This is a genomic window from Vibrio sp. RE88, from assembly GCF_013113835.1.
Classification (GTDB): Bacteria; Pseudomonadota; Gammaproteobacteria; order Enterobacterales; family Vibrionaceae; genus Vibrio.
Genome location: NZ_VTYQ01000003.1, coordinates 227,630 through 285,300 on the forward strand (window position 1 = coordinate 227,630; position 57,671 = coordinate 285,300).

The 57,671-nt window shown below is 46.3% G+C and carries 48 protein-coding genes and 1 other annotated feature (2 of these 49 running past the window's edge); of the genes, 28 read left to right on the forward strand and 20 right to left on the reverse strand.

Annotated features, from left to right (window positions below):
* Together F0265_RS07185 and F0265_RS07190 are read right to left on the reverse strand one after the other, a co-directional pair.
* Positions 1 to 741 carry the 5' portion of an aromatic amino acid transport family protein gene (locus tag F0265_RS07185; RefSeq protein ID WP_171748374.1) on the reverse strand. It extends 414 nt beyond the left edge of the window, so only the first 741 of its 1,155 coding nucleotides appear in the window; it begins with the start codon at positions 739 to 741; its stop codon lies beyond the left edge, outside the window.
* Between the two features lie 407 nt (positions 742 to 1,148).
* Positions 1,149 to 1,787, reverse strand: coding sequence for a hypothetical protein (locus F0265_RS07190; protein WP_171748375.1), 639 nt, complete (start codon positions 1,785 to 1,787; stop codon positions 1,149 to 1,151).
* A gap of 415 nt (positions 1,788 to 2,202) precedes the next feature.
* On the opposite strand from F0265_RS07190, the gene F0265_RS07195 reads away from it, so the two are divergent.
* The 3 genes from F0265_RS07195 (at position 2,203) to F0265_RS07205 (ending at position 5,699) form a co-directional block, all read left to right on the forward strand.
* Positions 2,203 to 3,816, forward strand: a complete 1,614-nt coding sequence (locus tag F0265_RS07195; RefSeq protein WP_171748376.1) for a methyl-accepting chemotaxis protein — start codon at positions 2,203 to 2,205, stop codon at positions 3,814 to 3,816.
* A 183-nt stretch (positions 3,817 to 3,999) separates the two neighbouring features.
* On the forward strand, positions 4,000 to 5,400 hold the full coding sequence (gene asnS / locus F0265_RS07200) for an asparagine--tRNA ligase (protein WP_029236143.1): 1,401 nt from the start codon (positions 4,000 to 4,002) through the stop codon (positions 5,398 to 5,400).
* Positions 5,401 to 5,516: 116 nt separating this feature from the next.
* Positions 5,517 to 5,699, forward strand: coding sequence for a hypothetical protein (locus F0265_RS07205; RefSeq protein ID WP_171748377.1), 183 nt, complete (start codon positions 5,517 to 5,519; stop codon positions 5,697 to 5,699).
* Between the two features lie 43 nt (positions 5,700 to 5,742).
* Here the strand turns inward: F0265_RS07205 and F0265_RS07210 are convergent, their stop codons facing one another.
* Both F0265_RS07210 and F0265_RS07215 read right to left on the reverse strand, forming a co-directional pair.
* Positions 5,743 to 5,952, reverse strand: a complete 210-nt coding sequence (locus F0265_RS07210) for a hypothetical protein (protein WP_006958908.1) — start codon at positions 5,950 to 5,952, stop codon at positions 5,743 to 5,745.
* 96 nt (positions 5,953 to 6,048) lie between these two features.
* Positions 6,049 to 7,440 carry a PLP-dependent aminotransferase family protein gene (locus F0265_RS07215; RefSeq protein WP_171748378.1) on the reverse strand — a complete coding sequence of 464 codons (1,392 nt, stop codon included), beginning with the start codon at positions 7,438 to 7,440 and terminating at the stop codon, positions 6,049 to 6,051.
* A gap of 195 nt (positions 7,441 to 7,635) precedes the next feature.
* On the opposite strand from F0265_RS07215, the gene F0265_RS07220 reads away from it, so the two are divergent.
* The 3 genes from F0265_RS07220 (at position 7,636) to F0265_RS07230 (ending at position 11,035) form a co-directional block, all read left to right on the forward strand.
* Positions 7,636 to 7,881 carry a hypothetical protein gene (locus tag F0265_RS07220; RefSeq protein WP_171748379.1) on the forward strand — a complete coding sequence of 82 codons (246 nt, stop codon included), beginning with the start codon at positions 7,636 to 7,638 and terminating at the stop codon, positions 7,879 to 7,881.
* Between the two features lie 248 nt (positions 7,882 to 8,129).
* Entirely contained in the window at positions 8,130 to 9,635 is a 1,506-nt protein-coding gene (locus tag F0265_RS07225; protein ID WP_171748380.1) for an HD domain-containing phosphohydrolase, read from the forward strand.
* 209 nt (positions 9,636 to 9,844) lie between these two features.
* The gene (locus F0265_RS07230) at positions 9,845 to 11,035 is read left to right on the forward strand and encodes an amino acid aminotransferase (RefSeq protein ID WP_171748381.1); all 1,191 of its coding nucleotides are present in this window, start codon (positions 9,845 to 9,847) and stop codon (positions 11,033 to 11,035) included.
* A 60-nt stretch (positions 11,036 to 11,095) separates the two neighbouring features.
* On the opposite strand, the gene F0265_RS07235 is transcribed toward F0265_RS07230, so the two are convergent.
* The 3 genes from F0265_RS07235 to F0265_RS07245 all read right to left on the reverse strand — a co-directional run bounded on the left by F0265_RS07235 (position 11,096) and on the right by F0265_RS07245 (position 14,838).
* Complete coding sequence (locus tag F0265_RS07235) at positions 11,096 to 11,725, reverse strand: porin family protein (RefSeq protein WP_171748382.1); 630 nt, start codon at positions 11,723 to 11,725, stop codon at positions 11,096 to 11,098.
* 165 nt (positions 11,726 to 11,890) lie between these two features.
* Positions 11,891 to 12,268, reverse strand: coding sequence for a transporter (locus F0265_RS07240; protein ID WP_065740328.1), 378 nt, complete (start codon positions 12,266 to 12,268; stop codon positions 11,891 to 11,893).
* A 224-nt stretch (positions 12,269 to 12,492) separates the two neighbouring features.
* Positions 12,493 to 14,838: a helicase-related protein gene (locus F0265_RS07245; RefSeq protein ID WP_171748758.1), complete on the reverse strand. Its 2,346-nt coding sequence runs from the start codon at positions 14,836 to 14,838 to the stop codon at positions 12,493 to 12,495.
* A gap of 144 nt (positions 14,839 to 14,982) precedes the next feature.
* Here F0265_RS07245 and F0265_RS07250 point away from each other — a divergent pair, with 144 nt between their 5' ends.
* From F0265_RS07250 to F0265_RS07260, 3 genes are read left to right on the forward strand one after another with little or no spacing between them, the layout of a single operon-like run.
* Positions 14,983 to 16,671: an NAD-dependent malic enzyme gene (locus F0265_RS07250; protein WP_171748383.1), complete on the forward strand. Its 1,689-nt coding sequence runs from the start codon at positions 14,983 to 14,985 to the stop codon at positions 16,669 to 16,671.
* 44 nt (positions 16,672 to 16,715) lie between these two features.
* Positions 16,716 to 17,045 carry a DUF3392 domain-containing protein gene (locus F0265_RS07255; protein ID WP_171748384.1) on the forward strand — a complete coding sequence of 110 codons (330 nt, stop codon included), beginning with the start codon at positions 16,716 to 16,718 and terminating at the stop codon, positions 17,043 to 17,045.
* Complete coding sequence (locus tag F0265_RS07260) at positions 17,045 to 17,791, forward strand: ElyC/SanA/YdcF family protein (RefSeq protein ID WP_171748385.1); 747 nt, start codon at positions 17,045 to 17,047, stop codon at positions 17,789 to 17,791. The genes F0265_RS07255 and F0265_RS07260 overlap by 1 nt, the downstream gene beginning before the upstream one ends.
* Here the strand turns inward: F0265_RS07260 and F0265_RS07265 are convergent.
* Positions 17,781 to 19,082 (reverse strand): GGDEF domain-containing protein, encoded by a 1,302-nt coding sequence (locus tag F0265_RS07265; protein ID WP_171748386.1) that lies wholly within the window; start codon positions 19,080 to 19,082, stop codon positions 17,781 to 17,783. The genes F0265_RS07260 and F0265_RS07265 overlap by 11 nt on opposite strands.
* Before the next feature lie 278 nt (positions 19,083 to 19,360).
* Between F0265_RS07265 and F0265_RS07270 the strand changes: the two genes are divergently transcribed.
* Positions 19,361 to 20,185 carry a DUF2797 domain-containing protein gene (locus F0265_RS07270; protein WP_095560941.1) on the forward strand — a complete coding sequence of 275 codons (825 nt, stop codon included), beginning with the start codon at positions 19,361 to 19,363 and terminating at the stop codon, positions 20,183 to 20,185.
* A 72-nt stretch (positions 20,186 to 20,257) separates the two neighbouring features.
* Here F0265_RS07270 and F0265_RS07275 read toward each other — a convergent pair whose 3' ends face one another.
* Positions 20,258 to 23,005 carry a M16 family metallopeptidase gene (locus F0265_RS07275; protein WP_171748387.1) on the reverse strand — a complete coding sequence of 916 codons (2,748 nt, stop codon included), beginning with the start codon at positions 23,003 to 23,005 and terminating at the stop codon, positions 20,258 to 20,260.
* Positions 23,006 to 23,290: 285 nt separating this feature from the next.
* Here F0265_RS07275 and F0265_RS07280 point away from each other — a divergent pair, with 285 nt between their 5' ends.
* On the forward strand, positions 23,291 to 24,034 hold the full coding sequence (locus F0265_RS07280) for an SGNH/GDSL hydrolase family protein (RefSeq protein WP_171748388.1): 744 nt from the start codon (positions 23,291 to 23,293) through the stop codon (positions 24,032 to 24,034).
* A gap of 66 nt (positions 24,035 to 24,100) precedes the next feature.
* Complete coding sequence (locus F0265_RS07285) at positions 24,101 to 25,126, forward strand: hypothetical protein (protein ID WP_171748389.1); 1,026 nt, start codon at positions 24,101 to 24,103, stop codon at positions 25,124 to 25,126.
* A gap of 22 nt (positions 25,127 to 25,148) precedes the next feature.
* Here F0265_RS07285 and F0265_RS07290 read toward each other — a convergent pair whose 3' ends face one another.
* From F0265_RS07290 to F0265_RS07300, 3 genes are all read right to left on the reverse strand, one after another.
* Entirely contained in the window at positions 25,149 to 25,982 is an 834-nt protein-coding gene (locus tag F0265_RS07290; protein WP_171748390.1) for a TauD/TfdA family dioxygenase, read from the reverse strand.
* A gap of 134 nt (positions 25,983 to 26,116) precedes the next feature.
* Positions 26,117 to 27,352 (reverse strand): cysteine desulfurase-like protein, encoded by a 1,236-nt coding sequence (locus tag F0265_RS07295; protein ID WP_171748391.1) that lies wholly within the window; start codon positions 27,350 to 27,352, stop codon positions 26,117 to 26,119.
* Positions 27,336 to 27,995, reverse strand: a complete 660-nt coding sequence (locus tag F0265_RS07300) for a 2OG-Fe dioxygenase family protein (RefSeq protein WP_171748759.1) — start codon at positions 27,993 to 27,995, stop codon at positions 27,336 to 27,338. The genes F0265_RS07295 and F0265_RS07300 overlap by 17 nt, the downstream gene beginning before the upstream one ends.
* A gap of 397 nt (positions 27,996 to 28,392) precedes the next feature.
* On the opposite strand from F0265_RS07300, the gene trxB reads away from it, so the two are divergent.
* From trxB to F0265_RS07330, 6 genes are all read left to right on the forward strand, one after another.
* Positions 28,393 to 29,355 (forward strand): thioredoxin-disulfide reductase, encoded by a 963-nt coding sequence (trxB, locus tag F0265_RS07305; RefSeq protein ID WP_065740335.1) that lies wholly within the window; start codon positions 28,393 to 28,395, stop codon positions 29,353 to 29,355.
* 112 nt (positions 29,356 to 29,467) lie between these two features.
* On the forward strand, positions 29,468 to 31,255 hold the full coding sequence (gene cydD / locus F0265_RS07310; protein ID WP_171748392.1) for a cysteine/glutathione ABC transporter permease/ATP-binding protein CydD: 1,788 nt from the start codon (positions 29,468 to 29,470) through the stop codon (positions 31,253 to 31,255).
* Positions 31,248 to 32,969: a cysteine/glutathione ABC transporter ATP-binding protein/permease CydC gene (gene cydC, locus F0265_RS07315; protein WP_171748393.1), complete on the forward strand. Its 1,722-nt coding sequence runs from the start codon at positions 31,248 to 31,250 to the stop codon at positions 32,967 to 32,969. Before cydD ends, cydC begins: the two co-directional genes overlap by 8 nt.
* Before the next feature lie 162 nt (positions 32,970 to 33,131).
* Positions 33,132 to 34,325 (forward strand): MFS transporter, encoded by a 1,194-nt coding sequence (locus tag F0265_RS07320; RefSeq protein ID WP_171748394.1) that lies wholly within the window; start codon positions 33,132 to 33,134, stop codon positions 34,323 to 34,325.
* Positions 34,300 to 35,262: an HTH-type transcriptional regulator YidZ gene (gene yidZ, locus F0265_RS07325; RefSeq protein WP_171748395.1), complete on the forward strand. Its 963-nt coding sequence runs from the start codon at positions 34,300 to 34,302 to the stop codon at positions 35,260 to 35,262. The genes F0265_RS07320 and yidZ overlap by 26 nt, the downstream gene beginning before the upstream one ends.
* Before the next feature lie 19 nt (positions 35,263 to 35,281).
* The gene (locus tag F0265_RS07330; RefSeq protein WP_171748396.1) at positions 35,282 to 36,082 is read left to right on the forward strand and encodes a PhzF family phenazine biosynthesis protein; all 801 of its coding nucleotides are present in this window, start codon (positions 35,282 to 35,284) and stop codon (positions 36,080 to 36,082) included.
* Positions 36,083 to 36,137: 55 nt separating this feature from the next.
* Here F0265_RS07330 and rluB read toward each other — a convergent pair whose 3' ends face one another.
* The 5 genes from rluB to F0265_RS07355 all read right to left on the reverse strand — a co-directional run bounded on the left by rluB (position 36,138) and on the right by F0265_RS07355 (position 41,958).
* Entirely contained in the window at positions 36,138 to 37,076 is a 939-nt protein-coding gene (gene rluB, locus F0265_RS07335) for a 23S rRNA pseudouridine(2605) synthase RluB (RefSeq protein WP_021456616.1), read from the reverse strand.
* 187 nt (positions 37,077 to 37,263) lie between these two features.
* The gene (locus F0265_RS07340) at positions 37,264 to 39,630 is read right to left on the reverse strand and encodes an EAL domain-containing protein (RefSeq protein WP_171748397.1); all 2,367 of its coding nucleotides are present in this window, start codon (positions 39,628 to 39,630) and stop codon (positions 37,264 to 37,266) included.
* Positions 39,627 to 40,268 carry a hypothetical protein gene (locus F0265_RS07345; protein ID WP_171748398.1) on the reverse strand — a complete coding sequence of 214 codons (642 nt, stop codon included), beginning with the start codon at positions 40,266 to 40,268 and terminating at the stop codon, positions 39,627 to 39,629. Before F0265_RS07345 ends, F0265_RS07340 begins: the two co-directional genes overlap by 4 nt.
* 127 nt (positions 40,269 to 40,395) lie before the next feature.
* The gene (locus F0265_RS07350; RefSeq protein WP_006958936.1) at positions 40,396 to 41,016 is read right to left on the reverse strand and encodes an L-threonylcarbamoyladenylate synthase; all 621 of its coding nucleotides are present in this window, start codon (positions 41,014 to 41,016) and stop codon (positions 40,396 to 40,398) included.
* A gap of 90 nt (positions 41,017 to 41,106) precedes the next feature.
* A complete protein-coding gene (locus tag F0265_RS07355; RefSeq protein ID WP_171748399.1) occupies positions 41,107 to 41,958 on the reverse strand; it encodes a PHP domain-containing protein in 852 nt (283 codons plus the stop codon).
* Positions 41,959 to 42,040: 82 nt separating this feature from the next.
* Here F0265_RS07355 and F0265_RS07360 point away from each other — a divergent pair, with 82 nt between their 5' ends.
* From F0265_RS07360 to F0265_RS07395, 8 genes are all read left to right on the forward strand, one after another.
* Positions 42,041 to 42,166: a trp operon leader peptide gene (locus F0265_RS07360; RefSeq protein WP_019275902.1), complete on the forward strand. Its 126-nt coding sequence runs from the start codon at positions 42,041 to 42,043 to the stop codon at positions 42,164 to 42,166.
* Positions 42,113 to 42,215: a sequence feature (Trp leader region), on the forward strand. Its footprint overlaps the gene before it by 54 nt.
* Positions 42,216 to 42,346: 131 nt before the next feature.
* A complete protein-coding gene (locus tag F0265_RS07365; RefSeq protein WP_171748400.1) occupies positions 42,347 to 43,912 on the forward strand; it encodes an anthranilate synthase component 1 in 1,566 nt (521 codons plus the stop codon).
* A 2-nt stretch (positions 43,913 to 43,914) separates the two neighbouring features.
* Complete coding sequence (locus tag F0265_RS07370; protein ID WP_043007582.1) at positions 43,915 to 44,520, forward strand: aminodeoxychorismate/anthranilate synthase component II; 606 nt, start codon at positions 43,915 to 43,917, stop codon at positions 44,518 to 44,520.
* 13 nt (positions 44,521 to 44,533) lie between these two features.
* The gene (gene trpD, locus F0265_RS07375; RefSeq protein WP_171748401.1) at positions 44,534 to 45,532 is read left to right on the forward strand and encodes an anthranilate phosphoribosyltransferase; all 999 of its coding nucleotides are present in this window, start codon (positions 44,534 to 44,536) and stop codon (positions 45,530 to 45,532) included.
* A 24-nt stretch (positions 45,533 to 45,556) separates the two neighbouring features.
* A complete protein-coding gene (gene trpCF / locus F0265_RS07380; RefSeq protein WP_171748402.1) occupies positions 45,557 to 46,984 on the forward strand; it encodes a bifunctional indole-3-glycerol-phosphate synthase TrpC/phosphoribosylanthranilate isomerase TrpF in 1,428 nt (475 codons plus the stop codon).
* Between the two features lie 90 nt (positions 46,985 to 47,074).
* Entirely contained in the window at positions 47,075 to 48,265 is a 1,191-nt protein-coding gene (gene trpB / locus F0265_RS07385; RefSeq protein ID WP_171748403.1) for a tryptophan synthase subunit beta, read from the forward strand.
* On the forward strand, positions 48,265 to 49,071 hold the full coding sequence (gene trpA, locus F0265_RS07390) for a tryptophan synthase subunit alpha (protein ID WP_171748404.1): 807 nt from the start codon (positions 48,265 to 48,267) through the stop codon (positions 49,069 to 49,071). The genes trpB and trpA overlap by 1 nt, the downstream gene beginning before the upstream one ends.
* 339 nt (positions 49,072 to 49,410) lie before the next feature.
* The gene (locus F0265_RS07395) at positions 49,411 to 50,670 is read left to right on the forward strand and encodes a dicarboxylate/amino acid:cation symporter (protein ID WP_171748405.1); all 1,260 of its coding nucleotides are present in this window, start codon (positions 49,411 to 49,413) and stop codon (positions 50,668 to 50,670) included.
* Positions 50,671 to 50,735: 65 nt separating this feature from the next.
* Here the strand turns inward: F0265_RS07395 and F0265_RS07400 are convergent, their stop codons facing one another.
* Together F0265_RS07400 and hrpA are read right to left on the reverse strand one after the other, a co-directional pair.
* A complete protein-coding gene (locus F0265_RS07400; protein WP_171748406.1) occupies positions 50,736 to 51,233 on the reverse strand; it encodes an outer membrane beta-barrel protein in 498 nt (165 codons plus the stop codon).
* Between the two features lie 102 nt (positions 51,234 to 51,335).
* On the reverse strand, positions 51,336 to 55,265 hold the full coding sequence (gene hrpA / locus F0265_RS07405) for an ATP-dependent RNA helicase HrpA (protein ID WP_171748760.1): 3,930 nt from the start codon (positions 55,263 to 55,265) through the stop codon (positions 51,336 to 51,338).
* Between the two features lie 361 nt (positions 55,266 to 55,626).
* Between hrpA and F0265_RS07410 the strand changes: the two genes are divergently transcribed.
* Positions 55,627 to 55,803, forward strand: a complete 177-nt coding sequence (locus tag F0265_RS07410) for a hypothetical protein (protein ID WP_006958948.1) — start codon at positions 55,627 to 55,629, stop codon at positions 55,801 to 55,803.
* 47 nt (positions 55,804 to 55,850) lie between these two features.
* Positions 55,851 to 56,330 carry a porin gene (locus tag F0265_RS07415; RefSeq protein WP_171748407.1) on the forward strand — a complete coding sequence of 160 codons (480 nt, stop codon included), beginning with the start codon at positions 55,851 to 55,853 and terminating at the stop codon, positions 56,328 to 56,330.
* Between the two features lie 52 nt (positions 56,331 to 56,382).
* On the opposite strand, the gene F0265_RS07420 is transcribed toward F0265_RS07415, so the two are convergent.
* On the reverse strand, positions 56,383 to 57,671 hold the 3' portion of the coding sequence (locus tag F0265_RS07420) for a MipA/OmpV family protein (protein ID WP_171748761.1). Its footprint extends 4 nt past the window's final position; the window shows 1,289 of its 1,293 coding nt (coding positions 5-1,293); the start codon falls outside the window, past its right edge; it ends in the stop codon at positions 56,383 to 56,385.

Consider the following 57,671-nt stretch of genomic DNA (forward strand, 5'->3'; position numbering starts at 1 on the left):
GCCCAACTGTTCAGGTTGCAGATTACCCACGACCGCAAACAACCAACACAAATAACAGAGCAATGGAATGATCGAACCAAGAATAACCATGTTTCTCAGCTGCTGATCACTGGCCTCATGGTTATAGGAAACCAACGAGGGAATCACGACCATAAACCCAAAACTGGTAAACAACACAGCACTGGTTTTAATCAACTCAACTTGGTCTTGATTCATTACTTGCGACAGGTTCGACAATCGAAAATCTGGCAATAGTAAGAACAAACTTAAGGATAAACTCGCGATCATGATGAAGAATAAGCTGCGATTTAACTTATCAATAACGCCTGTGCCACAAGCCACCACCGCGCCTGCAATTAGCGTAAAGAGAATCTGGCTTTGACTTGCCGTTAAATCAAGACCGATGGAAGCTGTGAACTGACTGACCAGATCGGCAGCGCCTAGGATATACGCCATCAATAAGCAGATTAGCAGTGCGTATAGCAGCAGGTTGGTAACCAATTGCCCAACCTTGCCGAGCGTCTGGCGTGCGATGGAGTTAAGCCCTAAGCCTCCACCCGCTTTCAACGTTGCTTCGAGCAATAGCAATGCAGCATATGTTGTGCCGAAGCAAATAAAAATCATTAGTAAGGTTCCGTACCACAAGCCAAATTGTGCCAGAACCATAGGAATTGCAAGCATGCCAGCACCCAGTGCTGTGCCGGAGATGATCAGGGAGCTACCCAGTAGTTTTGTATTCATAATTTCGTATCTAGTTTGATTATTAAAAAGATTGAGATGTGCGCGTACCTAGCGCGATGGCTAACAATCAGAAGCGATACGAATAGCGATGTTTAAAGAAGAAAACGCTGAGAAAAGAGTGGCGTAGAAAAGAAACGTGATTGAACACTTTGGAAAACATTGAAGCTGTCGTTAAAACATGGGGTGAACCTTCAGTTGGCTCGATGATCGGTGTCGTAATTTTGAAAATCATTTTAGGCGTCCGATAGAACTAGACAGTCCTTTAAAACAAAAATAGCAAATCCTCTGCTACCTGCTCTTCAACACGAAGAGGCGATCCATCTTAATCATTGATGATTGGATTGCAATGTCCGAATCTAAGAAAATGTTCAGTTTCATAGCAATGAGCACGTCCAGCCGTGCACTTATTACTCCGGCTGAGGCGCCTCTTCAAGAATAATTTTTCCTTTCAACTCAGTTCCGGCATCTTTGATCAGATTGATGGGCGACATAATCACCCCTTTTACTGCGCCCGACGTTGCTTGCTCGGCAATTTTCTGGCTTTGATCGACAATCTCATCGGCCTTCGCCAACATTGGCGGGATCTCAACACGCAACGCTTGAGATTCCTTAACGACGAGAGGGACGGTTTCTTTTCTGTAGCCTTCACTTTCAACCAATACTTGGGGTATCACAGTTGTCCGATACTGTTTTACCTCTCCAACCACCAATGGAATCACTGACTGGCGATATAAGCCTACTTCTTCAACAATGGATGGGATTTTTGCGTCAATGGAGGCCGCGGTTTTATTAGTTTCATTCACCGCCGCTGTCACGCCTTCAATGCTTTTTATTGCCCCAGGTACCAACCGCTCTAGTGTATCGGCAACTGTCAGCCATTCGCTGATTTGCAGGTTTTCGGAAAGCGTACTGATGTCCTCAATGACTTGAGGATAAGTTTCAATCACTTCTCCCACCTTGGTCGCCATACTATGAATCGTATATCCCAAATAGAAGATAGAGAGCGCCAATATCAATTGAATCGCCGAACCAATCTTTGCTGCCATAGAGTCACCCTTATCTCAATTACGCTTCATCCGCTCAACAAGCTCCGTATCGGGAGACTATTGAGCTATAAAGATAATAAGCCTCTTTCTGGGACAAAAAAAGCCACCGTAATAGTGGCTCGCGGTTATCTTGCCCGTAGTTGTTACATTTAACGATTGAGAATGCCATTTTTGCACTGCTCAGCGGATTTAACATCACTACTATCTAATAGTGAAATAAGTATTCATGTCACACTCGAAGCACGTCGATATTACGTCACTACGTCAAAGTTTTGATTACATAAGCCCCACATCACATTTACATAATCCACACATTGTGTAGGGTCACAATAACTATGCTCATCCATTGAGTGAATGTGCATATACGTCATTATATTTGACGTCTATTCCAATTCTAACAATTAAGCATTTGCAAATGAGCTCAACCATTACTACCAAATTGCTGGCAACCCTCGTCACGGTCTTCTCTCTGGTACTCGCCTCCTCCACCGCGTATCAGTATTGGCAACAAAAAGAGCTGATGAATTCCGTCCTCAGTGAACAACTACATGATAAAGCCAGTAACTATTTCGACAGCCTCAATATGATGATGCTGACAGGAACCATGGCGCAAAAAGAGACGCTTCGTCAAAAAGCCTTAGCTCAGGATGGTATTGAGCAAGTCAAAGTATTGCGTGCTGATGCAGTCAGTAAGCTGTACGGCCCCGGTCAGCCAAATCAGACCCCTGAAGACGACATTGATCAACGTGCGCTCAATGGTGAACTGGTCATCGAGCCCATTTCCGCTGAGTGGGGTAAAGGTTTAGTTGTCGCCTTACCTATGAAGGCAAGTGAAAACTATCGCGGAACCAACTGTGTCTCTTGTCACATGGCACCGGAAGGCGAAGTGCTCGGCGCGATTCGATTAGAATACAACTTATCTCACGTCAACAGCATGATCAGTCAGCGCACGATTATCGCGGTGACCATAATGGCAACATTTGGCTTCATCGGCTTTTTACTGACTCTGTTCCTGATCCGTAAATTCATTGTTCGCCCGATTCAAAAGACATCGCGTTACATGCAGAGCGTAAGCGAAAGTAAAGATCTCTCGAAACGTATTCAGCATAAGAACAAGGATGAGATAGGTCAGCTCTCTATCGCGATCAATTCGTTTATGGACACAGTGAGTCACAGCTTAGAAAAAGTGCAGGAAACCTCTCATCACCTCACCAGTTCAGCTGCGGGGCTCACTGATGTTGCTCAGGTTACCGATCAAGCCGCTCATAACCAGCAAAACGAAACCTCAGATGTCCAGATCAACATCGAGCAAATGCAGTCCCAGCAGGTACAAGTTGAGCAAGCCACCGATGATGCCTCTAGCTTGATCAAGCACACCACCAGCATCGCTGAGCAAAGTGCTGGTCAGGCGCACAACGCCAGCACTGAAATCAAGAGTCTGGTAACCGATATTGAGCAAGTGAAAGTCAATATTGTTGAACTCAACGATCAAACGGCAGAAGTGTCGACTATTTTAGAAGTGATTAAAGGGATTGCGGAGCAAACCAATCTACTGGCACTAAACGCCGCTATTGAAGCCGCGCGCGCGGGTGAACAAGGTCGCGGCTTTGCAGTGGTTGCGGATGAAGTACGTCAGCTCGCAAGTCGAACCTCACAGGCAACCGGAAGCATCGAAAACATCATTTCTCAATTCCAAAAAGACAGTGAGACTTCACTCGCTTCTGTTGATACCGTGTGTGAAACCGCTCATGAACGCTCCAATGAGATTGAAGCGCTGTCTGTAGCAATGTCTGAAGTGGTGACTGAAATGCAACAAGCGCTCTCTCATGCGCAAAGCATTCAGCAGCAAACCAGCAATACCACTCACATTAGCCAGCAGGTGCAACATAAAGTCGAAATCATCACCCAGCATGCCGATGACACCTCTCAATCCGCCGCAAAAACACGCGACATCAGCATGAATCTAGAGCAACTTTCAGAACATTTGGAGTCTTTAATCAACCAGTTTACGCTTTCGCGGAAGAATTAAGTCGATTTGGACATTTTTTGCGCCACTATTAGCGAATAAAGGTTGAAGCCTAAGAATTGAAAGGTAATATGTTCCATTGAATAGATGAAATTCAGTCCAACCCAATGTTTGCTCACTTTTTATTCGGTGAGTCCACAAAAAAACATTGGGTTGATTTTTTACTCAATGGAGAATATTTACAACATGACTTACGCGCCTGTATCAGACGTATTAAGCGGTAAGCTAGCAGTTGACAGTGAAGTAACTGTCCGCGGCTGGATCCGCTCGCGTCGTGATTCCAAAGCTGGAATCTCTTTCCTTGCCATCTACGACGGCTCTTGTTTCGACCCGATTCAGGCCGTGGTCCCTAATAATCTAAATAATTACAACGAAGAAGTTCTAAAACTGACAACAGGTTGTTCTGTTGAAGTAACAGGTACTATCGTTGAATCTCCAGCGAAAGGTCAGGACTTTGAACTTGCAGCGACAGATGTAAAAGTCGTTGGCTGGGTTGAAGATGCTGATACTTACCCGATGGCGAAAACTCGTCACTCGATTGAATACCTACGTGAAGTTGCACATCTTCGTCCACGTACGAACGTTATTGGTGCAGTCGCACGTGTACGTAACTGTTTGTCTCAAGCAATTCACCGTTTCTACCACGAGCAAGGTTACTTCTGGGTATCTGCGCCGCTTATTACCGCTTCTGATGCAGAAGGTGCGGGTGAAATGTTCCGCGTATCGACGCTAGACATGGAAAACCTACCGCGCACAGAAGAAGGCAAAGTGGACTACAACGAAGACTTCTTCGGTAAAGAGACGTTTCTAACGGTATCTGGCCAGCTTAACGGCGAAGCTTACGCTTGTGCACTAAGCAAAGTGTACACGTTCGGCCCTACGTTCCGCGCAGAAAACTCAAACACCAGCCGCCACCTAGCGGAATTCTGGATGGTTGAACCTGAAGTTGCTTTCGCTGATCTTGAAGATATCGCGAAACTGTCTGAAGACATGCTGAAGTACGTATTTAAAGCAGTACTTGAAGAGCGTCGTGATGACCTTGAGTTCTTTGCACAACGCATCGACAAAGAAGCCATTACTCGCCTAGAGAAATTTGTTGAGTCTGATTTCGCTCAGGTTGATTACACTGATGCAATCCAGATTCTTCTAGACTCTGGCCGTGACTTCGAATTCCCTGTTGAATGGGGTATCGATATGTCTTCTGAGCACGAGCGTTACCTAGCGGAAGAACACTTCAAAGCACCGGTAATCGTTAAGAACTACCCGAAAGACATCAAAGCCTTCTACATGCGCCTCAACGAAGATGGCAAAACAGTAGCAGCAATGGATGTACTTGCACCGGGCATTGGTGAAATCATCGGTGGTTCTCAGCGTGAAGAGCGTCTGGACGTTCTTGATGCCCGCATGCGCGATATCGGCATCGACCCAGAGCACATGGATTGGTACCGCGACCTTCGTCGCTACGGCACGGTTCCTCACTCAGGTTTCGGCCTAGGCTTTGAGCGTCTGGTTTCTTACGTAACAGGTATGGGTAACGTACGTGATGTTATTCCATTCCCACGTACACCACGCTCAGCTAACTTCTAAGCTAAAAGCCGATCGGTAAAATTGCTAAGCCTCCTTCGGGAGGCTTTTTTGATCCCTGAAAAACGCTCAAATATGGCTCATAATTACTAAGTGGCTTTGTAGTGAGGAGTCAAACAATGAGAGTGTTTAGATTGGACGATTTGTCGTACTACGGAAGGCATGAGCATGTAATGGAATGGGATCATCCAAGCAGTTCACATCCCTATTACTGGCATCCAGATTGGTTGCAGAATGCGGAAGATTTGATGGGGCTCTATCCCGATAATAGTCACCCAACCTCCGCAAATCCTGATGAGTAGTGCACAGTAATAAACCTCCCTTACATAGGGAGGTTTATTTTCACTACTGGGAATCTTCCGCTTTTGAGGCGTATTTGATGCCGAACAGGCAAAGCCCAAACATGACAAACGGAATGGCTGCTGCGGTGTATTCAGTCCACACCATATCAGCAAAAGACTTAGCAAGAATCAGGTGACCAAAAATCAATAAGAATGCGCTGAAAATCGCGATGGCAATCAAACGAAATTCCTGCTTATAGCGTTGTTTTTCCATACTTTCCTCGCTAACTGTTTACATTTCTGGAGTATTTCATCACAGACCTCATCAGTTAGCGCAGTACAGTTGAAGCGAAAAAACGCCAAACAGTGGTTAATCAGTGATCGCGTTAGCAATTTCTATCACGGTCTGTTCCAGCTCACTAGTCATCGGATACGAGGCATTCAAACGGACGCAGTTTTGGAACTGTTCGCGGGAACTAAAAAGGCGTCCATAAGCAATGGTAATGCCGCGCTTTTGCAATGTATGATACAGCAGGTATGTGTCGACATTCATACTCAACTCTAGCCAGATAAAGTACCCTCCTTGAGGCTGACTGACTTTCGTCCCTTGAGGGAAATGGCGCTTTACGACCTCAACAAAAGCCTGCTGTCTGGCAGATAATTCCTTGCGCAGTTTTCTCAAGTGATTATCGAGGCTTTCGTACTGAAGGAAATGCGCGACTCCTTCCTGAACGGGCACACTGCCTGACAAGGTCGACACAAGCTGAAGCTTCTGTAATCGCTCATTAAACTGGCCATTCACAACCCAGCCGACCCGATAACCAGGACATAAGGATTTAGACAGTGAACCACACAGCAGAACTCGGTCTTCTTGATCCCAATATTTGAGCGGCATCGGTTTATCATTGCCAAAGTAGAGTTCGGAATAGACATCATCTTCCACGATGGCAAGCTGATGTTGGTTTGCCAATTCAATGACCTTTTGCCTGTTAGCCGACGATAAACTGGCTCCGGTCGGGTTATGAAAGTTTGGCATCAACCAGCACGCCGTCACCTTATGTTTTTTAAGCGCTCGCTCGAACTTCTCCAAACATAGCCCAGTTTCAGGATGAACAGGGACTTCAATGGCTTTTAGGTTTAATCGCTCAATCGCCTGAATGGCGCCATAGAAAGCCGGGGCTTCAACAATGACTGTGTCACCCGGCTGGGTCACCACCTGTAGCCCTAGGTTCAGCGCTTCCATTGCGCCCGAGGTAATGACGATATCAGTATGAGAAACCGTTATACCCTGCTTGAGGTAACGCTGTGCGATTTGACGACGCAGTGCCTCGTTGCCGGGCGGCATGTTATCAAACACACTGTTGAGCGGCATTTTACGACCCGCACTCGCCAGATGACGGTTAAGTGATTGAAGAGGGAATAATTGAGGATCAGGAAAAGCCGAACCGAGAGCAATATCGGCTTTACTGTTGCTTTGTAGGAACTCATACAGCTTATCGTTAAACTCAGGTGCAACGACTTTGCTTTCGGGCTCAGGCGTTGGAACCCGCTCCATGATCGAGGTGACGAAATAACCTGACTGCGGCTTGGCGAGTAACCAGCCTTGAGATTCAAGAAGTTGGTACGCCTGAAGGACAGTTGAAGCGCTGACTGAGCAGTTACGGCTGGTCATTCTGACAGAAGGCACTTTCTCCCCTGCTCGCCAAATACCATTCTCAATTTGTAACTTAAGCTGTTCAGCCAATTGTTGATAGCGATTCATACTTCCCTCACCTTTTCATTCAGGAGACAAAAGATATCACACATTTGGTTCACACTGGCTTAAGCTAACTAAAACAATTTAGTTAATTTTTAACGCATTCTGTTTGTTGATACTAATCACATTAAATATTTACTTCTCTGTTACATTTAATCACGTATTAGTGATCCAAATAACTTAACGTAAGGACCGATAATAATGAAGAAATACGATGAGTCACATATCGAATACAAAGGTGAAAGCAACGGTGTTCATAGCTGGATTGCTCCACACGGTCAGCCATATTACTGGCATCCGGACTGGCTACATATCGCCGAAGACGCAACGGGTTCACACCCTAAAAAAGACATAGATGTGGACCAAGGTGAGAAGCCCACTGAAAAGCATGCTATCAAAGCGATTCTTTCACATCTAAATGACTGGGCAGCGAAAAAGCTAAAGTAATTCTTTTCGAGCTCATTTCAGAACATCACTCTACTAAGTCACACGTTCGGACGCGGCCGTGTGACTTTATTTTTGCAGTCTTTAGGCCGTTGATATCACTCTCAATTGGTACTACCACTACTACTAAAGTTGCAAAAATGTATCTAAACTCGAAATTAAACGATAGTATCGCTGGTCATTTTATAAATGAAGAATATGAAACTTGGCTGGTTGAAGCTGAGTGCGGCTATAAAAACAAGGGCTAGAAGATGGTTAACTCAAACTATAACGCGCCTCTAACACTGAAACTGTATGCGATTGCGGCAGTGGTTTTTGGTACTTATGGCGGCCGAGTCTGCCCCTTTCTAGAAACACTGACAACTCAAGAGATATTATTCCACGTCGGTGTGACCTTTGGCTCACTGTTTCTCATTCGACACTTTTTGCTCAATAACCACTCTTTACTCGAAGAACAGCGCCAAGCCCGACTAGATGCCACCCTATTTTTTATGGGCAGTATTCCACTCGCGATATTCTATAACGTCCAATACGATTTCGGGCTCGACAGTAACCTCAAGGTTTTGTTTGGGATGACCTTGTTTGGTTTCTTCTCTGGCTTAATTTTGCAACTCGTTTCCAAGATTGAGAAGTTTGATCAGCTCTCTCAGGAAGAACAATATCATTTTGAACTCAGTGGCGAACGTCAGTCTATGGTCAAACAAATGATCATGATGATTTGCATGTTGCTAATCACCCTAACAACCATGCTCACCATGGTGGCGGTAAAAGACATATTCTGGTTGCAACACAACCCTGAGCGTGTTCTTGATGGCAGCGGAACCATCAGTGTCATTAAAGAGTTTATCTATTTGTCGCTGGTACTTGGCGCGTATGTAGTAACCATTCTCGTCCTATGGACCAAACTGATGCGCAAAGTACTGCTGTCTCAGGAGTGTTCTTTACTGGAAGTCGCTCAGGGTAATATTTCCAAGCGTTTACCTATCTTTGAGCACAATGAGCTAGGTTCGATGGCCTCTCTGACCAATAAGATGCTCGATAGCCTGCAATCGACTCAAGACGAAGTCAAAACCACGCGCGATGTTGCTATCGTTTCCCTTTCTGCGCTGGCTGAATCTCGAGATAACGAAACTGGCGCGCATATTTTGCGTACTCAAGAGTACATTCGCGCATTAGCAAATTACCTTTGCCAGTTTGATAAACATAAAGCGCTTCTGACCCCTAATTACATCGAGCTGCTGTACAAATCTGCGCCGTTGCATGACGTGGGTAAAGTGGGTATTCCTGACAATATCCTACTCAAGCCCGGTAAGCTTACCGACGAAGAATTTAAGACAATGAAACGTCACCCAGAGATTGGCGCCAAAGCCCTCTCGATAGCAGAAAAACATCTGGGCAGTAATTCCTTCCTTCAATTGGCGAAAGAGATCGCTCTGACGCACCATGAGAAATGGGACGGCAATGGCTATCCTAAGGGTCTAAAAGGTGACGAAATACCGCTCTCTGGCCGTTTGATGGCGCTTGCCGATGTGTATGACGCTCTCATCTCCGAGCGTGTGTATAAGAAGGCCTTTAGCCACGAGAAAGCCAAATCCATTATCCTAGAAGGAAAAGGCAGTCACTTTGATCCTGAACTGGTTGACGCCTTTCTCACCATAGAGCAGGAATTTGTCGATATCGCCGACAAATACCGTAGCTTAGAAGCAGAAGAAAACGCGATGGCTTTGGAAGAACTTCAAGCCAATGCCCCTGCTTAAATTCCTGCCAACGACTTCACATCTAATTGCAAAGCTCAGCCACTTTTGACCTGCTTTTTATTGGAAAAATGCAGGTTAGGCGCTGAGTGATAACAAAATGTACTTATTTTGTAATTTTCTTACTGGTTGATGTTGTCTCAGCGCGCGCAGATAAGGTATAAATAACCGAAATACTTATATCCTCCCTTCGACTAACATGGATGACAATTATGTTTGAAAAAGTAGTTGCTGCACCTGCAGATCCTATCCTCGGACTGACAGAAGAGTTCAAAAAAGACTCTCGCGCAGACAAAATTAACCTTGGCGTTGGTATTTACAAAAATGAACAAGGTGAGACCCCTGTTCTAGCAACCGTTAAAAAAGCGGAAGCAGCGCTGATTGAAAACGAAAAGACCAAGTCATACCTCACCATCGAAGGGACCGCTGAGTATGGCCTAGCGGTGCAGAAACTACTGTTTGGTGCAGATTCAGACATCGTTGCTAACAAGCTAGCAAAAACTGCTCAAGCTCCTGGCGGTACTGGTGCATTGCGCGTTGCAGGCGAATTCATCAAGCGTCAATTGGGCGATGTGAAGATCTGGATCAGCAACCCTACTTGGGCTAACCACAACGGTGTCTTCACTGCAGCGGGTATCGAAACCGCTCAGTACAGCTATTACAACGCTGAGACAAAAGATAAAGATTTCGCGGCAATGCTAGCAGATCTTGAAAAAGCGTCTGCCGGTGACATTGTCCTTCTTCACGGCTGCTGTCATAACCCAACGGGTATTGATCCAACGCTTGAAGAGTGGGAAGCACTAGCTAAGCTGGTTGCAGACAAAAAGCTGCTACCTCTTTTTGACTTCGCTTACCAAGGTTTCGCGAAAGGCGTTGAAGAAGATGCAGCAGGTTTGCGTGTTTTTGCTAAGTACAACAAAGAGATCTTAGTCGCGAGCTCGTTCTCCAAAAACTTTGGCCTCTACAATGAACGAGTAGGTGCATTTACCTTGGTTGCAGAGTCAGAGGACACAGCAAGCACAGCATTCTCTCAAGTGAAAGCGATCATCCGATCTATCTACTCTAACCCACCAGCGCACGGTAGTGCAGTTGTGACGCATATTCTTAACAATGCTGAACTACGCAATGAATGGGAAGCAGAAGTAAAAGAAATGCGGGACCGCATTCAAGACATGCGTGAGCTGTTTGTTGCGACACTGAAAGAGCAAGGCGTTGACGCTGACTTTAGCTTTATTGAGCGTCAAAACGGTATGTTCTCATTCTCTGGTCTTTCAAAAGAACAGGTGACTCGCCTTAAAGATGAGTTCGGCATCTACATTGTAGGTTCAGGCCGCATCAGTGTAGCAGGTATGACTCGTTCAAACATGCTACCGCTTTGTAAGGCACTTGCCGCTGTTCTATAAGCGATAAGATTCCAATAAAAAAGAGCCAGCAGATGCTGGCTCTTTTTTATTTAATAACACCTAGAACAAATAGCGTAGGCTCACGCCACCTTCGTTGGTCGTCGTTGAACCATTGTTTCGATGCGTATAGAAACCGCCGACCACCAATTTCGTCGACACCTGATAATCACCACGCATATTAAAGATATCCTCGTCCAGAATATCGCTTCGTCGTAATCCACCTGTCACTGACAACTCCCAGAACTTGTTTAATTCATATTTAAGCGTTAAGTCACCGCCCCACATGAACTTATTGTCACTCGAAATCTTCGCATCCGTAATATCGTTAGTTTGTGTTGACCAAATAAAACCAGCTTTCGCGCCTACGACCAAATCCCACTTATCCTCTAGCGGATACCTAAATGCCGCACCAGGTAGCAAAGTATAAATTTCTGTGGTGGTGTTTTGCGGATGGATGAATCTGGCTTCGTAATCCAGTGTAGCGAGAAACTGGTTGTCGATAAGCATGTTGCCGCCGACCGCTAAAGAAGTCACATTACTGTTTACCCCCAAATTCTCACCAAGCGATCCCGCACTTAAGTCCGCGTATAGAAAGTTGTAATTGAGGTTGTTAGTCGTACTTTGCCCGTAAGCAGACAATGACGCAGCCAAGAGCATTGGAGCAAGGAGATAAGGCAGTTTTACTTCCATGAATACCTCTTTATACAGACGAATAAAGCCAGTGTATGGGAGAGAACGCATTCTCGATAATGAGAAATGACTGCCGTTCTGGATTTGAAAGTATAGATCATTTTGACGCAAGTTATTGAGAGATAAATAGGATTATCAGAAAAGAGAAAGGCCCGAACTCGGGCCTTAGAAAGTAATGATCAACTCATCTTGCTGATGGCTTTCAATGTGAGTATTAGAACGGGTCCTCAGTTTTTCGATTTGTTCTCGCTCTAACTCATACGGCATAACCAGTTTCAGCTCTTCAATGCCTTCACTTCTTGCCAATTGCATCAGCGTCAGAATATTAGACTCATCACTTCTGCTGGCTGACAAGGATTTCATCGCCTGATCCCACAAGCGGTCTTCCGCCGATACCGCTTCTTTAATCGTGCTTTTCCAAGCCAAACTAAAGATGGGTGCGAAGGTACTCATTGCTTCTAAGAAGGTCCATTTCTTACTGCACGACGCGCCAAGAAAAGAGGTATAGTCGAATACAACACTTGTCTTGCCCTGATGTTCCATATCAATCTCCTCTGGTAGGCAACACAGTATCCTCAATATCGTCTATCGTTAGCCATATAGCAATAGGATATAAAACAATCATCTTTTATACCCATTTTTTCGGTCAAAAAGCTATATCAAAACCAACCCGATAACAAAAGATGCACAAGATAGAGACATGGGTAATCAGTTGCGTAATATTTCAGGGCCGAAATTTATCCCAAGCAAATGGATAATTATTCTGGCTAGCGGATATCAATAATCCGACTCGCTTTTTTGTATTGCACACGCCAGCCTGCCCATCTCGGCAGTTCCCAGCGTTTCGGGTCGCCTTTTCGCAAACCCGATTTATACACCACGTACACCAGTTTCTTCATTGGTTGATATTCAACGCTCAATTGCAGATCACCAATGTAGAGTTCGAACGGGTACATGGCAGCAAACTCTTCATACTCCCAATAAGGGATACCTTCAAAAGGAAAATCGTCTGCGCTGAACATCGCTAGCTCCGACACATCCGTCAGTTCCAGTGTTTCGAGTTGTTCCGTAAACCAAGAGTCAAACGTCAACGATTCATGAATCGGCGAACCGGAGGATTTATCCAGTGATTGGTACAATTTCCAGTGTTCGATTTGTTGATGTCGCTGCTGAGCAAATCCCGGTAGCAGCTCTTCACGCTTAACGGCTTCGAGTAGTGGTTTAATCGCAAACTCGCCCTGTGCTTGGGCTTTTTTCGAGGCCACTTTTCGGCCAGCATACATCATATGGAGTTCGACATGGGGAACGTCGTTCACGCTGATCACATCGCCTTCCACCCAATCACCAATCTCCAACTTTTCAAAAAGAGATAGCCTGACTGGCATCGTCACAGTCGCAAGAGTCAGTGTTTGTTTAACACCACGGCCCGGTAAGCTGTGGGTATCCAGCACCAGTGCCGCCTCAATGTTGTCAGGCAAACGACTTGCACGGCCCAAAGTGACTTCCATTTGGCCGTTACCTAGTGCTTCGCGGCGCCGCTCTCTTCTGACAAACAGCAGCTCAGGATGCAGAGACGCGATTGCTTCAACCAACTCATTATGAGAGTAACGGGAAGCAACGCTAAGCTCAGGTAGCTCGAATGCTGCCCGCATTTGCTGACAAAGCGCCTGTGCATCTTTGAGCACTTCCTGATCAATGGTCACACCGGGAAGTACGTCTCCGCGCACCACTTTAATGGCTATTTCAGCGTCGCATCCCAAAGGCTCTTCTTTACCAAGCTGTTCTAGCGCTTCTTCATTTGACGATAAACGGTATAAGGATGCTGGTGTCGCCAGAACCGCGGTTAAATCCACCATGGCTTCTTGCAGCTTTCGATGTGGCATTCGAGTCACCAAATCAGCATACAAAGCATCAATCGGAAGCGGGTAAATACGTTGCCCATGCTGAGTCGCTAGACCAGATTCATCGATCGCACCCATTCCACGCAAAATGTTTGTTGCCTGAACAAACGACTTTTCTGGCAATGGTTCCAAAAAGCTCAGCCCAGAGAGAGGATGCCCACAACTGGCGGACGCCAGCATAGCTTCGGTGAGTGTTTCCCGATGAAGCTCTGGTGGCGTCACATCCGCTAACGCAGCGTGTTCGCCATACAAGCGAATACAGATACCATCCATCACCCTACCCGCTCGGCCGCTACGCTGTCTCGCACTCGCTTTGGAAATATGTTTTAGGCTCAGAGTAGTTTTACCGTTTCTCTGCTCTGTACGTCGCTCCAAACCAGAATCAACCACGGCAACCACATTCGGTATGGTCAGTGAAGTTTCAGCAACGTTAGTTGCAAGCACCACTTTCTGCTTCTCTTGCTGGTTAAGAGCAATCTCTCGCTGTTTATCTGTCACTGAAGCATGCAGCGGCGCCACTATCAACTCATCAATATGTGCGAGTGCGCTCTGACATTGGGTAATTTCTTTACGCCCAGGCAAGAAAACCAGAATATCACCATCCAGATCACGCAAACTTTCCACTTCTGCTCGGACTTTCTGCTCCAGATTTCGGCTATCCGGCAGTTGCCTTGAATCCCCAGCACGATGAGCAATGGCTACCTCAAAATTACGCCCCTTTGCCTGCAGACGTTCGGCACCGACATAACGTGCAAGCTTCTCACCTTCAATGGTCGCAGAGGTAATCACTAAACGATGTTGATTGTGCTGGTTCAATAGTGCCACCAGCAAGTCGGTGTCCCAGCGGCGCTCATGAAACTCATCAACAATAATGGTATTGAAGTCGTTGAGCCGATTTTCAGAGTACCAACGTAGTGCAACACCCGGAGTCACGAAGACAATTTGCGTCTCCTCATCACAGCGGTTTTCCAGCTTAATCGAATACCCCACTGAACGGCCAAGCGGCTCATTTTTCTGCTCTGCGAGAAACTGTGCTAATGAAGTGCAGGCGATACGCCGAGGTTCAATTACTAACACTTTCCCCTGTTCCGCTGCCCATAGTGGTAATCGGGTTGATTTGCCCGAGCCAGTTTCCGCTTCTACTATCATATGGTGAGCAGAAAGAAGGTTCAGAAAGTCGGTTTTGAGGGTATCTATAGGTAAGCTGAACATCGTTTGCGTTGAGATCATGGAAAAGGCGGAAAGTATATACTTAATCTGTGCCAGAATGCATGAATATTCGGTTTACAATATGATCACTAATCCCTATCATTTTCTGGTTCCCGTTCCTTAAGACCCTACGACAATAGGCAAGTGATGAATAACGACAAACGCCCCTTATATATTCCTTTCGCTGGTCCAGCGCTTCTTAGTACGCCTCTTCTCAATAAAGGCAGTGCATTCTCAGCGGAAGAGAGAGCATCTTTTAACCTGGAAGGTTTGTTACCAGAAACAACTGAAACAATTCAGGAACAAGTGGAACGTGCTTACCAGCAGTATCGCAACTTTGAAAGCGATATGGATAAACACATCTACCTGCGTAATATTCAGGATACTAACGAAACCCTGTTCTACCGCTTAGTGCAGAACCACGTTTCTGAAATGATGCCTATCATCTACACACCAACTGTAGGTGCGGCATGTGAAAACTTCTCTAACATCTACCGCCGTGGCCGTGGTCTTTTTGTCTCTTACGCTAACCGCGACCGCATCGATGACCTACTTAACAATGCATCCAACCACAACGTAAAAGTCATCGTTGTAACGGATGGTGAGCGTATTCTTGGTCTTGGTGACCAAGGCATTGGTGGTATGGGTATTCCTATCGGTAAGCTGGCTCTATATACCGCGTGTGGCGGTATCAGCCCAGCTTACACGCTGCCAATCGTACTGGATGTCGGTACTAATAACCCTCAGCGCCTTGCAGACCCAATGTATATGGGCTGGCGTCATCCACGTATTACTGGTTCTGAATACGATGCATTCGTTGAAGAGTTTATTCAGGCGGTTCAGCGCCGCTGGCCAGATGCCCTTATCCAGTTCGAAGATTTCGCACAGAAAAATGCAATGCCTCTGCTAGAGCGCTACAAAGATCGCATTTGTTGCTTTAACGATGATATTCAGGGTACAGCTGCTGTTACTGTTGGCTCACTACTGGCAGCATGTCAGGCAGCGGGCACGCAACTGTCTGAGCAGCGTGTAACTTTCCTTGGTGCTGGTTCTGCAGGTTGTGGTATCGCAGAAGCGATCATTGCTCAAATGGTGTCGGAAGGTATCTCTGACGAGCAAGCACGCTCTCAGGTATACATGGTTGACCGTTGGGGCCTACTGCAAGAAGGCATGCCTAACCTGCTCGACTTCCAACAACGCCTTGTTCAGAAGCACAGCAACACGGGTGACTGGGAAGCGGAAGGCAATGGTTACTCACTGCTTGACGTTATGCGCAACGCAAAACCAACGGTGCTTATCGGTGTATCTGGCGCGCCTGGTTTGTTCAGTGAAGATGTTATCAAAGAGATGCATAAACACTGCTCTCGCCCGATCGTATTCCCACTGTCGAACCCAACCAGCCGTGTGGAAGCTACACCGCATGACATTATCCGTTGGACAAACGGCGAAGCTTTGGTCGCGACAGGCAGCCCATTTGATCCGGTTGTATTCGAAGGTAAGACGTTCCCAATCGCTCAATGTAACAACAGCTACATTTTCCCAGGCATTGGTTTAGGTGTACTCGCCGTACAGGCGAAACGCGTTACTGACGAAATGCTTATGGAATCAAGCCGTGCGCTAGCGACATGCTCTCCTTTGGCGATCAATGGTCAAGGTGCGCTATTGCCGCCTCTTGAAGCGATCCACTCGGTATCGAAGAAGATCGCCTTTGCGGTAGCGAAGAAAGCCATCGAACAAGGTGTTGCGCTAGAAATCACAGACGAAGCACTGGAAGAAGCGATTGAAAACCACTTCTGGCAACCAGTTTACCGTCGTTACAAGCGTACTTCATTCTAATTTCTATATTGATTCAGCCCCTGGTGACAGGGGCTTTTTTGTTTATGATGATTTTTGAATTCCTTTCCCCTGCGGGAAAATACCTACTTCCTTATTTAACTGAAATATCAACAGCTTTGATTGCTTGCTTCCTTGTGATGGCGGGGGGCGAGGTCAACACTTTGCTAAGAAGAACGCTGCGAAACCACAACTTTGTACTCAGAACCGTAGTATTTGTCTTGATTAACGCCTTTGGTTACGGCTTAATCATTGTTAAAGCAACCCCTTACCTCGCTCGGACATTGCGTGATATGGACGCTGGCATCATGTTCTCCATTATTATTGTCAGCTTTATATTGATTGGTTCATGGGCTCAACGGAATCGACAAATTTAGTGCGAAGACTCTTTCACAGACCTAAACCCTCTGACCATTATTTGGCCTACGCGCTAAAGGGGCTTCGCTATATCCCACTCTTGCTTATCTGTGCGGCTATTTCCCTGTTCTTGATTGATCGTTGGGTCTCTTATCAAACCAAAGATCAGCTCTATACCAACACAGAACAAATCGGCAATTTCGATGTTGCCGTTGTGCTGGGAACGAGTAAATATCTCGGTAAGATCCTCAATGATTACTACACCAATCGTATTAACGCCGCGATTGATTTATACCAAAATGACAAAGTCGATAATTTTCTGTTAAGCGGTGACAATGCTCACCGTTCTTACAACGAACCTTGGACAATGAAGCGTGACTTGCTTAAAGCGGAAGTGCCAGAGAATCATATCTATCTCGATTACGCTGGATTCCGCACCCTCGATTCTATTGTTCGCGCAAAAGAGATTTTCGACACTGATAACTTCTTGATCATCACACAAAAGTTCCATTGCGAGCGAGCATTATTCATCGCCAATTTTCACAATATCAACGCCAAGTGCTTCGCAGTACCGGGGCCATCAACACACTCTGGTTATCAAATAAGGTTGAGAGAAGTATTTGCCCGCGCTAAAGCCGTGCTTGACCTGTATATCACCCGAGCCAAACCAAAGTTCCTTGGTCCTAAAGAGCCGATTAATACAAACGAAGCTGAGCAGATCGTGGTTGAAGAAAGTGTAATGGAAGAGGAAGCGGCTACGAACTGATTTCAACTCGGTTGCGCCCGTTAGTTTTTGCTTGGTACAAAGCTTCATCTGCTCGGGTCAGCATTTCCGTCGTTCCTTCGCTTGTAAGGGATGCAACCCCGAGGCTGGTCGTTAACTTGTCACCATGCACCCAGCTATGCGTTTCCACTTTCTCTCGAATATCTTCTGCCACCTGCACCACTTCATCCAAAACTAAGTCCGGACAAAAAACGACAAACTCTTCACCGCCCCAGCGTACCAAATGATCATCAGAACGTAACTGGGTAAGAACGACCATGGTAAATTCACGCAAGATGTCATCCCCCATTGCGTGCCCATATTTGTCGTTGATCTGTTTGAAGAAATCGATATCTAGATAGATGACAGATAAAGCTTTGCCGTGTTCACCATGGTATTCGCTGTTTAGCCAGTCGCGAATAGCGTGGCGATTCATTGCCCCTGTGAGGGCATCTCGATGAGCCAGATCCGCAAACTCGACATTCTTTTGTCTCAGCCTTTCATTCATTTCCTTGAGGTGGCCCTGACGTTGCTGTACCGATAGCACCAACTTCTGGCTTCGTCTCAGCTCACTAATACTGTAAATCAAACCTAAACCGACCCACACAACCAGTAAACACAACATCAGGGTTTCGCCAGAGATATAACTGCCGATAAATTCGATGCTGTTGATCGTCATCTTGTACTGACCAGAATACCAGTCTGTACCAGTGGCAAGTTCAATCAGAGTAATATTGCTGAATTCAGGCGCTGCATGCCGAACTGGGATCTTGTTGTCCACTAACCACCACGTCATCACCTGCATACTGCTTAGCGGCACGTCAATTGAGCCGTTGCCATTCCCCGGTGTGTATTCAATACCATTAAACTTGAGCGTATAGGCATCCTCAGCAGAGGAGTAAGCCGAATTGTAGTTTCTTAGGTAGAAGCGCATTGACGGGTTAGGTGGAAAGCGTGGATCCAACTGCTTAAAGTCGATATTAAGTCTGGCGGTGTGATACTTTTCGAGATTAATGCCTTCATCTGCAGCGATAAAGCGTTTGATTGAAATGCCACAATAAGGCCATTCATACTGGTCAGTTTCAACGAGTTCACAGTTGAGAATGGCTTTTTGGTCTTCGACAACTAGGTTGCTCACCGAGGAGCCTCCCTGTTCACTGTCATCGGTTGTCTCGTAAATAAACGAGTCAGGCGATACGCTGTACACACGTGTGTCACCGTATACCCAATAAAGCTGAACAATCAACGCGGTCAAAATGACCAGTATAAATACGACTTTATGAATCGCTTTCAATGTAATGACCTTAATGATTCCTATCTTTTCGCGGCAGAACTTTGCTAGCCCGGAATCTTATTATGTTAATGGCTAATGTGTGTGGCTTTCCCTGATGTTGAAAGACATAAATACGAGTAAGCTCAATAATTCTCTTTGTAAAGACTAGCACTTTTGTATGGTAACGAAGCTAGTATTATTGCCGAATCGCTTTCTCTGCTACACTAGCTCTGAGTAAAACAGCTCGACTAAAACACCAATCCATATAAGAGCTGTAAAATATAAAAAAGAGCAATGTCATGTCTTTAATCGCAAAAGGTACGCTGAGTAAAATGCGTGCTTCCTTAGATGGTGAGGTTCACTATCGTCTTCCGGTTGGCGAAGAACTCGTCGATCTCAAACCTTTTATCGGCCAGAGCATCACCTTGACTCACACGGGCAACATTTTTTGTAGCTCTTGTGGGAAAAAGACTAAGAAGAGCTATTCCCAAGGTCACTGTTTTGTATGCATGAAAAAACTCGCCAGCTGCGATATGTGCATTATGAAACCTGAAACGTGTCACTATGATCAAGGCACATGTCGCGAGCCGCAGTGGGGCGAAGATAACTGCATGGTTGATCATTTCGTCTATCTTTCGAATACATCTAGCCTCAAAGTCGGAATTACCCGCCATACACAGATCCCGACACGTTGGATTGATCAAGGGGCAACCCAAGGTCTACCAATATTCAAAGTAAAGACTCGTCAGATCTCAGGGCTGATAGAAGTTGAGTTGGCAAAGCACATTGCAGATAAAACTAACTGGCGAACTTTGTTGAAAGAAGATGGCGAACCAATGCCACTTGAAGAGAAGTTTGCAGAGCTATTGCCTTTGGTTGAGGACAAAATCGCTGAGATCAAACAGCAATTCGGTGATGATGCGATTGAGATACTCAGCGCTGATATCACCTCCATCAGCTACCCAGTTTTGCAGCACCCGACAAAAATCACGTCGCATAATTTTGATAAGAACCCTGAAGTGACTGGCGTCTTACAGGGGATCAAAGGTCAGTATATGATTTTTGATACTGGTGTTATCAACATCCGCAAATTCACTTCCTACGAAGTGGAAGTCAGCGCTTAATTCAAAGATACATTGAATTAACTAAAAAGCCCTTTCACTAAAAAATGAAAGGGCTTTTTGTCATACGGAGGCTTATTGGTCTAGCGGGCTGAGTATGTATTTATACTTCTCTGCACTTTGACCAAATGATTCAACGATACGAACTCTCACGTCATCTAACGTGATTGTTTTTGCCACCTCTCTTGCCTGAGTAAAGGCTTCCTCACCAAAACCGTTCACTATGGTTAACGCACGGAACCAAGCGACATCCGAGGGGTAGTTGATCGTGTCTTCGAGGTACACATCCAGCTGTTCCTTCGCAATAGTTAACTCCTCCTGAGTCACTGCAGCTATGAGTTCTTGAATGACCTTGTCTATAGCCTGCTCGACTTTAGGCAGGTCTTCCGCTGCAACTTGCGCTTCGAGCGTCCAATCGGTTGCCGGCTCATTGTGGTCGGTAGAATAATAGTTGTCGGGTGCGTAATCTAAACTCAGCTCTTCACGCACATAGGCATCTAATCGTCTGGCTAAAATACGCTGAATAACTTTATCAACCAATGCCAGCTTAGCACCCTGAGGCCGTGCCGATTTATTGATGGCACGCAATGTATAACGGCTGTTTTGTTCATTGTTAATCGCTAGATTAACTTTGCTATCGGGGCGCTCGTTATAATTCACCTGATAAGACGGCATTGTTGCCGCTTCTAGTGGAATCGTCGAAACATAATTTTTCACGCCATGCACAACCTGCGATGACTCCAACCCTGCCACAATCACCAGTTTGCTATTGCGAGACTTTCTGAATAGCTCATCATACGCTTGTTGAACTTGATCTACCGTTACGTTTTCAAAGTCATGGGCATAGGTAGGAAAATAGACGCTTTGCGGTGCGAAGGTGTTAGTCTCAATCGCGTCATACCATTGACCAAGTGGAGATTTAAGGTAAGACAGAAGTTCATCAGAGTATTCCTTCTTTAACACTTCGAGCTGCTGTTCACTGAACTTAGGATACGCCATTAGGTTGTACAGAAGCTTGAGAGCATCATTGGCCTGCTCTTTGGGAACACTAATTTCAAAGCCGTGTTCTGTACCATTAATGTAACTTTGCACATCAATGTTGTTCTTACGGACATATGACTTGAGCTGCGTACCATTAAACTGACCGACGCCACTCTTTATAATCGTCGCAAGAAGCAACTGAGATGCGGGTAGCAGTTCTCTGTCTAATACAGCTTTACCCCCTGCCGACATATATACAATGTGGGCAAAATCACTGTCATTTTCAGGGTCAAATAGCACATCAATGCCATTATCCAAAGACCAGATTACTTCTCCATTTTTCCCATTTGTGGCGTCAGGCAAAGGGTTAATTGACTCAACTTCAATCAATCCATCTACGTCTGTACTGATACGATTACTGGCAACACCAGGCATTCCATACATGCTTTTCCACTCAGGTAGAGTTTGCTTCACTTGCTCAACCGATTCTGTGCGATCAGTACCGACGAACACATCATATGAATAAGATAGCATATTTCGTGCATGTTGATTGATGTCCTCAATATCCGCTGTCCGCAGTAATTGATTGAGGCTGCGTTTGTAATCAGCTAAAGACTGAGAAGGTTCACCTTCTGCTAATTGAAACGTTTTGTCTTCAGCATAATCTTCAGCTCCCCGCTGAAACCAGTCATCATCTGCATGTTCACGACTGCTTCGATACTCTGCCATTACTACGTCTAATTCCTCCTGACTCACACCATGATCTCTTATTGACGCCAAAGTCTTCAAAAACAGAGGCTGGACGGTATCTCTGTCTTGGGAAGAAAATGCAATTGACGCATCGTACACACGCTCATTAACACTGGTGTAGATACTGGAATCAAAGCCACGCAAAGGTAACGCATGCTCTGAGTACACCGCGTCCAATCGGTGTGATATTAATCGCGCGACAATGTTATCCTTCCAGTATTCGATACGATCTTCTCTCGTTAAAAGCACATCATTACCAAGGTAGAATGTCAGTCCGGTTACCGACGGTTCATCAATACCCACTTGAGCAACAAAATCGCCTTTATTGATCTCTGCTTTTGATCGAACCGGCGGTGGTAGGTCACTGGTCGGCTGCCAATCGGCAAACATCTTCTCAACCAAAGCTTTTGCATCTTTACGCTTAACGTCCCCTACGATAATCAGTTCACTTGATTGAGGCTGATACCAAGTATCATAAAACGCTTTAAGTGATTGAGATGTCGCATTTTGGATAGTCTCAGGCGTACCAATCGCGTCTTTTCCTTCATAAGGCGTCCCTTTCACGCTGTTTTCATAGACTTTATCGTAGAAAGACAGATGTTCAGGAACACCACGGCGATATTCCGCCAGAACAACGCCCTTTTCGCGCTCGACTTCATCTGGTGCGAATGTGACACGATTAGCGACATCTCTTAGCCAAAGCATTGCCTTATCCAGTTCATCTTGATTAGGCAAACTCAGTGTGTAGACCGTTTCCTCATACGAGGTATAAGCGTTGACATCGTGTCCACTTGCTCCCGTCTTCTCCATCAGTTCAATGACTTCATTTGGCGTAAAGTTTTCACTGCCGTTAAATGCCATATGCTCGACAAAGTGAGCGTATCCAAGTTGGTCTGGCGTTTCTTCCAGGGAGCCAGCATGAACAAACAAGCGAAGAGATATCGCTTCGGTATCAAGCGGATAAATGTGGTATCGCAGCCCGTTATCTAACTGACCAGACGTCCAGTTAGTATCTTGCTGAGTAGGAATGCTCGTACTTTGCTGAGCACAACCAGTCAGCAGTAAAACGAACAAAATCAGGACTTTCTTCATAATAGCCATACTTCTTTGTTTTTATATTTACCCGAAATATAACTTCTAATGTATTAATGTCGATAGTCAATTTAATGAGAATTTACTTACAAACGTCCCTCTTCTCCCTCTAGATGAGCGTTTTTCAAACGAATGAGTGTTCAGTGCTTAGCTTTTCCTCAAAACCTGAGTTTTTTGTCATTAAACATGTTTTATTTCAATACTTTGAAAGATTTCAATATGCCAACTAAATTCAATTGGAGCGCGATTTTGGTGCTTAACGTCAATCTATTAGTGAGAAGAAAAATGAAAACAACACAAAAGAACAGAAACGTTGGCTCTTCACCTCTACTTAAAGCGGCAACAACCACGGCACTGCTCGCTTTACTTGCAGGGTGCGTAGGTAACCCGTACGTGACCGAAGCTGAACGCAACGATGTGATTACACTGGGCGATTCCATTTTTGATCTTTCAGGAGAACTACAGCAATTTCTTGAAGGGCCAGAAATGGCCAATACCACGTTCCGTGATTACACCTTAAGCGGCGCAAAGCTGAGTGGAGGGGTTGTCGCCAAACCTGTTGTTGAGCAATATCAGGATGCTCAGAGCGATGACCCAAACATTAATGTCATAGTGATGGATGGCGGCGGTAACGACATCTTGTTGCCCGCTGCTGTCTTTGACCCTCATAAGTGTAAAACCACTTGGTATCGTCCAGAGCTAAGCAGTAAATGTCAAAGCTTGGTTGACGATGTGTATGTCGAGACCGTGAACCTGCTAAACGAAATGGACCAAAATGGTGTTCAGCAAGTGATTTACCTAGGCTATTACTACACCACGGGGGACAAGGAAAACCTTCATCAAGCCATCGACTTTGGCGATAACCGTCTGGCTGATGCGTGTACAAACACCACCGTTTCTTGTCAGTTTGTCGACCCTAGACCCTACATCGCACCAGAAGATGTCTTATCAGACAATATTCATCCCACCACATCGGGCTCTCAAAAATTGGCGCAGCTAATCTGGCCTTACCTACAAGCCGTACTGTAGTGGCTTAAATTCAATAGCCGGTGGGCAACCACCGGTGAACTGTTGAAAACTGATAAGGAGAAAAGAATGAGTAAGTGGGTGTGGGCTTCAGCCGTTTGTGCCATTGCAGGGGTGGGAGTTTGGTTTGCGCCTATCGCAATCAACAGTGTTCCTGTCATCTTGTCTGCGGATGAGAGTACGGTTCACTCTGCCGAAGTGTTGTCGGACCGAGTCACTGGCCAAGAAGAACGTAATGCATTCAACATCGTCAATAGCCTCGCGATTCAATTGCAAAATGAGCTTAAGGATCGTATTGATCAAATTGAAATTCAGGTTGGGCTGCGTGATTTTAGAGACTATCTGGCAGAAAAATACCCAGACCAATCCCCTTCCCTTTTTCATGACGTGATCAGACAAGCTTTTCCGGAATACGCAGACATCATCTTTGAGAAAATCGCTTTGATGGAGGATTATGAACAATGGCTACTCTCTGAAATGAAGCCTCTACTCGCAATGACATTTGAAGAGAAACAAATAGCGGTGTGGGCAAAACGACGTGAACTGTTTGGCGACGACGCCGATATCATTTGGTCAGCAGAGCTTGCCGAGCGGGAGCAAAGAATCGCTGATACGCAAAAGTCGATTGAATTGCTCAACAGCGCTTATGATATGGAAATCAATCAGCGTCTTTTTACACTCAAAGCCACCATTGAAACCAACTTTGCAGAACAAGCTGGAGGCAAAATCCTTAGCCCTGCAATGATGGCGAGCACTTTCTTCAGTCTTGATTCTGTCCAACATGACTTGAGCAACATGTCTCCCTACGAACGAGCGCAGCAGCTAGCCAGCATCCGCAGAGATTTAGGCTATAGCGAATCACAAATCGAAAAGGCGGCAAAGCAGGATGAAGAAAACGAGCTTCGCTGGCAAATTGGCTACCAATATATGGGGGAAAGGCAGGCGCTGTTAGCCAGTCTCTCCGGCGAAGAATTAGACAATCAGCTAACTCAACTTCGTACCGACTACTTCGGCGATCAAGCGTCCACGCTAGAGAGAGAAGAGCAACAAGGTTTCTATCGATTTGAGCGCCCACGCGTATACGGCAGAAACTAGGCGGCGCTCAGTTCGGCATGGTTTAGGCTGGCAGCAAATCAGAACCACGAACCGTCACACGATGAAGTCGGCGCGGCTGATCGCCATAATCGGTCACAGCAAAATGCTGAGTACAGATATTATCCCAGATAGCAACAGAGCCCGGTTGCCATGAAAACCGTACCTGATTCTCAGGTTGTCTTGCCAGCGCAAACAGTTGCTCGAGCCGTTTTCGACTTTCTCTCTCTTCAAGCTCGTTGATACGATGGGTGAACTGCTCATTGACGTATGTGGTCAGATTGCCCGTTTCCGGATGGCGGACAACAAGAGGATGCTTAACAGGCGGATAGCCTTGAGATACTGTTGCTACGCGGCTCTCTCCTTGTTCATTCACAGAGTCATAACGACTGCCTTCGAAAGCGTGCAGCCCATGCGTCGCCGTTAGCCCCTGTAAAGCATGTTGCTCATCACTGGTTAGGCTTGACCATACCGCTTCCATCGAAGTCCAGATGGTGTCTCCTCCATGCGGAGGACAATGCTGTGCTTGCAGGATAGAGCAACGACACGGCGTAGCCTGCCAGGTTAAATCTGTATGCCAGAAGCTTTCACCGGGGGCATGACCGGGAGAAGTCTCAATCACAACCACTTGCTCTTCGTCATCTAGGTGAGGAAAAAACGGGTGTACCGGCTCCAAGTCACCAAAACGTTTTGCCAGCTCAATCTGTTGCTGCGGCGTCATTCCCTGATCTCGAAAGAACAATACCTTATGTTTGAGGTACGCTTGGTACAGAGCATCAAATTCTTGCTCACTCAGATTAGAAAGATCAACGTCTTCAACTAAAGCGCCAATGTGCTCTGAGAGCGGTGTTAGATTCACGGCTTATCCTTATTACATCCTGCTTAGAGAAATCAGACCGTTAGATAGAATAATTCCTTTCGCACGATCAAAAAAGACCCTACATGAGGGTCTTTGTAACGGCTCAAAAGCCAGATGAAAAATCTCAGACGACGCTATTGCCCTAAGATAAGTTTCAATTCATCAAACAGGATATCGACTTCTTCCAATGTGTTGTAGTGCATGAAGCCAATTCGAACAACACCACCTGATTCCTCAAGACCAAGTTGGCGAACCAAGCCAAGTGCATAGAAGTGTCCGTTCCAGACACAGATGTTGCGCTTACCAAGTTTCTTAGCGATCTCTTCAGGCGAATGGTTGTCAAACGTCAGAGCAAAAGTTGGTGTTCTAAGTTCACTGTTGGCTTCATCACGACCTAACAACGTTACACCTTCCAGTTCCGCTAAACGAGCAAGAAAACGTTCGCTGATCGCCGATTCATGCTGATTGAATTGCTGGAAAGAGTCGATCAGTCGAGTGCGAAGATCATCACCATCGTTGCCCCATTGAGCCAGATACTTCACTGCAGCAATAACACCTGCTAATCCTTCAAAGCTCTGGGTTCCGGTTTCAAATCTCCCCGGACCGATATTGGTTGCGGGCTCGACTTTATATGGCTGTAAAGCCTGCAGCCACTTAGGTGCAACATAGGAAATCCCAACGTGCGGGCCAAAGAACTTATAAGCAGAACAAGCAAGGAAATCACAACCCAGTTGTTGAACATCGACCAGATGGTGCGGCGCGTAATGCACTGCATCAACGTAAACCATCGCCCCGACGTTGTGCGCTGCTTCAACTACACGTTTCACATCCACAATCGAGCCTGTGGTATTCGATGCGTAAGTCAGCGCAACAAGTTTAGTCTTGGGGCTGATCAGCGATAGCAAATGCTCTATGTCTAGTGAACAGTCTTGCTCGTTAACTCGAGCCTGAAGGACTTTCGCTTGCTTATCATCGGCCGCTTGCTGCCAGCTAGAGACATTAGAATAATGATCGAGAGACGTAACAATGATTTCGTCACCCGCTTGCCAGTTACGACTGATCGCTCGGCTAAGCTGGAAAGTGAGAGACGTCATGTTGGCGCCAAAGACAATGTTGTCGCTCGACTCTGCATTCACTAGCGCCTTTGCAGACTCTCTCGCTTGCTTCATCAAATCGGTGGTGTGGGCACTGGAAAAATAGTGACCACCAAGATTCGAATTAAAAAAGCCAAGATACGCGGTCATCGCTTCAAGTACACTATTTGGCACCTGTGAACCACCCGGTCCATCAAGAAACATCACCGGCAGATCATTGTGACTTTGCTGTAGCGCACGAAACTGTGCGCGTACCAAATTAGGAGTGAAGTTCATTCACGGCTTCCTTCGCGGTTAGTACAAATACGTCCATATACCCTTCTTCGCCTTCAATAACAGAGCGAATAGGCGTCGCGTTATGCCAAAGCTTATTGTCAGCCAGCATAGCGACTTCACCGTTTTGCAGAACTTTACGGAAGAAAGGTGCCTCATTGAAGCTGCTGTATAGCATCACATCACCGCCTTCGATGTTGTGGCGCCCCATCCCGATCAGAGCAATATGCTCAAAGCCATCCTGATGCACGCCTTCAGGGGCTACCTGAGTTTCATCAAAAATCGCAGAGATACGCATTTGGTGAATTTCAATTTCCTGACCGTCAGCCAACTTATTGGCATCAGTAAACAGCTGACAAATTTCACGCATCCCTTCACTTTGGAGAGTGGGTGTTTCAATCGGCTCGAATTGACGCACGACATTGCCCTGAAAACGGTTAATGTCATCCGTCTGCATGAACTCATTTTTTTGAAGATCAATAACCTGACCATCTTTAAACTGAATCACAGAGTAACGGCGCAAACGGAACTTTCCATCTGCATGCTCGGTATTGGGTAGCTTGGTAAAAGACGGCGCCAACTGTGCAAAAGCAGAGTCACTTAGCTTTGTAAGCTGCAAAGTTGTTTCGCGGTTATGTAACATCATCATCTCCTTAATGAATGTTCACACTGAAATATAGGATTAACATATCATTCACAATTATTATTTGCGCATTTATATCGCCAGATCAACAAATATCAGCACTTACATCCAACAAAAATAATAATTAAGAACTTTAATCCAATAATATGTAAAATTTCAGTTATACGAACCAGTTTACAAGTTTCGCAGCTCCAAAATTCAGATGACTTATCTATTAACAGCGATATATATCTTTAAGCTCAAACAGTTAAGAGGGAAATTAGGCTTTGAAAGCGCCATCGTTTGCGTTCTAATCTATAACCATTAATTACATTTCCGCGACTTGCTAACGCTTTCAATAGCCCCAACTATTCCATACAATCGAAAGAAATTGATAAGCGTCACCGCTAATGGAGCACAAATGAGCGACGTAAAACACAGTAAGCTACTTATTCTTGGTTCTGGTCCTGCAGGCTACACAGCAGCGGTTTACGCTGCACGCGCTAATCTTAATCCAGTACTCGTAACTGGCATGCAACAAGGCGGTCAGTTAACGACAACAACTGAAGTTGAGAACTGGCCAGGTGATCCTGAAGGTCTAACAGGACCAGCATTGATGGATCGCATGAAAGAGCATGCCGAGCGCTTTGAGACAGAAATCGTGTTTGATCATGTCAACGAAGTTGATTTCAGCCAGCGCCCATTCCGATTGAAAGGCGACAGTGGCGAATACACGTGTGATGCGTTGATCATCTCTACTGGTGCCTCTGCCAAGTATCTTGGCCTTGAATCCGAGGAAGCGTTCAAAGGTCGTGGCGTATCAGCATGTGCAACCTGTGATGGTTTCTTCTACCGTAACCAAAAAGTGGCGGTTGTGGGCGGCGGCAACACCGCTGTTGAAGAAGCGCTTTACCTTTCTAACATTGCTTCAGAAGTACATCTGATTCACCGTCGTGACAGCTTCAGAGCCGAAAAGATTCTGGTTAAACGCTTGATGGACAAAGTCGAAAACGGCAACATCATTCTGCATACCGATCGTACTCTGGAAGAAGTCACTGGGGACGATATGGGTGTGACGGGCGTTCGCATTAAAGACACCAAGTCAGATTCTATTGAAGAGCTAGAAGTGATGGGTGCTTTCATCGCAATTGGTCACCAACCTAATACTGGCATTTTTGAAGGCCAGCTAGAGATGAAAGACGGCTATATCATCGTTCAGTCGGGCCTTGAAGGCAATGCAACTGAGACTAGTGTTCCTGGTGTTTTCGCCGCTGGTGACGTCATGGATCACAACTACCGTCAGGCGATCACGTCAGCTGGAACAGGCTGTATGGCCGCACTGGATGCAGAACGTTATTTAGACGCTATTGCAGACAGTAAATAATATTTTTCATTTTTGACTCAAATCCTTAAAGCCTCGTGGTATTCCCACGAGGCTTTCTTTTGTATAATCGCGAGCTTCGACTAGTCATAATAATTATCATTAAGCCTTCACGATGGACAAAAAGAAACAGCGCAGCTTGAATAAATGGCTCAAGCAGCAAAGTAAGTTAGCGAAACGCTGGCTGATGATTGCTGTTGGCCTCGGCGTACTTTCAAGCGTGTTCTTGTTAGCTCAAGCAGCCTTGCTCGCCACCATTCTTCATCAATTGATCATTGAACAGGTCGACAAATATGAACTTGTTCCTTATTTCCTAGGTTTAGCCGCCGTCATTGGCGTTCGAGCGCTGTGCTCGTGGGGCCGAGAGATTGCAGGCTATCGCTGCGGCGAGCAAATTCGTATCTATATACGTCAGCTAATTCTCGACAAACTCCGAGAGTTAGGACCTGCTTACATCAAAGGTAAACCTGCTGGTTCGTGGGCAACATTGTTGCTTGAACAAGTAGAAGATATGCATGACTTCTTCGCTCGCTATCTGCCACAGATGTCCTTGTCTGTGTTGGTTCCTTTTGTGATTCTTATTGTTGTCTTCCCGGTGAACTGGGCAGCTGGACTAATCTTCTTGCTGACCGCCCCATTGGTGCCGATGTTCATGGCTCTTGTCGGTATGAAAGCAGCCGACGCAAACCGCAAGAACTTCAAAGCATTGCAACGTTTATCTGGTCACTTTTATGACCGTTTACAGTCGATGACTACCATTCGTCTGTTTGACCGAACCAAAGCAGAAACTGAAGTGATGCGTGGGGCTTCTGAAGTGTTCCGAACTCGCACAATGGATGTACTTAAGATTGCGTTTCTTTCATCTGCCGTTCTGGAATTCTTTACCTCTATTTCCATTGCACTGACAGCCGTTTATTTTGGTTTTGCCTTTATCGGCGAGCTTAACTTTGGCGACTATGGCGCGGGTGTAACCTTGTTGGCTGGTCTGTTCATTCTGGTGCTGGCTCCTGAGTTTTATCAGCCGCTGCGTGATTTAGGCACTTTCTATCACGCGAAGCAACAAGCGGTTGGGGCTGCTGAAAGCATTGTTGAGTTCCTTGATACTGATGTCAGTGCTGTTCGTTCAGGTGACAAAACGCTCAGCGCGAATGACGCTATTTCCATCCAAGCAAAAGATTTAGAGGTGTTCTCACCTGAAGGCACTAAATTGCTTGGTCCGGTGAGTTTTGAACTCTCGACAGCTCAGACAACAGCTTTAGTTGGCCCAAGTGGCGCCGGCAAAACCAGCTTAATCAATGCGATACTCGGATTCCTCCCATATCAGGGGTCACTCACCATCAATGGCATTGAGAGAACAGAGCTGAATCTCGAAAGCTGGCGGGAAAAAATCAGCTGGGTTGGCCAGAACCCGTTGCTGTTACATGGTTCTATTCGTGACAACATCACGTTGGGCAAAGACAACGTTTCAGATCACGCAATCCAAACCGCATTGCAAGAGTCTTTCTCAGCAGAATTCGTTGAGCAACACGGGCTCGATTACGCGGTATCCGACCGCTCTGGTGGCCTTTCCGTCGGTCAGGCCCAACGACTTGCTTTGGCAAGGGCAATGGTTCAAAACGGTCAGTTCTGGTTGCTTGATGAACCAACTGCAAGTCTGGATGCACGCAGTGAGCGTCTGGTCATGCAGGGGTTAGCTGGTCAGGTCGAAGGTAAAACAACGCTGATGGTCACCCACCAGCTCAGTCCTCTACAAAACGTTGAACAGATTCTGGTCATGGAAAACGGCGAAATTGTTCAAAGTGGTCACTACAACGAACTCTCTAATCAAGAGGGGGTATTCCAAAATATGCTTCAGGCGAATAACGCTCTGAACCAAGCCAACAAGGGGAATCTCGATGCGTGATTTAGTTCCCTATCTAAAACTGTATAAAAAGCACTGGTTCGGCCTATCGCTGGGAATGCTGCTGGCCTTCCTGACTCTATTTGCTTCTATTGGCCTGCTTACTTTGTCAGGTTGGTTCCTATCTGCCGCTGCAGTGGCCGGGTTAACTATCGCCCGAGAAACCTTCAACTACATGCTGCCAGGGGCTTTTGTCCGTGGCTTTGCTATGGGACGTACCGCTGGTCGATGGGGTGAGCGCGTAGTCAGCCACAACGCCACCTTCAAGCTACTGACCGATCTGCGTATTTTCTTCTTCTCCAAACTCGCACCATTAATTCCGGGTCGAGTATCAAACCTGCGTGATGCAGACTTACTCAATCGTCTAGTTGCCGACATCGACGCGATGGACCATGTCTATCTTCGCCTTGTCAGCCCTATGGTCGTCGGTACTCTTGGCATCCTAGGTTTAACAGCGCTAATTTGCTGGTTTGACATGGAGCTCGGCTTAACGCTTGGCGCCATTCTTATGGCTTTACTGCTTATCTGGCCAGTGTTGTTCTACAAATTAGGTAAAACCAATGGTGCAGAGCTGACACAGAACAAAGCCGACCTGCGTATTGTGGCATTGGATTGGTTACAAGGCTATAGCGAGCTCACCCTGTTTGGCGCCGAAGAACGTTACCGCAATGCGATTTTAAATGTGCAAGAACGCTTGCTGAAGAATCAGTATTTTAATGCTCACTTTGCAGGTTTAGCACAAGCATTGTTGATGCTTGCTAACGGTTGGACAATTGTTCTGATGCTATGGCTAGCGGCAGATGGTGTCGGCGGCAATATGCCTGATCCTATGGTTGCCTTGGTGGTATTTGCCACAATGGCCAGTGTCGAGCTTCTAATGCCAATTGCTGGCGCCTTCCAGCATTTAGGTCAAACACTGACTTCAGCACGTCGCTTAAACGACATCATCTTGTCCGAGCCTGATGTTCAATTCCCAGAAGAGAACACGCAGCACGACAACGCATATTCAATTGAGTATGAGAATGTCACTTTCCGCTATCCGGATGGCGACTCAAATACACTGCAAGACATTAGCCTGCAAATCCCTGCCAAGCACCGCATCGCAGTGGTAGGTCAGACTGGTTCCGGTAAATCGACATTAATGCAGTTACTGAATCGCTATTGGGACACGCAGCAAGGCGACATTAAGATTGCAGGCCAATCCATTCGTCATTGGAGTGAAAGCCAGCTTCGTCAGGCAATCAGCGTGGTCAGCCAAAGGGTTGATATCTTGAATGGCACGTTGCGTGACAACGTGTTGATGGCCTCTCCTGATGCCAGTGATGAAGTGCTAAGCGAATCTCTGACTAAAGTAGGACTTGAAAAACTACTCGATGTTCAGGGTTTGGATACTTGGTTAGGTGACGGTGGTCGCCAATTGTCCGGAGGTGAGAAACGCCGTATCGGTATAGCCAGAGCGCTGCTTCATAATGGCCCTATTTTGTTGCTAGACGAGCCGACGGAAGGCTTGGATAAACAGACTGAGCGACAAATCATGCAGCTGTTTGAACAGCATTTTGAAGACAAAACGGTCGTCTTCATCACTCACCGCTTAGTCGACCTTGATAAGATGGACTCGATTTGTCTGATTGAACAAGGTCAGATAGTTGAGCATGGTAACCATCAGGCACTGCTTGAAAAACAAGGGCGATATTTCGCGCTCAACCAAACGCTATAAACACAAGGGGCAATATTGATTGCCCCTTTTTTATCCCAGCCTCCCAATCACTCTCATTCATACAGGGTTTGTCTTAATTGGAAATACCCGTTGTCGTGTTTCCCACTCGCGGTTCCCTCAAACGCAATTTAGTATCAGGGCTTCTGAATTCGCGAGGTTTCCATGATTCGATTTTTGCTTTGTAGCTTTGCTCTTGTTTTACTCTATCCCACGGCTATAGACCTGTATCTGGTTGGTTTACCGCAAATCGCTCAGGATTTGAACGCAACAGAAGCCGAGCTGCACATTGCCTTTTCAATCTATCTGGCAGGCATGGCGACCACTATGCTAGTCGCAGGTCGAATTGCGGATTCTTCAGGTAGGAAGCCAGTAGCAATTATCGGGGCCGCCATATTTGTCGCAGCGTCCATTCTGGGCGGTACATCGACCCAAAGTACTGAGTTTCTCATCGCGAGATTTGCACAGGGTATCGGCGCTGGCTCGTGTTACGTCGTTGCATTTGCGATTTTGCGCGATGTGTTAGACGACCAGCGAAGAGCCAAGGTTCTATCAATGATTAACGGCATCACTTGCATCGTGCCAGTCATTGCCCCCGTCATCGGCCATTTGATCATGCTCCAATTCCCTTGGCCTGCGCTTTTCACCACCATGTCCGGCATGGGTGTGGTCGTCTGTCTTCTATCGCTCTTTGCTCTAAAAGAGAGCCGACCTAAGACCGCCAAGCAACCATTGAATGAGTCCGCTAACTTAGAGAGTGAATCTTTTAAAGACCGTTACTTCTTAAGTCGTCTGATGGTAACTTCATTTAGTGTCACCATGATCCTGACATACGTTAATGTTTCACCAATGCTGATCATGAACGATATGGGGTTCGATCGCGGCGGCTATTCCACTGTTATGGCGCTCACTGCGTTAATCAGTATGCTCACGTCTTTTTCTGCGCCTCTCCTGCTGGCCCGATTTGAGCAGCGAAGTCTGAGCCTGTTATCCCAAACGTTTTTTGCGGCGTCCGCCGCTACGTTAGTCATCACTCACTTTATTCAACTGGGTCACATCGGCTACTTCATAGGCTTTGGGTTGTTGTGCGCTGGCTTTTCTCTCGGCTTTGGCGTGGCCATGAGTCAGGCACTCAGCCCTTTTTCTAAACGTGCCGGCGTTGCCAGCTCTCTATTGGGCATTTCACAAGTGTGCAGCTCAGCTTTGTATATATGGCTAGCGGGTGTCTTTGGCATCAGTGCTCTAAACATGCTGATAATAATACTAGCGGCAGGTAGCCTAATCAGCTTTGCTCTAATACTATGGATACCAAAACCGACACCACTACAGCGTTATGAAGAAATCTCTGGCACGGCTTGATCTCAATTTACTGTTTACATTGCAGCTTCTGCTTCAGGAGCTGAGTGTTTCCAGAGCAGCGAAAAAGCTCAATGTTACGCCTTCGACCGTCAGTAAATCACTAGGGAAACTGCGTGATTGGTTTGATGACCCTTTGTTTGTCAAAACACCAACTGGGCTGGCACCTACACCGCTGACCCTCAGTATGGAGCAAGACCTCAATGATTGGCTGCAAATCGGTGCCCAGATTGCAGAAAAGCGGACTCAAGAGTCCACCAAAGGAATTCAGTTTCATCTCGCGATAGAGTCACCTTTGTTACTGACTTTACTAGGTGAGCTTCTTCAGCAGATACATGAACGCTACCCACAGGCCAAAGTCAAAACCAGCAACTGGGATTACGACTCACTTGAGGCCATCATCCGCGGTGATGCGGACATCGGTTTTACTGGTCGGGAAAGTCACCCCCGCTCTAAAGAGTCACTGGATCTTCTCCCCTACTTTGTGGATTACGAAGTTTTGTTTACCGATCTACCCAAAGTCTATTTACGTGATGATCACCCAGCGCTTAAGCAAGAATGGAATCTGGATACCTTTCTTCGTTATACCCACATTAATATCCTGTGGGAGAAGAGTGAGACTTGGGCACTTGATGACGTCCTTGAGGAACAAGGCCTGAGCCGAACCAGTACGTTAACCATGGCAAGCTTTGAGCAATCTCTGTTTATGACAGCGCAACCAGGCCATGAGTACATCACTACCGCCCCAAATTACTGCGAGCATTACGTCAAACAGTTACACCCTAACCTCACCAGTTTACCTATCCCTGTTGAAGAAGAGTTTAAGCAAAAGTTGATGATTCCATTTACGTTAATTTGGCATAAGCGTAACGCATACAACCCGAAAATCACTTGGTTGCGAGAAAACATTAAGCAACTTAGTATGCGTAACCACACTTAATCGAAGCGGAATACAAGACATGGAACTGGACATCTATCAAGTCGACTCATTTACCACCGAAACTTTCAAAGGCAATCCAGCAGGTGTCTGCATTACGGACCAGCCACTTGAGGAGTCATTGATGTTTGCCATTGCCGCAGAAATGGCGGTGTCTGAAACGGCGTTTTTGTCCTTGAGCGATATGCGATTGCGCTGGTTCACACCTGAAGTAGAAGTCAAACTGTGCGGGCACGGCACGCTTGCTGTTGCCCATGTCCTAAAGCAGCAAGGAAAGATTGCAACTGGCGACAGCATTACCTTTAATACCCTTTCCGGCTTGCTGAGTGTGAAGGTGTTAAGCTCGACTTATGAGTTGGACTTCCCAGCGCCCGAATTGGAATACAACCAACATTGCTCTGAAGAGAGACTCAATGCGCTCGGGTTATCTGAACAACAAGTTGTCTCCTACTGTCAATTTGATTCTAAAGAGCTGTTCGAGCTTAGCAACGAACAAGCGGTGCATGATCTAAGCCCGGATTTTTCTTCATTAATTAGACAACTAGGGAGAGGGATCATCGTCACCGCTCGATCAACTCAATCCAATAGCGATATCATCTCTCGCTACTTTGCGCCTTGGGTCGGCGTCAATGAAGATCCGGTGACAGGTTCAGCGCACTGTGCACTGGCTGAGTTCTGGGCAGGAAAAATCAATAAGCCTGTACTCACCGCCTACCAAGCATCCTCAAGGGGCGGCTATCTGGATATCGAACGAGTGGAAAGTGGGCGAGTCAAGCTTTCTGGTAGCGCAGTGATTGCGCTTAAAGGCACGCTATTTATCTGATTTTAGATACAAAAAAGCAGCCTATACGGCTGCTTTTTTATTCATATTTTTAACGCTAGCGCTGTTTATTACGAGCACCTTGCTCGCCTGCACCTTTACGCGGTTTACGACGAGCTGGATTGTTGCTACGTCCACCACCGTTGTTCATTCGCTCTTCATGACGCTTAACTGCGCGACGAATTTTCTGGCTACGAGAACGCTCACGCTTACGTGACGTATTGGCTTTGTTTTCGTCAAGCATGGTCTCTTTTTCAGGACGCAGCTCTACCAATTCACGTAGGTAGTTCACCTCTTTGAGGTCTAGCTCCATCCATCCGCCACGAGGCAGTTTCTTATCAAGGAAGATATCACCGTAACGAACACGCTTCAGGCGGCTAACCGTACAGTCTTGAGATTCCCACAAACGACGTACTTCGCGGTTACGACCTTCGTTGATCACAACGTAGAAAGTGTGGTTCATACCATCACCACCTGCGTAAACAACGTCTTCAAATCGCGCTAGGCCATCTTCAAGCTCTACACCACCAACTAGGTTACGTATTTTCTTCTCGTCAACGTCACCAAATACACGCACAAGGTATTCACGCTCAACCTGACGACTTGGGTGCATCAAACGGTTAGCAAGCTCACCATCAGTTGTGAATAGTAGTAGGCCAGATGTGTTCGCATCCAGACGACCAACAGAAATCCAACGAGAACCGCGGATTTTTGGCAGACGGTCAAATACAGTTCGACGACCTTCTGGGTCATGACGAGTACACAGCTCACCCTCAGGTTTGTAGTACGCAAGTACACGACAAACCACTTCTTCCTGCGCCTTCGCAGAAACAGTGTGGCCGTCAATACGAACTACCGCATTCTCGTCTTCTAGTCGTTCACCAAGCTTAGCAACAACGCCGTTCACACTCACGCGACCCGCTTTGATCAAAGCTTCAAGTTCGCGTCGTGAGCCATGGCCTGCTCGCGCTAATACTTTCTGTAATTTTTCGTTCATCAATCTACCTTTGTGTCGTCTTCTCAGACGTCGATTCTATTTTGCGACCCTAAATCGCGGTCGCGTATTATCGCAAATTCTCTAAAAAAACGCATGCATTATTTTTACTTTTGACACCAATCTAAGGTGGCAAAAAATTGATTAATCGTAAGGTTTTATATCCATGAAATACATGTCAATGCCGCCACTAGCGGCCTGAGTGCGGCGATCCTACTATTTTGGCTTCTGGTTCAGCTTGCCCCCATCGTTGACCTTCCAGCATTTGCAGCCAGCTAGTCAGTTTGTCCGCAGGTTGTGGTCTGCTGATAAAATACCCCTGCGCATGATCACAGCCATTGGCGACCAACCAATCCAGCGAAGCTTGGTCTTCGACGCCTTCCGCGACCGTTTTAAGCCCAAAGCGTTTGGCGAGTTTAATCGTCGATTGTGCAATCGTCTGATCTTGCTGATCACTGGCAACGTTAAGAATGAAGGATTTGTCTATTTTCAGTTCCGTTGCGGGTAAATGTTTCAGTTGTGACAAGGACGAATAACCCGTGCCGTAATCATCAATTGAAATAGACAGCCCTCTCTCAGACAATCGGCTGAGTATAGACAAAGCGTACTCAGGGTCTTCAGCCAGCGCACTTTCTGTGACTTCAATTGTGACTTCGTTTTCACGGCAGTCAAACTGGGATAGGAAAGTCAGTATTTTGTCGTCAAAGTTCTTCTGCTTGAGGTTAACCGCAGAGATGTTGATCGCCACACCTAATTCGAATCCGAGCTCTCGCCAGACTTGTAGTTGCTTCAAAGCACTGCGCATGACCCAGTCAGTCAACGCATCTATCTGCCCAGTGGTTTCTGCAATTTCAATGAATTCATCCGGTGGAATCATCCCCAGTTCCGGATGAATCCATCTTACTAACGCTTCGACTTTATCGACCTGCGAAGTCTTAAGGTTCAACTTTGGTTGGAAGTGCAGTATCAGTTGGTCGCCTTGAATCGCTTCCGTCAGCTCATGGGTTAAGCGAACACGATTGATTGCGCTTTCTGCCATACTGGATGCAAATTCAAGACTTGGAACTCTCATCTTCATCGCTTGTTGTAAGGCAATACCGGCGTTGTGTAGCAACTGACGAGCGGTTTCACCATGCTTAGGATAGCGGCAGTACCCTGATACGGTATGCACCGTCACCGAAATACGCTGTAAGCTGAAAGCTCCAGCCAAGCATTGTAGAACCACATTGGCGCTGTGCTCATCAGACTGTTTGGCATTACATTGGGAGAGCAAAGCAAATTCTGACGACTCGAGTTGATAAAATTGTGCTTTCTCTTCCAACGCCATTAACCGGCTGGCCGCGGCAACCTGAAGCTCCTCACCAGTGTCTAACCCGAGGCTGTAATTTAATTCTTCAAATTCCAAGACTCTGAAGCGAATGAGTAAAAATCCATCGCATGATTTGTTGATGAGATCGGCAATATCTTCAAACAACTTTTTCTTATTCGGCATTTTTGTCAGATCAGAGTGGTAAGCACGGTAATTTAACTCAGCCTGTCGATCGTTAACGGCTTGATTCATCAGATTAAATTCATGGGCTAATACGCCAAGTTCATCTCTACGATTCACCACCAAGGCGTCACTGTTTTCCCCTTGGGCGATTTGTTTCGCTTTACTAACAAGTCCTTGCAAAGGCTTAGCGATGCTTTTTGATAGTAAAAAAGCGGCGATGATGGAACAACCAAACGTCACCAAGACGATCAAAATGACCTGTAGCCATCGATTCTGTAGTGTCGCAAACAAGTCCGCTCTGGAGAGATAAAGGGATGCGATGAGATCTTTTTGATCTTTAAAGCCAATCGCCACGTCGGTCGCAATAGTATGAGCATCAGATTGTTGAGGCTCTGAAGCGGAAGCACCATTGCTCGCCTCTTCAACGCTACTGGCAAGCAGTGACCACTGTCCGTTCTCCTGATAACCGATATCCACATTCATGCCTGTCAGTAGCGCGAGCCGTTGCGCTAAGATCTGGTCGATAGCAAAGCCAAAACCAATCCAAGCGACCGTTTCAGCACCACTCTGAACTGGAACCAGCACTAACTGAAACACTGCGCCCTGATAGTCATAGAGTATTGGGCGGTCTTCATCTGGCGCAGTGGTTTCCGCCATGGTCAGCATGTTGTTCTCTGTATCGGCGCGGGTTCGATTACTAGTTTTGTCGTAGACCAACTTGCCGATAAAGTTACCATTCTCATCAACGGCAATCGCCAAATCGGCAGATATCCGCTGGCGATGATTATTCAGCGCCACCAAGAAGCTGCGCGCGTCTTCTCTCAAAGCCTGTTTAAGGCCAAAATCTTTTGCGACGGTCTGAGCAAACCCGGTTAAATTACGCGTACGTTGTTCAAACTGGTTTTCAAACACCGCCTTTGCTGTACTGAGGTGTATTTGCGCTCGCTCTTCTCTTTCTTTTTCATTCGATTGGAAAATGGAGTAAAACAAAATGCATTGAACAGCGATCAACACCGCTAGAAAAGAGAACAGGATTTGAGTCTGGATACTTTTAAATTGATTCATTTATAGGACCCGTAGAAATCAATCATCTGAGCATTTTTCTGCTTCGGTATCGGTGACATTTTCTTTGTTAACGCCAGTTCGAATTCTTGGTTACCCGCCACTTCTGTTTGCAGTGTTTCGTTCATCTGTGGGTGCCAAGCCGTTAACGTCGCACTTTCCAACCCATCTGGAAGCGTTATTCTGGCAACCCCTGACTTACCGGTAATGGTGTAATAAGGAGTATCGACAACCTTAATGTAACCGCTCATCCAGTCATGAATGTTACATCCCATGGCGACCACGCCTTCGCTAGAAAAAGATTTCTCAACCCCCTGTTCGGAAGCACGAATCACAAAAGAAAAATCGAGTGGGCCTGTAATGGAATAAATATGGTGGGAGATATCGTCTTTGTTGGTAAACAGGACGGGCTGGTTGACTCTTACTACTGAAATATAAGGCTTAAAGGCACGGCCGTTTTGAGATACTTCGGTCACCAACGTTTCGTTAGTTGTCGTTTCCTCAACGGGTAAGTTGGAAGCGGTAACATAGACCACGGCATCTTTTACTGGTTTGCCATTACTTTGTACAACGCGCACTTCGATAGGTGCAGCAGAAGAAATAGCGGGAAACAAGAATAGAATAAGAAGCAAATGACGCATATTGCATATCTGATTTATTAGACTTAACAATCAGCATAGCAGTCACTTGGGATTTTTGCGGGTTGAAAGAGCATAGGTATCAACACACTATGCTCTGATAATTGGAGTTTTTGTGAAAGCGAAGTTGCTACTCGAATGCAGCTGGGTCGCCCGAACCAACGCGGGCAATGACAGGCTCATCATCACTGAAATCGACTACGGTCGTTGGCTGCTCACCAAGGTAGCCACCATTTAGGATGCAGTCCACCGCGTGCTCTAGTTTATCGCGAATCTCTTCTGGGTCAGATTCAGTAACGTCATTGCCCGGAAGAATTAATGACGTCGACATCAAAGGTTCACCAAGCGCTTCCAGCAAGTCCAGCGCAATCTGATTGTCCGGTACACGGATACCAATCGTCTTACGTTTAGAGTTCATCAAACGACGTGGTACTTCTTTCGTCCCCTTGAAGATAAACGTGTAAGGGCCTGGCGTATTGTTCTTTAGTAATCGAAACGCGGTGTTGTCGACACGAGCATAAAGAGACAGCTCTGAAAGATCGCGACAAAGCAAAGTAAAATTGTGCTTTTCGTCCAATCGACGAATCTTACAAATTCGCTCCAAAGCCTGCTTATTCTCTAGCTGACAGCCCAGTGCATAACCGGAATCTGTCGGATAGATAACCACACCGCCATTACGAATGATTGCCACAGCCTGATTGATCAAGCGAGCCTGGGGGTTTTCTGGGTGAACGTAAAAAAACTGGCTCATTGTAATTCCTCATCATCGAGTCTCTCGACTCTATATTTGTAACGTATTGATTTAATAGCAATCTAAGTCACTAATCGCCACAACCTATGGTCAATCAGCTTGCGAAGGCTCAATACCCCAATCTTTCCATACAGGTTCTACACCTGATGGCAGCCACAAATTCCTGCCCAGCTCCATCCAAGGAGACGGATAATGGAAGTCACTGCCTTGAGACGCTAATAGTTTGTATTGTATAGCATAATCCGCCAAGTTGCGCCTTTCTTGTTGGCCCTGTTGTGGTTGGGCCACTTCCATCGCATCACCACCCGCTTCAACAAATGCGGCAAGCAGTCGCTTAATCCATTTTGCGGTGAGATCGTAGCGCCCGGGATGCGCAAGCACCGCTTGACCACCCGCACTGTGAATGGCACTGACGGCATCAGCCATCGAACACCAACTCGGTGGTACATAACCTGGGTTATTGCGAGTCAGGTATTTCTTAAATACCTGTTGCATGGTTTTGGCGTAGCCATTGTCCACCAGCCATTTTGCAAAATGCGCTCGCGTAATCGGCGCATCTCCGGCAATGGCTTGCACCTCTTCGAGCACCCCTTCTCGGGTCGCTTTGATCAGGCGATGAGCGATCATTTCCGCTCGCCCTTCACGGTGCTTTTTCTGCTGTTCGATTAACTGAGCCAACTCGGCGGACTTTGGGTCTATATTCAACCCAACAATGTGGATGTCTTTATTTTGCCACACCGTGGATATTTCAATACCGTTAATGATTTTTATGGGTAGCTGGTTGTCTTGAACATACTGATGCGCAATCTCTAAACCATCTACCGTATCGTGATCGGTAATCGCCAGCACATCGATATCAAAACCGAGCGCTCTGTCTATCAATTCGTTAGCAGGTAATCGTCCGTCAGAGGCCGTGGTATGGCTGTGTAAATCAATTCTCATAAATGTGTTTTTTTAGTTGACTTTTTACCTCTGCACTAGTTAACTAGTACACAAATACGAAGTACCTGAATTAAGGCTCACTATGTTACAAGAAATTAACCAAAACCAGAAAGCGAATCTTGCAGCTGACTCTCTACGTGACAGTTCTGCAGACCTTGCTTGGTGGCGTACTTGGACAAGTTCTTGGTGGGCTAACGTGTACTTTTAATTTACCAAATTAATGTTATCAAGCCCGCTACTAAAGCGGGCTTTTTGTTTTGTCGGATACTCAGCACTCAACTGGTCAAACATTCATCAAATAGAGCAAATTCCACATTGGGTGAACGTTTTCTTTGTGCGACTATGTACGGCAGGAAGTAAAAAAGATTACAAATGAAAAGGAGGTCTTGTGAACAAGGCCATTGAAATCAAAAAGCTTGGAAACCTAGAAGTTATCCAAGCATCTGCACCTTACACGCAGGATCCAACTCGTCTGTTTCATACTCTGTGTGAAAACAAAACCGACAGCCTGTTATTGGAGTCCGCAGAGATCGATTCAAAACAGGATCTGAAAAGCCTGCTGATCGTTGATTCCGCTGTTCGCATCGTTTGCAACGGCCACATTGTGACCATGCAAGCACTGACCAATAACGGTAAACACCTGCTTTCTCATTTGACTCACAACATTCATAGCAATGTGGTTCATTCATTTGATGGCCAAACGCTGACACTAGAGTTTGAAGCGCCTTGCGATACACTTGATGAAGATTCTCGCTTACGAGAAGCGTCTTCTTTTGATGCATTGCGTCTGGTCCAGCACAGTTTTGATCTTACTGAACATCAGCAACACGCCGTTTTCCTTGGTGGTCTGTTCGCATACGACATGGTGGCGAACTTTGAACCTTTAGGTAATGCAGAAGCATCAAACCAATGCCCAGACTACGTTTTTTACGTCGCAGAAACTCTGCTCGTCGTAGACCATCAGAGCGAGTCTTGTGATTTACAAGCCACATTGTTTGCGAATAGCGAAGAAAAAGCGACGCTGGAAGCACGCATTGAAAGCATTCAGTCACAATGCGCTAACCTGAAACATTTACCGCAAGCGACCAAATTAACTGACGTTTCTCCACAGCCAAGCGTTTCAGATGAAGATTTCTGCCAAATCGTTCGAGATCTAAAGCAATACGTAGTACGAGGCGATATCTTTCAGGTTGTTCCGTCACGCCGCTTCACCCTGCCTTGTCCATCACCACTCGCTGCATACAAAGAATTAAAGCTAAACAACCCAAGCCCTTACATGTTCTACATGCAAGATGAGCTATTCACTCTGTTTGGCGCATCACCTGAAAGTGCGCTTAAATACGAAACCCACACTAACCAAGTCGAGATTTACCCAATCGCAGGTACGCGTCGCCGCGGTAAACGCCCTGATGGTGCTATCGATTTCGATCTAGATAGCCGTATTGAGCTTGAACTGCGCACTGACATGAAAGAGAACGCTGAACACATGATGTTAGTGGATCTCGCGCGTAACGACGTCGCTCGTATTTCCCAAGCAGGTTCTCGCCACGTTGCCGATTTGCTTAAAGTCGACCGCTACAGCCATGTAATGCACTTAGTATCCCGAGTGGTTGGTCAGCTTCGAGACGACCTGGACGCTCTGCACGCTTATCAAGCTTGCATGAACATGGGGACACTGACTGGTGCACCAAAAATCCGTGCGATGCAACTTATCAGAGATGTCGAAGGTGCGCGCCGTGGTAGCTATGGCGGTGCCGTTGGCTACCTCACTGGCGAAGGTACATTAGACACCTGTATCGTTATCCGTTCTGCTTATGTCGAGAATGGCATCGCTCAAGTTCAAGCGGGAGCAGGTGTTGTGTTTGATTCAGAACCGCAAGCCGAAGCAGATGAAACTCGTGGTAAGGCGCAAGCCGTTATCTCTGCAATTCAGTCAGCGCATAAGGAGTCGTAGAGATGGCTAACATTGTATTTATCGATAACTTTGACTCGTTTACCTATAACTTAGTGGATCAGTTTCGTTCACTCGGACACGACGTCAAAATCTACCGCAACCACATTGCCGCGGAAGCGATTGAAAACGCGGTCAACGAACTAGACAATCCGGTTGTGTTACTGTCCCCCGGCCCAGGTGCGCCATCTGAAGCTGGCTCAATGCCGGAAGTCATCCAACGCCTGAAAGGTAAAGTGCCGATGATCGGTATCTGTCTCGGTCACCAAGCCATCGTTGAAGCGTATGGTGGCACCGTTGCTGGCGCAGGTGAAATTGTCCATGGCAAAGTGTCGATGATGGAACACCAGAATCATCCGACTTATAGCCGCCTTCCTTCACCACTTGCCATTGCGCGTTACCACTCGTTAGTGGCTACGCAGGTACCTGAAACACTTACCGTAACCGCAGAGGTCGACGGACTCGTCATGTCTGTGGTTCATGAACAAGATAAAATTTGTGGCTTCCAATTCCACCCGGAATCCATCATGACTACTCATGGCGCAACACTGTTAGCCAATGCGATTGAGTGGGCTTTACAAGAATCAAATCTAACGTCAGTGCAGCAATAAGGAGCAAATAAGAATGGAAACGATCATCAACAAACTCTATGAACAACAACCGCTAACTCAGGAAGAAAGCCAACAGCTTTTTGACATCATTATTCGCGGTGAACTTGATCCAATTCTTATGGCATCGGCGCTGACAGCACTGAAGATTAAAGGTGAAACACCGGATGAGATCGCTGGCGCAGCAAAAGCACTGCTTGCCAATGCAAATCCATTCCCTCGCCCTGACTATGATTTCGCGGATATCGTGGGCACTGGTGGTGATGGCCACAATACCATCAACATTTCGACCACAGCTGCCTTTGTTGCTGCGGCATGTGGTTTGAAGGTAGCAAAACACGGTAACCGCAGTGTTTCAAGCAAATCGGGCTCTTCTGACCTGCTTGATTCATTTGGCATCAACCTCGCCATGAGCGCAGAAGATACTCGTGCAGCGGTAGATAAACTCGGTGTCGCTTTCTTGTTTGCGCCGCAATACCACAGTGGTGTTCGCCACGCGATGCCTGTTCGTCAGACCATGAAAACTCGTACCATTTTTAACATCTTAGGCCCGCTGATCAACCCTGCTCGCCCAAACATTGAGCTTATGGGTGTGTACAGCGAAGAGCTGGTACGTCCTATCGCTGAAACTATGCTTAAGATGGGCATGAAGCGCGCTGCCGTAGTGCACGGTAGCGGCCTAGATGAAGTTGCTATTCATGGCAACACCACAGTAGCGGAAATCAAAGATGGGCAAATTACTGAATACACGTTGACTCCAGAAGACTTTGGCTTGACAGCGCATCCGCTTGAAGCGATTAAAGGCGGTGATCCTGAAGAGAACAAAGCCATCATTACCAATATCCTCACGGGTAAAGGCACCGACGCCCAGCTGGGTGCAGTAGCGGTTAACGTTGCGCTTCTAATGCGCTTATTTGGCCATGAAGATCTCAAGGCCAACACTCAGCAAGCCATCGACGCGATGAATTCAGGTAAAGCGTTTGAATTAGTAAATCAACTGGCGGCTCACGCCTAATTTCTCAGGGAACGGAAAACTATAATGACTCAAACACAAGATAAGCTCTCAGAACACGTTTCCATTAAAGAAGCCAAAATGGCTAAAGTATTGGCCAAGATTGTTCGCGACAAATATGTATGGGTGGAAGAGCGTAAAGCTTCTCAGCCTTTCGACACATTCAAAGCGAATCTTACACCCTCTGATCGCAGCTTCTACGATGCAGTGAGCGGCGACAATACCGCTTTCATCACGGAGTGTAAAAAGGCGTCCCCGTCCAAGGGACTGATTCGTGACGACTTTGATCTCGATTACATCGCATCCGTTTACAATAACCACGCTGATGCGATTTCAGTACTTACCGACGAAAAGTACTTTCAGGGCAGCTTCGATTTCCTGCCACAAGTAAGAAAGCAAGCGTCTCAACCGATTCTGTGTAAAGACTTTATGGTCGATACCTATCAGGTTTATCTAGCTCGCCATTACTCTGCTGACGCAATTCTGCTGATGCTGTCTGTACTTGATGATGCCGAGTATAAAGAACTGGAAGAAGTGGCTCACTCACTCAACATGGGCATTCTGACCGAAGTCAGTAATGAAGAAGAGTTGCACCGCGCGGTGAAGCTTGGTGCTAAAGTTATTGGTATTAATAACCGCAACTTACGTGACCTAACAACAGATTTGAACCGCACCAAAGAGCTGGCACCAACAATACGTGAACTGGCACCAGAGGCGACTATCATTTCGGAGTCAGGCATCTACACACACCAAGAAGTCCGTGACCTCGTTGACTTTGCCAATGGCTTTCTGATTGGCAGCTCATTAATGGCAGAGGACAACCTCGAACTCGCGGTACGTAAAGTCACGCTAGGTGAAAACAAGGTTTGTGGCCTGACGCACCCAGATGACGCTGCGAAAGCTTACCAAGCCGGCGCTGTGTTTGGCGGATTAATTTTCGCGACCAAATCTAAGCGTTGTGTTGATTTGGAAACTGCCCGTTTAACCATGTCTGGTGCGCCTTTGAAATACGTTGGCGTGTTCCAGAATCAAGAGATTGACACAGTCACGGCAACCGCCAAAGAGCTAGGTCTCACTGTGGTTCAATTACACGGTGAAGAAGACCAAAGCTATGTTGATGCATTGCATGCACAGTTGGGTGATGACATTGAGATTTGGAAAGCTTACGGCGTCACAGACACTCTGCCGACTCTGCTTGATGCACCAATCAGTCGTCACCTATTAGACACTAAAGTCGGATCTCAATCTGGTGGTACTGGATTAGTCTTCGACTGGTCTTTGATAAGCGATGCATCAAAAATCATGCTAGCGGGTGGTATTTCACCTTTTAATGCTCAGAAAGCTGCACAACAAGGCTGCCTTGGTCTGGATTTGAATTCTGGTGTTGAAATGTCACCGGGTAAAAAAGACGCAGAGAAGCTGCAGCAGGCATTTGATGCGATTCGCAGCTACTAACTAGATTTATTAAAGCTTAATTACTCATAATTAAAGAAATTTTTTGGTGTGCTAGAGAGCACTGCCAAACTGAATTGAAGGAATAAAACCATGGCAAAACTTGATGCCTACTTTGGCGAATACGGTGGTCAATACGTACCCCAAATTCTCGTTCCTGCACTAGAGCAGCTAGAACAAGCGTTTATCGATGCGCAAGAAGACCCAGAGTTTCGCAGCGAATTTATGAGCCTACTGCAAGAGTACGCTGGTCGTCCAACGGCACTAACGCTGACTCGCAACCTGACCAAAGGTACAAAAACCAAGCTGTACCTTAAACGCGAAGATTTACTACACGGTGGCGCGCACAAAACTAACCAAGTACTAGGCCAGGCACTGTTGGCTAAGCGTATGGGCAAAAACGAGATCATTGCAGAAACTGGCGCTGGTCAACATGGTGTGGCAACTGCTCTGGCCTGTGCTTTGCTCGGGCTAAAATGTCGCGTCTACATGGGTGCAAAAGACGTAGAGCGTCAAAGCCCGAACGTGTTCCGTATGAAACTTATGGGCGCGAAAGTCATTCCTGTTCACTCGGGTTCTGCAACTCTTAAAGACGCATGTAATGAAGCACTGCGTGACTGGTCAGCAAGCTACGAAGAAGCGCACTACCTACTGGGTACCGCCGCTGGCCCTCACCCATTCCCGACCATCGTACGTGATTTCCAACGCATGATCGGTGAAGAAACAAAGAATCAGATTCTGGCTCGTGAAGGTCGCCTTCCTGATGCCGTCATCGCTTGTGTGGGTGGTGGCTCAAATGCAATCGGCATGTTTGCTGACTTTATTGAAGAAGAAACGGTTCGCCTGATTGGTGTTGAGCCTGCGGGTAAAGGTATTGATACCGACCAGCATGGCGCTCCTCTTAAGCACGGTAAAACCGGCATTTTCTTTGGTATGAAAGCACCGCTGATGCAAGATACGAACGGGCAAGTTGAAGAGTCTTACTCTGTTTCAGCAGGCCTTGATTTCCCTTCAGTTGGGCCTCAGCACGCACACCTGAACGCGATTGGCCGTGCAGAATACGACAACGTAACAGATGATGAAGCTTTGGAAGCGTTCCAAGAGCTGGCTCGCAGTGAAGGTATTATCCCTGCCCTAGAGTCCTCTCACGCATTAGCTCATGCACTGCGTATGGCTCGTGAGAACCCAGACAAAGAACAACTTCTGGTCGTAAACCTATCAGGTCGTGGTGACAAAGACATCTTTACTGTTCACGCCATTCTAGAAGAAAAAGGAGTTATCTAATGAGCCGTTATGAATCTATGTTTGAGCGCCTGAACGAGAAAAACCAAGGTGCATTTGTTCCTTTTGTAACGGTGTGCGACCCAAACCCTGAGCAATCGCTGAAGATTATGGAAACACTGGTTGAAGCAGGTGCCGATGCACTTGAACTGGGTATTCCATTCTCGGATCCACTCGCCGATGGCCCTACCATTCAAGGAGCAAACATTCGCGCATTGGACTCGGGAGCTACTCCAGATATCTGCTTTGAGTTGATTGGAAAGATCCGCGCTAAATACCCAGAACTCCCGATCGGCCTTTTAATGTACGCTAATCTTGTTTACGCGCGCGGCATCGACAGTTTTTACCAGCGTTGTGCAAATGCCGGTATCGATTCTGTGTTAATTGCTGACGTACCAACCAATGAAAGCGAAGAGTTTGTTGAGTCGGCAAAGAAACACGGTGTTGAGCCTATCTTCATTGCACCGCCAACAGCATCAGAAGAGACACTAAAATCGGTTGCTGAATTAGGTGGGGGCTATACTTACCTACTTTCTCGTGCTGGCGTAACAGGTGCTGAAAAAAAAGCCAACATGCCAGTGAGTGACCTGCTAGATAAGCTCAACAAGTACGATGCTCCACCATCGCTTTTAGGCTTTGGCATTTCTCAGCCAGAGCAAGTCAAACAAGCGATTGAGTCTGGTGCCGCTGGCGCGATTTCAGGCTCCGCTATCGTCAAGATCATCGAATCAAACGTCGAGTCTCCGCAGGAAATGTTAAATCAGCTCGCTAGTTTTGTTTCTCCAATGAAGGCTGCAACACAAAAATAACGGAATAGCCATCTAAACATCTATGAGATCGGTTTCTTAAGTCCTTAAGGAAATCGATCTTTTTTTTAACATTTCAACGTTAAATCTCCACCTCACACTTCAATCACCTTACAAATCTCTCCAGCCAAAAAACATACTCACCACCAATAGCAAACGTTTGCTATTGGTTAAAAAATTATCACCCATCAATAAAAGTGGTTTTAATTGGCCCGATTGACTTTGTACCTTATTGCTAAATGTAAAAATAACGTGTAAAAAGCGAGGCGAAATTATTATCTATTTAGATTATTTAACTTAGATGGTAATTCTGGAAATTTAAATTTTGTTAGCACAGAGGTTATGGAAGTGTTAAAAGAAAAGAGTTTGCTAAGCAACATTGGCGTTCAGGTTGTCATCGCCATGATTGTAGGTACTGCCGTAGGTGCCTTCATGGGAAACAGCGCTACCGTCTTCGCTCCATTAGGTGCGATTTTTATAAATCTAATCAAAATGCTGGTTATTCCTTTGGTCGCCGTAGCCTTGATCTCTGGCGCTGCGGGTTTAGGTAATAGCCAATCTGCTGGTAAAGTGGGCTTAGTCACCTTAGGTTACTTTGGCTTAACGTCAGCACTTGCTGTTGCCCTAGCACTGTTTATGGGTGAAGTATTCAAACCAGGCATGGGTATCGATGTTTCAGGCATCGAGGGCATGTTCTCTTCTGAGTACGCTTCTAAAGGTGAACTACCTTCTTTCTGGGCAACCATCACAGGTATGATCCCAACAAACGTTTTCCAGTCACTGAACGAAGCAAATATACTGCAAATCCTAGTATTCTGTATGTTCTTTGGTATTGCGATTTCTAAGCAAGCAAAAGAGCGTCGTGACCCAATCATTAACGGCGTAAATTGCATTGTTGATGCAATGGTTTGGATGATCAACAAGGTTATGATCATTGCTCCGCTAGGCGTATTTGGCCTGATGGCAGAAGCAGTAGGGACCTTCGGTTTTGGCGCCTTGATGGTGGTATTCAAACTGTTTGTTGTCTACATCGCTGCAATTCTTATCTTTGGTTTCGTTGCCTACCCTCTTATGGTGCATATTTTCACTAAGACCTCTGCGAAGAAATTCCTGACAGCAATGAAGAAACCTCAAGCCGTGGCCTTATCTACCGCTTCATCAATGGCAACTCTGCCAGTCACGATGGATACCTGTGAGCATGAGCTGGGTGTAAGAAACTCGACAGCGTCTTTCGTTCTCCCACTTGGCGCAACGATCAACATGTCAGGTAACGCAATTTACTACGGTTTGGTCGCGATCTTCTTCGCGCAACTGTTCAACATCGATCTTGGTATGGGCGCGTACATTGCCATCATTATTACCTCGACACTTGGCGCAGTGGGTCAAGCAGGTGTACCTGGCCCTTCGTTCCTAGTTGTTGCCGTTCTTCTGGCAGCAGGTATCCCTATCGAAGGTCTACCTCTACTGTTCGCTCTTGATCGTATCTTCGACATGATTCGTACTGCATTGAACATCACAGGCGACGCCGCTTGTGCTGTGATTGTTGATTCACTGATCGAAGAAGAAGCGAAAGAAGCAGAGCTACAAAAGCAGCAAGCTTAATCGCTGATTTCAGATAATAAAAAGCCCGGCTAGTAACATAGCCGGGCTTTTTCGTGATGTGTCTATTACAAGAAGTGGAAGGTCGCGTTTAGCGAGAAGTTTTTCACATCGTCTTCTTTCATGTTGAATACGCTGTAGCTCGCGCCCAGAGAAATAGGACCCATTACAAAGTATTCCGCACCCACACCGTACATTACGTCGATCTCATCTTCTTTGAAGCCACCGCTGCCTTTTAGATCGTACGAGTGCAAACCACCTTTCGCATATACATGCAGAGGACCAAAGTCTAGGCTTGGCTTAGCAGCGAAGTAAATTGTTGAACCTTCAAGGTTCGCGCGAGTAACACCACCGTAATTCACATTGTCAAAGTCACCTAGGTTTTGGTAACCCGCTTCAAGACCAATTAATGGTAGGATTCCCGTACCTACGTGAACATTGTACGAAGTAGAAGACTCACCACCTAAGTCTGCTTGACCTACACTTGCACTGCCGTAGATCCATGAGTCCGCTGATGCTGTTGCTGATGCACCCAATAATGCTAGTGCGAGTAGTGTCTTTTTCATATTAACCTTCTTTATTTTCCCTTAGCAGAAGCTGCCGCGGCAATCCTCTGCCAATCTCAGTCAAAATTTTGTTATGTTTAAATTTTTATGCAATTTATATACCTAACAATCGTCAATCGCGTTCTTCACACGTTTGTCCGATACCGGATACGGCGTACCTAACTGCTGAGCAAAATAGCTGACGCGCAGTTCCTCAAGCATCCAACGTACTTCTTTGACGTTGTCTGGTACGGCCATTCCTTTAGGAATTTTGTTGAGCAATTCTTTATAGTCATTGGCTACTGATTCAATCTTCAGCATATGCAGACGGTCCTTGTTAGGATCGATCGGCAATTTTTCCATACGACGCTCAATCGCTTTCATGTAACGCAATATATCTGGAAGACGTTTCCAGCCACACTCCGTTGCAAATCCTTTGAAGATCAGTCCTTCAATCTGAGCTTTGATATCTGACAAAGCAAAAGCCATTGTGAAGTCTATCTTACCCTTTAGCTTCTTATTAATACTGAACGCGGTCGTCAAAATTGTCTCAACTTGTTTCGCAATCTCAACAACGGTGTCGCCGAGTTCCGCTCGAACGTGTTCTTTCAACTGCTCGAACTGCTCAGGCTGCCATACTAGGCCGCCTTTCTCTTCAATCAACTTGTCGACACCACATGCGATACAGTCATCAATCAGGTCGAGTACTTTTCCATAAGGGTTAAAGTAAAGACCCAGCTTAGACTTGTTCGGCAAATTGCTATGCAGATATTTAATCGGAGACGGCACGTTAAGCAAAATCAAACGACGCTGACCCGCTCTCATCGCTGAAACCTGCTCTTGCTCTGTCTCGTAGAGCTTTATTTCAACACTGTCTTTGCTATCTACAATCGCCGGATACGCTTTAACATCGTAACCGCCACGTTTCTGTTGATACACTTTCGGCAGCTCACCAAAGCTCCAAGTATGAAGACCTTGCTGCTCGATATCGTCATCTGCAACTTTCGACAGGGTTTCCTGAACCTTGTCTTTCAGGCTTTCTTTAAGCTCATGAAGATCGCGATTTTCTTTCAGCTTTCGGTTTCTATGGTCTACTGCACGGAATGTCACCTTGAGGTGATCATGAACCTGATCCATGTTCCAATCATCGCGTAACACTTCCACACCCGTCATACGACGCAGCTCTTTTTCCAGAGCGTCAAGTAAAGGGGCTTCCATTGGCGTGGCACGAGCTAAAAACGCGTCAGCGTAGTTCGGCGCAGGTACGAAGTTCTTACGAATCGTCTTAGGCAGCGACTTGATCAGGCTAACGACCAATTCATGACGCAGCCCCGGAATTTGCCAGTCAAACCCGGCTTGTTCAACCTGATTCAATATAGGCAGAGGTAAGTGAACAGTCACACCGTCATTGTCTTCACCCGGTTCAAACTGGTAACTCAGTTTCAGTTTGAGGCCATTTTGGTGCCAGAAGTTAGGGTAATCCAGATCCGTAACGTGGCTCGCGTCACCCTTAAACAACATCTCTTTTTCAAAGTTCAGTAGTTCGCTGTTCTCTTTAGACGCTTTCTTCCACCAAGTATCAAAATGGCGGCCTGAGACTACTTCTGTCCCGACTCGTTGATCATAAAAATCTGCCAACTCATCATCATCGACCAAAATGTCACGACGACGGGACTTGTGCTCCAGCTCTTCCACTTCTTGTAGCAGCTTACGATTCTTTTTGAAGAACGCGTGCTTGGTATCCCATTCACCTTCAACAAGGGCGCTGCGGATAAAGATTTCTCGACTCACCGTCGCGTCAATACTGCCGTAATTCACCAGACGCTTAGGCACAATCGGGATGCCATATAGCATCACTTTTTCGTGTGCCATGACAGCTGCGCGCTTTTTCGACCAGTGAGGTTCACTGTAACTGCGTTTGATGAGGTGCTTGGCCAGCGGTTCAATCCATTCAGGTTGGATCTTGGCAATAATGCGCCCCCATAGCTTCGAGGTTTCCACCAGCTCGGCTGACACAATCCATTTCGGCTGTTTCTTAAACAAACCTGAAGCAGGGAAAATATGGAATCTCGCGTTACGCGCACCTTGGTACTCATTTTTCTCTTGGTCTTTCATACCAACATGGGAGAGCAACCCGACCAAAATCGCGCTGTGAGTACCTTGATAACTAGCAGGTTCATCATTGAGCTTGAAATCCATTTCACGCATAGACTGGTGAATCTGGAAATAGACATCCTGCCACTCACGCACTCGCAAGTAGTTTAGGTAATCTTGCTTACATTGTTTGCGGAACTGGTTCCCGGTCAATGCCTTTTGCTGCTTCTGAACGTAATCCCATAAGTTAACAAACGTCAGGAAATCCGATTCTTCATGGAAGAAGCGCTTGTGTTTATCATCCGACGATTGCTGTTTGTCGCTCGGCCTTTCTCTAGGGTCCTGAATAGACAGCGCTGAAGCAATAACCATCACTTCTTTCAACGCGCCGTATTTTGGCGCTTCAAGAACCATACGAGCCAAACGAGGGTCAATCGGCAGACGGGCCAACTGGCGACCAATCGAGGTCAGACGCTTTTTAGGATCTTTCGCATTTTCATTAATGGCACCCAGCTCTTCCAGAAGTCGCACACCATCTTGAATATTGCGCTTATCAGGTGCTTCAACGAACGGGAACGCTTGAATGTCGCCTAAACCCAGCGCTGTCATCTGGAGAATAACCGACGCTAGGTTGGTGCGAAGAATTTCTGGATCCGTAAACTCTGGTCGAGATTCAAAATCATCTTCCGAATACAAACGAATACAGATACCTTCCTCAACACGACCACAACGACCTTTACGCTGGTTCGCACTCGCTTGAGAAACTGGTTCAATCGGCAGACGTTGTACCTTGGTACGATAGCTGTAGCGACTGATACGCGCCGTACCCGGGTCGATGACATACTTGATGCCCGGTACTGTCAGAGAGGTTTCAGCAACGTTGGTCGCCAATACGATTCGACGTCCTGCATGAGGTTGGAAAATTTTGTTCTGTTCACCCGCTGAGAGACGTGCATACAAGGGTACAATTTCAGTGCTTTTTAGATTGCGCTTTGCTAGCGCGTCAGCAGTATCGCGAATTTCTCGTTCACCGTTCATGAAGATCAGGATGTCACCCAACCCTTCATCACACAGCTCATCAACTGCGTCAAAAATACCTTCTAACTGATCGCGATCGACGTCATCGTCACCACGTAGTGGACGGTAACGTGTTTCTACCGGATAAGTACGGCCAGACACTTCGATGATAGGCGCGTCACTAAAGTGTTTCGAGAATCGCTCAGGGTCAATGGTCGCCGAAGTGATGATCACTTTCAGATCCGGGCGACGCGGCAAAAGCTCTTTGAGATAGCCGAGAATAAAATCGATGTTGAGACTGCGCTCGTGCGCCTCATCGATAATGATGGTGTCGTACTGATTTAAGAAACGATCGTGCTGGATTTCAGCCAGCAAGATACCGTCAGTCATCAGTTTGATTTGAGTATTGTCTGAAATCTGATCGTTAAATCGAACTTTATAACCTACAAACTCACCCAGCTTGGTTTCCATTTCTTCAGCGATACGATTCGCCACCGAACGAGCTGCAAGACGTCTTGGCTGAGTATGACCAATCAAGCCATACTGACCACGCCCGAGTTCGGCACAAATCTTTGGCAACTGAGTGGTTTTACCTGAGCCTGTTTCACCGGCAACGATAACCACTTGGTTGTTTTCTATCGCCTCTGCAATGTCATCTCTTTTCTGACTAACAGGCAGTATTTCTGGATATTCAATGGTGGGCTTATAGCTGGCTCTTTGCTCTACATCCATCATGGATTTGGCAATATCCAATGCAATTTCGTCAAACACAGCATGACGAGACGCTTCTTTCTTTATTTTACTCGCGCCTGAAATGCGCTTGCTCAGACGAAATCTGTCTTTGAGCATGCACTGATTCAATGCCTTGCGAAGAGAGGCGGCGTTATTAGCCTGCCCTTTTTCTTCAGAGGCGGGATTTTTTTCTGGCTGTGACGAAGTCAAAGCGTTACCTATTCTTTTCACTACATAAAACTGTCGCGGATTGTATCACAGTCGCTATGGCAAATGTCTCAATGCGCAAAGCAAATTTTCCGTCAAAGCCAAGCCTGATTTTGCTGTAATCAAAGCCCAAAATTGCCAACAGATTTAGTTATTAACCCCAAATTTGGTGCTAATACCCTGTATTTTATGAAATTTATATAATCAGAAAATAATAAGTTTAGCGTGATTTATAACAAGCTTATCGCCTTGTTATGTCTAATACCCTGCCTTGTTCCATTCTATGCCTCGTCCAAATGAGGTCACGAACGTTCATCTCGTGACCTTAGTTATAACGTCTGTCTGATTACGAAAAAGGCATTTTATGTTCAACGACGAAACACAAGATGTACTCGACTGTATTGTGGCATTGCAGCCAAGGGGGCGCAGAAGAAAGCGCAATACAATCAGCGTTGATAAACGCAAGCAGCTGGAAGAACTGAAGTTCCAGCTAAACATGGATCGTCTGGAAAGGAATGAGCTTCCTTACAACTTCAGCTAATTACACCAATAAACCTTTATTTAGATACATTTAAGAGAAAGTTAATCATGAAATTGAAAACCGTCATCCTCCCTATCACAGCGCTTCTTTTCGCCGGTCAAGTTATGGCAAACCCTTACATCGGTGCGAGCTTTTTGTACTCAGATTACCAAGTTAAAAACGACGATCTGGATCTGAGCGACACAAACAGTGGTTACAACCTTTACGCAGGCTACGCGATTAACTCACTGCTTTCTGTGGAAGCGGGTTACGCTGACTTTGTTGATACCAACAAAGACTTAGAGCACATCTACTCAAATGCTTGGCTAGCAAGCGCTAAATTGACTCTACCTATCACTATTTTCGATATTTACGGCCGTTTAGGTGTGGGTCACTTCCAAAACAACATCAAAGACAGCGATGACATCTACTACGGTGTCGGTGCCGGTGTAAAATTAGGCCCTGCACGTATTGCTCTTGAATACACACAATACGAAGCAAAAGTGGTTGAAAACAGCTATGCACTGAGCGCTGAATTCCACTTCTAAAACGCAAAAAGCCGTTAGCGAATCATCACTAACGGCTTTATCTATCTTTCGATTAAAAATCGAACTGAACGTAAATTGTGTTGTAGTTACTGCCACCTTTAATCCGGCCATACTGAGAAGCTTGCTCAAATATCGCGCTGCGGTGATGGAGCGAGTACCCTACCCACATATTGTCCAAATCTCGATTATTGATCAGATCACCCACATTCACGTCGAATGAGAAATCTAAATAGTTCAACAAATTACTCGCGTTATATCCCTTGGAGTCCATTTCAGTCTGCTCAATGTAGGTAATGCTATCAATGAACGACATACCCTCGGCAACGCCAAATCGCCACTGAGTGGGCCAGTTAAAGGTATAGTAAGCCTTAATCGCCGCAACATACTCCGTACTGGCAGATTGCACATCTGAAGACCAGTGATGAACAATACCCGGTGTAAAATAGATGTCCAACGGCACACCAAACAATTCATCTGTCAGTGGGTGTCCATAGAAGAAAGAGGTCATCTGGTTGTTGTAAGGATCTTTCTCTGTATTGAGCTTCATGATATCGCCGATGTTAGACGGCGTTGCCCAACCATGCGCTATTCGGAAATAGCGTTTGTTCTTGAGCTCAGACTTCGGTGCTTTTGACTTGTCGTTGAAGAAACCAAAACCAATGTAAAATTCCCCCTGATAACGGTCTTCAACCGTACTGGAGTGATACGCATTGTTATCCAAGCGAGTTACGCTGGTGGAACCGAGCAAATAAAGATTGGAATAAACATGATAACGTGCATCGATTCCCACATTCAGATCCACGCCACCACCGACATTTTCTTTAGTGACATCTGAGAAGGTGTAATACTGGCTATTAAAGTCGGCGTCTTTGTAACGCAGGCGCGCATGTGGCTTAAGTTCCCAGTCCCCATATTCAAACTCGCCTGAGATACTCAAGTTGCTGTGAAAACGAAACTCATCATCCGTCATCAATTCAGCATCAAGATACCAATCGTCATCGAGGAAATAGCGTAGCTGGCCACCAAAGTCGACGGCGTCTCCTCCATTCGAGTTTTGCTCTGAAGAAGGAATATCAACAAATCGCAGCCGCATCAATGCACTTAACTGAAAAGCTTCATCCTCTGGCTTATAAAGATAAGCTCCGCCCTGCAAGCCTTCGACAAACACATGCTCGTTCTCGAAATACATCATCGGTACAAACGTACCAACCGTCTGGTCATTATTACCCGTGTAAAAAGGGATAGACGCCATACGATAGACAGCCGCAATACCCCAATCCTGTTCACTGATGCTGGTTTCTTCTTCGGCTGTTGCAGAAAAACTGATTGCACTCGCGGCCA

Bases quoted from the DNA above. Each gene is read 5' to 3' on its own strand.
- F0265_RS07295 (WP_171748391.1), bottom strand. From the start codon at position 27,352: ATGAACTTCACTCCTAATTTGGTACGCGCACAGTTTCGTGCGCTACAG.
- trxB (WP_065740335.1), top strand. From the start codon at position 28,393: ATGAGCGACGTAAAACACAGTAAGCTACTTATTCTTGGTTCTGGTCCT.
- F0265_RS07225 (WP_171748380.1), top strand. From the start codon at position 8,130: ATGGTTAACTCAAACTATAACGCGCCTCTAACACTGAAACTGTATGCG.
- trpA (WP_171748404.1), top strand. From the start codon at position 48,265: ATGAGCCGTTATGAATCTATGTTTGAGCGCCTGAACGAGAAAAACCAA.
- F0265_RS07230 (WP_171748381.1), top strand. From the start codon at position 9,845: ATGTTTGAAAAAGTAGTTGCTGCACCTGCAGATCCTATCCTCGGACTG.
- trpCF (WP_171748402.1), top strand. From the start codon at position 45,557: ATGACTCAAACACAAGATAAGCTCTCAGAACACGTTTCCATTAAAGAA.
- F0265_RS07400 (WP_171748406.1), bottom strand. From the start codon at position 51,233: ATGAAAAAGACACTACTCGCACTAGCATTATTGGGTGCATCAGCAACA.
- F0265_RS07355 (WP_171748399.1), bottom strand. From the start codon at position 41,958: ATGAGAATTGATTTACACAGCCATACCACGGCCTCTGACGGACGATTA.
- F0265_RS07235 (WP_171748382.1), bottom strand. From the start codon at position 11,725: ATGGAAGTAAAACTGCCTTATCTCCTTGCTCCAATGCTCTTGGCTGCG.
- F0265_RS07195 (WP_171748376.1), top strand. From the start codon at position 2,203: ATGAGCTCAACCATTACTACCAAATTGCTGGCAACCCTCGTCACGGTC.
- F0265_RS07255 (WP_171748384.1), top strand. From the start codon at position 16,716: ATGATGATTTTTGAATTCCTTTCCCCTGCGGGAAAATACCTACTTCCT.
- F0265_RS07285 (WP_171748389.1), top strand. From the start codon at position 24,101: ATGAGTAAGTGGGTGTGGGCTTCAGCCGTTTGTGCCATTGCAGGGGTG.
- F0265_RS07370 (WP_043007582.1), top strand. From the start codon at position 43,915: ATGGCTAACATTGTATTTATCGATAACTTTGACTCGTTTACCTATAAC.
- F0265_RS07220 (WP_171748379.1), top strand. From the start codon at position 7,636: ATGAAGAAATACGATGAGTCACATATCGAATACAAAGGTGAAAGCAAC.
- trpD (WP_171748401.1), top strand. From the start codon at position 44,534: ATGGAAACGATCATCAACAAACTCTATGAACAACAACCGCTAACTCAG.
- F0265_RS07300 (WP_171748759.1), bottom strand. From the start codon at position 27,995: ATGATGTTACATAACCGCGAAACAACTTTGCAGCTTACAAAGCTAAGT.
- F0265_RS07190 (WP_171748375.1), bottom strand. From the start codon at position 1,787: ATGGCAGCAAAGATTGGTTCGGCGATTCAATTGATATTGGCGCTCTCT.
- yidZ (WP_171748395.1), top strand. From the start codon at position 34,300: ATGAAGAAATCTCTGGCACGGCTTGATCTCAATTTACTGTTTACATTG.
- F0265_RS07360 (WP_019275902.1), top strand. From the start codon at position 42,041: ATGTTACAAGAAATTAACCAAAACCAGAAAGCGAATCTTGCAGCTGAC.
- F0265_RS07410 (WP_006958948.1), top strand. From the start codon at position 55,627: ATGTTCAACGACGAAACACAAGATGTACTCGACTGTATTGTGGCATTG.
- rluB (WP_021456616.1), bottom strand. From the start codon at position 37,076: ATGAACGAAAAATTACAGAAAGTATTAGCGCGAGCAGGCCATGGCTCA.
- F0265_RS07205 (WP_171748377.1), top strand. From the start codon at position 5,517: ATGAGAGTGTTTAGATTGGACGATTTGTCGTACTACGGAAGGCATGAG.
- F0265_RS07350 (WP_006958936.1), bottom strand. From the start codon at position 41,016: ATGAGCCAGTTTTTTTACGTTCACCCAGAAAACCCCCAGGCTCGCTTG.
- F0265_RS07340 (WP_171748397.1), bottom strand. From the start codon at position 39,630: ATGAATCAATTTAAAAGTATCCAGACTCAAATCCTGTTCTCTTTTCTA.
- F0265_RS07240 (WP_065740328.1), bottom strand. From the start codon at position 12,268: ATGGAACATCAGGGCAAGACAAGTGTTGTATTCGACTATACCTCTTTT.
- F0265_RS07210 (WP_006958908.1), bottom strand. From the start codon at position 5,952: ATGGAAAAACAACGCTATAAGCAGGAATTTCGTTTGATTGCCATCGCG.
- F0265_RS07250 (WP_171748383.1), top strand. From the start codon at position 14,983: ATGAATAACGACAAACGCCCCTTATATATTCCTTTCGCTGGTCCAGCG.
- F0265_RS07275 (WP_171748387.1), bottom strand. From the start codon at position 23,005: ATGAAGAAAGTCCTGATTTTGTTCGTTTTACTGCTGACTGGTTGTGCT.
- F0265_RS07415 (WP_171748407.1), top strand. From the start codon at position 55,851: ATGAAATTGAAAACCGTCATCCTCCCTATCACAGCGCTTCTTTTCGCC.
- F0265_RS07270 (WP_095560941.1), top strand. From the start codon at position 19,361: ATGTCTTTAATCGCAAAAGGTACGCTGAGTAAAATGCGTGCTTCCTTA.
- asnS (WP_029236143.1), top strand. From the start codon at position 4,000: ATGACTTACGCGCCTGTATCAGACGTATTAAGCGGTAAGCTAGCAGTT.
- F0265_RS07245 (WP_171748758.1), bottom strand. From the start codon at position 14,838: ATGTTCAGCTTACCTATAGATACCCTCAAAACCGACTTTCTGAACCTT.
- F0265_RS07320 (WP_171748394.1), top strand. From the start codon at position 33,132: ATGATTCGATTTTTGCTTTGTAGCTTTGCTCTTGTTTTACTCTATCCC.
- F0265_RS07330 (WP_171748396.1), top strand. From the start codon at position 35,282: ATGGAACTGGACATCTATCAAGTCGACTCATTTACCACCGAAACTTTC.
- cydC (WP_171748393.1), top strand. From the start codon at position 31,248: ATGCGTGATTTAGTTCCCTATCTAAAACTGTATAAAAAGCACTGGTTC.
- F0265_RS07395 (WP_171748405.1), top strand. From the start codon at position 49,411: ATGGAAGTGTTAAAAGAAAAGAGTTTGCTAAGCAACATTGGCGTTCAG.
- cydD (WP_171748392.1), top strand. From the start codon at position 29,468: ATGGACAAAAAGAAACAGCGCAGCTTGAATAAATGGCTCAAGCAGCAA.
- F0265_RS07280 (WP_171748388.1), top strand. From the start codon at position 23,291: ATGAAAACAACACAAAAGAACAGAAACGTTGGCTCTTCACCTCTACTT.
- trpB (WP_171748403.1), top strand. From the start codon at position 47,075: ATGGCAAAACTTGATGCCTACTTTGGCGAATACGGTGGTCAATACGTA.
- F0265_RS07345 (WP_171748398.1), bottom strand. From the start codon at position 40,268: ATGCGTCATTTGCTTCTTATTCTATTCTTGTTTCCCGCTATTTCTTCT.
- F0265_RS07215 (WP_171748378.1), bottom strand. From the start codon at position 7,440: ATGAATCGCTATCAACAATTGGCTGAACAGCTTAAGTTACAAATTGAG.